Raw genomic sequence first — 57144 nt, forward strand, 5'->3', positions numbered from 1 at the left:
TCACCGGCACTGTGGTTGCCATCACCCATGATCGCTACTTCCTCGACAACGCGGCAGAGTGGATTCTGGAACTCGACCGGGGCCACGGCATTCCGTACAAGGGCAATTATTCCGACTGGCTGATCCAGAAGGGCAATCGCCTTGAGGCCGAGCAAAAGGGCGAGGAGGCCCGCGCCAAGGCCCTGAAGAAGGAACTGGAGTGGGTGCGCCAGAACGCCAAGGGCCGCCAGGCCAAGTCCAAGGCGCGTATTGCCCGCTTCGAGGAACTGAGCGACTACGAATACCAGCAGCGCAACGAAACACAGGAAATCTTCATTCCTGTGGCGGAGCGCCTGGGCGCGCAGGTCATCGAATTCCACAACGTCTCCAAGTCGTTTGGTGACCGCATGCTGATCGATGATCTGTCGATGACGATTCCGGCCGGTGCCATCGTCGGCATCATCGGCCCGAACGGCGCGGGTAAGTCCACGCTGTTCAAGCTGATCGCGGGCAAGGAGCAGCCGGATTCGGGCAAGGTCGTGATCGGCCAGACCGTGAAGATGGCCTTCGTCGACCAGCATCGCGACGCGCTCGCCAATGAAAAGACCGTGTGGGAAGACATCTCGGGCGGCCTTGACATCATCAACGTCGGCAAGTTCCAGATGGCCTCGCGGGCCTACGCGGGCCGCTTCAACTTCAACGGCCAGGACCAGCAGAAGAAGGTCGGCAACCTCTCCGGCGGTGAGCGCGGTCGCCTGCACCTGGCCAAGACGCTGATTCAGGGCGGCAACGTGTTGCTGCTCGACGAACCGTCGAATGACCTCGACGTGGAAACTTTGCGCGCGCTCGAAGATGCGCTGCTCGAATACGCGGGCACCGTGCTGGTGATCTCGCACGATCGCTGGTTCCTCGACCGTATTGCCACGCACATTCTGGCCGCCGAAGGCGATTCGCAATGGGTTTTCTTTGACGGCAACTATCAGGAATATGAAGCCGACAAGAAGAAGCGCCTGGGCGAAGAGGGCGCCAAGCCCAAGCGCATGCGCTACAAGGCACTGAAGTAGTCTTCAGCCTGAGACCGTCGGCACGCAGTGCCGACAAAGCCCGGAAGACTGGTGAAACGGTCTCCCGGGCTTTTTTCATCTCACAACGACTCCAGTACCGGCAGCGAAAGGTGAGCGAATACGGAGTGCCGGGTGCAGCGGCAGGCAACAATCTCAGCGCCGCGCGACGCGGAGATTTATTCCTATCCAATTTATACGCAACTAACGTATACTATGTTTGCACTCTTCGTTGAACTACCGCCCTTCGAGCGTCATCGGGCAGAGTACCTTGATGACGAGGCTTTCCGTGCCTTGCAGGCAATGTTGATGCAGCATCCGGAAGCTGGCGATGTCATTCAAGGCACTGGAGGGCTGCGCAAGGTCCGGTTTGCCTATGAGCTGGTGGCTGGGCGGCGCGCAGTTCTGGCTGTTTACGCTCTATGGCAAGGATGTGCAGGACGACTTGAGCGCTTCGCAGAGGAAGGCGCTTAAACGGTTGCTTGATGCAGAACTGCAAGCGAGGACAAAATCATGACGCGTGATGTATTTGCCGAACTGGTTGAAGGATTCGGTGCCCTGGCTGCCGAACGCCAGGGCAAGGCCACTCTGCGCTCGCACAAGGTGCAATTGGGCGCACTGGCGACCGTCTCCGCCGATGAGCTGGTGGCGCTGCGGGAGCGTTTGAACATGTCGCGGCCAGTGTTCGCGATGTACCTGCGCACCAACGCACGCACCTTGGAGAACTGGGAGCAGGGCCGGGCCAAGCCCAATGCCCAGGCCACGACCTTGATCCGTCTGGTGCAAAAATACCCCGAGACGGTGAAGCACCTGGCTGCGCTGGCGTGATCCGACGCGTCTTGTGGCAAGCGGTCGCACTCGAAGCTCGCGCGGATAAGACCGCGTTTGGAATGGCCCGGGTTGCGTCGATCTTGTTTTCCCAGCGAATCGCCATTGTGGAAACTACTATCAAATTGGTGTGACGAATTCCACAAACTAAGGGGTACAACTGACGTAGAAGTCATCTGTAAGTAGTAGCATTCCAATAGAATTACTTACACAAATTTTCCGATCTTCCCTCCTCCCGAGTCATGACCTCGCCCGCTTCACGCTCCACTGCGGTATTTCGCGCTTGCGTCGTCAATGCCGTCAGGGAGAGCGAGGCGTTGATGGAGCAGTTGGTCCGCATCACGCGCTCCGAGCTTTCCGAGGCCGAGCAAAAGGCCAGTGGCATTCAGGAGCGGCTGCACATCGGTGACGCGCTGCGCGCCATCGATCAGCAGGAGCCGACGCTGCTCAAAAGCTATCCGATGGCGTTGCTGGAAGTGTTTTCCGATGGCGGCGGCGCGGTCGGCAAATCGCGTGCCGCGCTCGATACCGGCATGGACTTCGGCGAACTGACGCTGGTGGACGACTCCGCCGTGATGGCGCAGGTCGAACTGGCACGCGCCCAGCAGATTGCAGGCCATGCCACCGACGCGGCGCTGGCCGAACTCAACACGCTGGTGAGTTCGGCTCAGGGTTTCTCGAACGTGCAGCCCGAACGCAATCCGTTTCGTCCCGAAAACTACATCCGCGCGCTGCAGCGTGCCGTGGACGATTGCCAGGTGTCGAGCGAGACACGTCAGCTCTGGATGGAGCGCATGCGCGTCGTGATGGGGCCGGAACTGACCGCCGCCTACAAGCGCGTGACCGCAAGCCTGCGCGAGCATGGCGTGAAGCCGGTGGGCTACATCGTCGCCTCGGGTCACGGAGCGCCGCGCGGTGCTGGTGGCGCGCACATCGCCGGGGCGTCGCACGGTCATGCACCGGTCCATTCCGCGTCCGGCATGCCCGGTCCGGGCGGCTGGAGCCACACGAACATGGGCTACGCGCCGCCGCAGCAGCAACAACAAGCTGCCGCCTACGCCGATCCACAGGAGGCGGTGCTGGCCGCTGGCATCCTGCGCCAGATGCTGGCCGCTGGCGGCGATCCGTTTGCCTACGACGCCGTGCCGACGGCCGCGCCCGCGCCGCGCATGACGGCGGTCTCGCAGGCAATAATGATGCCGCCCGCGAATCCGGGCACTGGCCTGTCCGGCGCGCAGGCTGCCGATGCGATGGAGGACATCGCCCAACTCGAGCGCCTGGTCGGCAGACTCTCTGGCAGCCTCGGCGCGGCGCAGTCGGGGCTACCGCTCTATGGGGTGATGCAGCCGATGCAGGGCGTGGTCTCCCTGCCCACGCCGCAATGGCAGGATGCCGTGTCGGTGCCGGGCAATCTCTCGGCCTATGGCAGCCTGTCGCCGCGCACCGCCGCCGAAGTGCTCAGCCGCATGATGGACCACATCGCGCAGGACTCACGGCTGCTCGCACCCGTGCAGCGCGCGGTGCAGAATCTCGAGCCCGCGCTCAAGCAACTGGTGCGCCATGACCCGAGCTTTTTCTCCAACGAGCAGCATCCCGCGCGGCGCTTGCTGGACAACCTTACGCAGCGCAGTCTCGACTTCAAGGACCCCGAATCCAAGGGGTTTCGCAAATACATACAGATCGTGAATGCGGCCGTTCAGCATCTCGCCACCGTGCCGGTGCATGACGCGAGCGCGTTCGAGCATGTCTCCGGTGCGCTCGAAAGCGCATGGAATACGCAGACGCAGCAACTGCGCCGTCAGCAGGATGACGAGCAGAAGCAGCTTGCCGCAACGGAGCGGCGCGAGCTGTTGACCGCGCGTCTCGCACAGGATTTCAGGAAGCTGCCCGAGGCGCAGGGCGCATCGCCCGGCATCGTCGAATTCGTGATCGGCGTGTGGGCCGGTGTGGTCGCCCGCGCGCAACTGGAGGAGGCGGCCCGCCATGGAGGCGATCCCGGCGGCGATCCGCAGGGCTTTCTGAGCGTCGTGCCGCAGATCCTCTGGTGCGCCCAGCCCGATCACACGCCCGAGGATGCGCGGCACATGTTGCCGCTTTTGACCGGCATGCAGTTCACCGTTCGCGAGGGCCTGCGCAGCGTGGGGCAGACCGATCAGGAAGTGGCATGGATGATGCAGCGCATCGCGGAATGGCAGGAGCAGGTGGCGAAAAGCGCGGCAGAGCCTGAACCGGTGCTCGGCAATCTGCCGGTGCAGGCCCCATCCACCACGCCAGAGGTGATTCAGGAGGTGCCAGCCGAGCCCGCCATCATCGCTGTTGACGACGTGGCGTCGCCGCGCGATTCAGGCACTGGTTCCGTGCTGCAGATCGGGCAGTGGATCGAGCTGATCAATCCTCAGCGCACGGTCAAGACCCAGCTCACGTGGGTGAGTCCGCACAACACGCTGTTTCTGTTCACGGCGCTCGATGCCAGCACGCAGTCGATGACGCGCCGCATGCTCGACAAGCTCACCGCCGAGGGCATGATCCGCCTGCTCGAGGACCAACGCGTCGTCGCGCGGGCACTGGGCGCGGTGGCTGCCGATGCCAAGGATTCCAAGCTGCGCAACAGCAAGAAAGTCGCGTGATTCTCAGGCGCTGACGGACGGCGCGGGCGCATCGGCCTTGGCATGGGTCTGCGCGCTGCGATGAGTCACCCGCTTGCGCACCAACTGAATGTGGTTGCGCAGCGCATAGAGTTCTTCCGCGTATGACAGTGGCACGCTGATTTTTTCGACCTGCGAATCCAGACGGTCGAGCTGCATCAGCAGCTCCTTGCCATCGAAATCACCGGACTCCATCTCGTCCTCGATCTCGCGCAGCTTGCCGTACCAGCGAAACACGCGCGAGCGCACGCGGAATTGGTAGAGCGGCGGCACGATGCGCGACAGCGGCAGCATTACCGCGATCAACAGGCCCATCACCAGCCACATGCGGTCGATGAGGTTCGCGATCCAGAATGGCAGGTAGCGCTGCATCACGGGCGTGGGTTCGTTGATTGCGCGATCAGCCTCCTTGGCAATCGGCAGCTCCGAATGCAGCGTGCCCGGAAACTCGCGTGCCCGGTTGAACCAGCCGGCCTTGCCGTGGATGGTCTGCGCGTTCTGCGCGAACAGGGTGAGCAGCGCGGGATGCGTGTCCTCGCGCGCCAACAGCGAGGTGGTAGAGGCCACGAGCCGCACGTCGCGCGGCGGAATGTTCTTTGCCAGATCGACCACGCCGCGTGGCAGCGTCACGGGCGTGAGAAACGGAAAACGGCGGCTGTAGGCCTCGTTCTGCGCAAAGCTCATGAGCTGCACGTCGGGTGTCTGCAGCAGCATCTGCACCATCAACGATTCGGGCGCGGAGGCGAACACGATGGCGTCCAGTTCGCCATTCAGAAAGGCCACGGTCGCGGGTGTCTGGCTCAACTCGCTGAACGTGAGTTCCTTGAGCTCGATGTGGTTGGCATCCAGCAGCCGCTCCATGAGCTTGGGCAGACCGCTGCCCGGCGAGCCAACGTTCACGCGCATGCCGCGCAACTGGTGCAGGCCGTCAAGGCGCTCGCTGCGCGTGAGCTTGCGCGCCGCATCGGCGCGGTAGAACAACCAGATGGGTTCCACAAAAAGGCTGCCGAGCGACACCAGGTTTTCGCTGTCATCGGGCTGGAGTTCGCCCGTGCCGCCCTGCACGAAGGCCAGATCAACCTTGCCATCGCGCAGCAGTTGCAGATTGGCCGACGAGCCCTCGCTCTCCACCAGTTTGACCTCGATGTCCTCGGCCTTGAGGGCCTGCTGGTAGCGTTTGCCGAATTCCTCGTAAGCGCTCTGGCTGGGTCCCGTGGCGAGTGTCACCGTCTTGGGTGGCGTGGGCTTGAGCCACCAGTACGCGCCGATCACCAGCGCCACGCCGAGTATCGCCAGCGGCCCGGCGGAGACCAGCAGGTCGCGGATCGACAGCAGCAGATTGCGCAGGTTGCGCGACATTTGCGAGACGGTCATGCGGCCACCTCCGCGCGCCAGTCGGCAAGTCCGGGCAGAACGAGTCCGCCCGGCAAGGTGATCGAGCGCGCCGCAAGCACAGCCTGCATGGTCGCGAGTGCAACGGCTTCGGCCGCCATCGCCGCCAGCACCAGCATGCCGGGGTTCTCGTCGACGCCTGCGGTCCCAAGAGCGAACAGCGTGTCGCCGTCGGTCATGGTGTGGACCGGGTTGATGCTGCGCGCCAGACCATCGTGCCCGACCGTGGCAAGCCGATGCGCCTGCAGCTTGGTGAGGGCCGCATCGGTGGCGATCACGCCGATGGTGGTGTTGGTGCCGGCGAGCAGGGGCGCGGCTCCTCGCCTGCAAGCAAGGCCCGCCGGGTGTCGCGCAGGCGGCGACCATCGTCGGTGCGGGCACCGGCAATCGCTTGCGCGTTGTCAGGCGAGATCACGTCGCCCACCGCGTTACAGGCAATCAGTGCGCCCACGGTGACCTTTCCCACGCGCACCGACGCCGTGCCAATGCCGCCCTTCATCGCATTCGCCAGACCAAACATCTTGCCGACGACAGCGCCCGCGCCCGCACCGACGTTGCCCTGCGCGGGCGTGCTGCGCGAGGCCGCGGCGCACGCCGCATAGCCGGCACTGGCATCGGGACGGATCTTCATGTCGCCGACGGTCAGATCAAACAGCACCGCCGCGGGAACGAGCGGAATGCGGCCCACGCCGACGTCAAGGCCGATGCCTTGTTCCTCCAGCCAGCGCACCGCGCCACTGGCCGCATCGAGCCCGAACGCGCTGCCGCCCGCAAGCATGATGGCGTGTACCTGCTGCACGAGATTCGACGGATCGAGCAGATCCGTCTCACGCGTGCCGGGTGCCGCGCCGCGCACGTCCACCCCGGCGACGGCCCCGTCACGCGCGATGACCACGCTGCAACCGGTTGGACGCCGCTCGTCGGTGAAGTGACCGACCTCGATGCCGGTCACGTCCGTAATGGAGCCTTGGGAAGCGTGGGTGTGCGTTGGCAGAATCATGAATCCGTCGAAAGACTTGTGTCGTATAGGCTGCACATTATGGGTGGGTCCGCTCGCCCCTCGCGTGCCGATGCATTATGTGAAAATACATATAAGTAACGAGATATTTATTCTTTGTGAATTGAAAGACTCGTCCCGATACTTCGATCAGCATTTCCCTCCCATTCAAGGCTGCTTCGCGCAGCAGGACACCTGACAGATGACATCGACCAACCGCCGTTCGCTCCTCGTCGCCGCCGCCACCGTGGCCGCCATTTCCGCCGCATCCTTTGGCCTCGGCTCAACCGCGCTGGCGCAGGACGCTGGCAAGAAGCAACTGGTCATCGGTGGCACGGCGGGCTCGAACATCGACCAGCTTCAGTCGGGCATCGTTCCTCTGCTCCAGAAGAAGGGCTACAAGGTCAAGCTGGTTGAATTCAACGACTACGTGCAGCCGAATCTGGCGTTGGCCGACGGCTCGCTGGATGCGAACTTTTTTCAGCACGAGGTGTATTTCAACCAGTTCAAGGGCGACCGCAAACTTGATCTCGTCGCGTTGACACAGGGCCCGATTGCGCCCATGGGCATTTACTCCAAGACCCGCAAGTCACTCGCCGAAGCCAAGCCCGGTGATCGCATCGCGCTGCCCAACGACGCGAGCAATCTGGCGCGCGCGCTGCTGCTTGTGCAACAGGCCGGTCTCATCAAGGTCAAGGCCGATGTGAATCCGCTGCGCATCTCCGAACTCGACGTTGCCGAAAACCCGCACAAGCTCAAGTTCGTGCCGCTCGACGCGGCGCAGCTCCCGCGCTCGCTCGATGACGTGCAGTTCGCGATCATCAACGGCAACTTTGCGATCTCCTCGGGCCTCAAGCTCACGGACGCCGTGACGCTGGAAAAAACGCCCGATCACTATCTGAACATCGTCGCGGTGAAGACCAAGGACAAGGACACGCAGTGGGCCAAGGATCTGGCAGAGGCGTTTCACTCGGCAGATTTCAAGAAGGTGGTGGACACCAAGTTTGCAGGTTACGCAAAGCCGGCGTTTCTTCAGTGATGGCTCCAGTGTGACGGTGGGTTCCTGGGCCGCCTTGTGCGGCCCTTTTTTATGCTCGCAACGGCGTCTTTGAGTAAATATGACCGGCGTGTGAAAAACAACGATGCCCTTGCTTGTCCAGCGTCATTGCTTCGTCATGGCAACTCCAAAGAATCGCGGGCAGCTTGCTCCACGAGGGGGTGAGACTCCATCTTTATAAGCTGCCCCATGCCCAATCTGTCTGCACCCACTTCGAGTTCCATTTTCCAATCCGTTTCTCGCCCGCACGTCGCACAATTCCGGTGCACGCACTGTGCAGTGGTGTCGTGCTCAGTCTTGTCTCGGCCGGCGTGCTGTCCGCGCCGGTTCCCTTCGGCGGAACCTATTCGCAGGATTTCAACTCGCTCGCCAGTGCGGGAAGCACGTCGGCATGGACCAATGACAGCACGCTACCCGGTTGGTCCCTGTTTGCGCAGAATGGCACCGCCATCGCACAGATCGCCGTCAGCACTGGCAGCAGCACGTCCGGCAGCTTCTACAGTTTTGGAGCAGACGCGAATGATCGCGCGCTCGGCGCGCTCGGATCGGGCGGCGCATACTTCGGCGCTCCGGCTTCTGGCGCAGTTGCAGGCTGGATCGCGCTGGCCCTCGTCAACAGCACCGACGCCACCATCGATGCCCTGCGCGTGCAATTCGCGGGCGAACAGTGGCGCTACGGCGGCAGCACTGCGGGCCAGAGCATGACGCTCGAATGGGGCATTGGCGACAGCTTCGCAGCGGTTCAGTCCTGGATTGCCGCAAGCGACCTGTTTACCTGGACTGCGCCGGTGAGCACCGGCACGGCCCGCGCGGTGGACGGCAATACCTTGCCTGCGAACGGTGGCGGCCGGATGCCGCAGGTCGGTGGCGACCTGAGCAACCTCGGCTGGGAGGCGGGCAAGACGCTGTGGCTGCGGTGGGTGCAAAAGCGCACGGCCACCGGGGCGAGCAATGGGCTCTCCATCGACGATCTCGTCATTGAAAAGGCTGGCACAGATACGACCCGCCCACGCTGCAATCCAGCGTGCCAGCGGCCAATGCAATCGGTGTGGCAATCAATACCAGCACCTACACGCTGAATTTTTCGAAAACCGTTCTGCCTTCTCAGGGAAGTTTCGAACTGCGGCAGGGTTCGACGACGCTGGCGACGATGCCTGCATCGGACACCTCCAGGGTCACCTTCAGCGGCCAGACCGTGACGCTCAAGCCCGGAGTCAGGCTTGCGGCAAATACCGCCTACAGCCTCGTTGCCGTGGATTCGCCTGTCGCGGACAGCGGGGGCCGTCCGTGGAGCCCTGCTGCGCTGAATTTCACGACCGGCGCAGCGCCCGCCATCACGCGCATCCACGATATCCAGGGCAACTCCGAAGTCTCGCCCTTGTTGGGTCGAACCGTCACCGTGAGCGGCGTGGTCACCACCTTCCTGCCTGATCTGAACGGCTTCTACGTGCAGGAAGAAGAAGCGAACTACGACGCGGATCCCGGCACCTCCGAAGGCGTCTTCGTCTACGGGTTGGCAGGCGCGCCCGCAGTGGGAGAAGACACCGTCGGCAAGCGTGTGCAGTTCACCGCTATCGTGGACGAATACAACCGTCTCACGCAGCTCAAGAGCGTCAGCGACCTGGAGATCAAGGAAGCCGTGCCGTTGCCAGCGCCGATTGCCATCACGCTGCCGATCACCGACATGGCGCAGTGGGAGCGCTACGAAGGCATGCTGGTGAAGATCACTTCGGCCACATCGGGCGGAAAGCTCCTGGTCTCGGATAACTACACGCTCGGTCGCTACGGCGATGTCGTGCTGTCGAACGACGAGGTCCTGCCGCAGTTCACCGACAAGAACAAACCGAGCGTGGCGGGCTACGCCGACTACGCGAAGACCATGCAGCGCCGCCAGATCATTCTGGATGACCGCAGCAGCAAGCAGAATCCGGCGAGTGTGCGCGGCCGAAACAATCAACCGCTGTCGGCCGCGAACCCGCTGCGCGCGGGCGATGGCGTCGACGCCGTGGTCGGCGTGCTCGACCAGTTCTACCAGAACGCGACGCCGCCGGAGATCTACCAGACCAGCTACCGCATTCAGCCCACGCAAGCCCTGAATTTCACGGGTGCGGCACGTCCCTCGGCGAGCGATCTGCATACCGCGCTGGGTCAGGCGGGCGTGAAGATCGCATCGGCCAACGTGCTGAATTTCTTCAGCATGGTGGGCGACACTAGCACCAACACCAAGGATGTGTTTCCCACGCCTTTGGGCAACACCATCGGGATTCGCGGTGCCAACACGCTGGTCGAACTCGAGCGCCAGAAAGCCAAGGTGGTTGCCAACCTGATCGGCCTGAAGGCCGATGTCTATGGCCTGATGGAGGTGCAGAACAACGGCTTTGCGGACGACAGTGCGCTCAAGCTGCTGATCGATGGAATGAATGCCAGCGCCGACAAACCCGCAGGCGCGACCTATGCCTACGTGAAGGCGCCGTTCAATCAGGGCGGTGGCTCGACGATTGCGGGCGCGGGAACGGATGCGATTACCGTCGCCATCGTTTACCGCAGCGACCGCGTCACGCCCGTGGGCAGTGCGGCGGTGCCCAACGTGAGCACCTACGATGCGTTCACGCCGAACGTCGGCGGTGCGCGCGTGCCGATTGCGCAGACGTTCTCGGTGCCGACGGCCACCGGCACGGAGCAGATCACCGTCGTCGTGAATCACTTCAAGTCCAAGGGCTCGCTGCTGGCCACGGGCGGCAACGGCGACATTCTGGACGGCCAGGGCAACAACAACCCGGCGCGTGTGAAGACCGCCGAGCAGCTCAAGAATTGGCTTGCGACCAAGCCGACCGGATCGGACTCGGCCAACACGGTTCTGGTGGGCGACTTCAACGCCTATGCGATGGAAGATCCGGTCACCTATCTGGAGTCCAACGGCTACACCAAGGTCTCCACGGGCTACTCGTATTCGTTCGATGGTCTCTGGGGCTCGCTCGACCATATCTTCGTGACGCCGAGCCTCGTCTCCAAGGTTGGCAAGGTCGTCAAGTGGGCGATCAATGCGGAAGAGCCGCCGGTGCTCGACTACAACGTGGAATACAAATCGGAAGCGCAGGTGGCCGACTTCTACGCGCCCACGGCCTATCGTTCGAGCGATCACAACCCGATTGTGATGGGGCTGAATTTTGATGCACTGCCCGTCAACCAGCCGCCCGCCATCAAGGGCGTGCCGACCACTGCAACCCCGGTCGTCGTCGGTCAGAGCATCGCGCTCTCGGGTGTCACGGTGGAAGACCCGGACAGCGAGCAACTGGTGCTCACGCTCACACCCGTCAACGGCAACGTGTCGGGCGCGAACGATGCCGACGCGCAACTGCCTGGCGTTCAGCTCAAGGGCACGACCGCGCAAATCAACAGCGAATTGGGCAAGGCCAGCTTTGTGCCAACCGCGCAGGGCGACGCGAATCTTGGCTTCAGCGTGAGCGATGGCACCAACGGCGCGGTGACCGCAAGCTATGCATTCAAGGTGTCTGCGGTGGTCGATCCGGGCAAGGGCTTTGAACTGGTGCCAAGTGCGGGTGGCAGCGTGAGTGGCCGGATCGAAGGCGCGGGTTGCAGGCTCGCGTCGTCGCCGCAATACGTCACGGTGCAGAGCCTTGGCATCACCACCATGCCGATGGAAGGCGCGACGCTGCCGCACGGGTTGCTGGCATTGACGGCTGCGGGTTGCGATGTCGGTGGCGCGCTGACGGTGACCATGAACTACTCGCAGCCGCTGCCGCAGAACGCGGAACTGTGGAAATGGGGCCGCACCGCCGACAACCTGAACAAGCACTGGTACAGGATTCCGCACAAGATCACCGGACAGACGGTGAGCTTCGAACTGCGCGACGGCGGGCTCGGTGACGATGACCTGAAGGCCGATGGCAACATCACGGACCCGACCGCCATCGTCGCTCCAGGAGCCGTGCCGCCGGTCGCCAACGCCGTATCGGTGCCGGTGATGAATCTCTGGGGACTACTGACCCTGTCGCTGTCGTTCCTGTCCTTCGCGCCGCTAGCACGCCGCTGGTCGCGCAGGCGCTGAGCAGAACAGGCCCCGGTTATTGCGCGGAGACCTCGATCCGCGTGATCACCATCGCGCCGTTTTGTTCGCGCTCCACGTGAAAGCGCACCTTGTCGCCTTCCTTGAGTTGGGTGAGATCGGCCGGATCCCTGAACGAGAACACCATGCTCATCGCCGGCATGTTCAGGTTGGTGATGGCGCCATGGCGAATGCTGGCCTTGCCCGCACTGAGGTTGACGCGCAGGACTTCGCCCTCGGTCATCACCTGCGTTGCCTCGGCACTGGAGGGCGAGGCAGCCGGTGCCGATGCGCTTTCGGCGGCGTGGGTGGCGTGATCCATCTTCGCCGCTTCCTGCGCCTGCGCGCCGAACGCGAGCAATGCGCCGAGCGCCAAGCTGGCAAGTGCAGTGTGATGTCGTGTGTGTTTCATGGTGAGACCTCGTTGTTGGATTGAATGAAAAAAGGATGATCAGCGGTAGCTCGTGAACACGCGGGTGGATACGTCGCTATTCATCAGGTTGCGCGTGACGAGCAGCACGTCATACGGGTCCTTGCGCCCGCCGTAGTCCGGGCCGTCCATGCCGGGGCTGCCCACGGGCATGCCGGGCACGGCAATGCCGAGCGCCTTGGGCCGTTCCTTGAGCAGTTTCTTCACGTCGGCGGCGGGTACATGGCCTTCGATCAGGTAGTTTCCGACCAGCGCCGTATGGCACGAGCCAAGCCGCGCGGGCAGGCCCAGTTTGGCGCGCGCAGCCGTGTTGCCGCTGTCATGCACGGTCACGGCAAAGCCGTTGTCTTCCATGTGCTTGATCCAGTCGCCGCAGCAGCCGCAGCTTGGATCCTTCCAGACTTCGACGGCAATCTTCGCGGGCTTGTTTGCGAGCGCGGGCAGGGCGGGAACGGCCAGCAGCGCTGCGGCTACGCCGCCCAACAGTTGCCGACGGGTGAACGCTGAGGTGGGGTGTTGCATGAGTTTTCTCCGGTGAATTCCAAAATCAGTGATGGGCGTCGTGCGCCGATCCGCCGCCGGGTTTGCGCACGCTCGGAGCTGCCGAAGCCTTGCCCGGCGCCGTCTGGCGCGGTGCGCTGGCGTCATGCGGCATGCCTTGCCATTCGCGTGCCACCGTGCCCTCGGGGTGCTTGAACCAGCCCGGGTCGCGGTAGTCATTGGCGGCCAGTTGCGCGCGCACCTTGAGCGTGGTGAACATGCCGCCCATCTCCAGCGCGCCGAACGGGCCGGTGCCACTCATCATCGGATAGGTGTTGTCGGGCAGCGGCATTTCCATGGCGCCCATGTCGGCCATGCCGCGCTCGCCCATCAGCATGTAGTCGGGCACGATCTTCTGGATTTTGGAGACCAGTCCGCGATGGTCGAGCCCGATCATCGTCGGCACGTCGTGACCCATGGCTCCCATAGTGTGATGGCTCTTGTGGCAGTGCAGTGCCCAGTCGCCCAGCTCATCGGCAATGAATTCCACCTGCCGCATCTGGCCGACCGCCACGTCGGTGGTCACCTCGGGCCAGCGCGCGCTTTTGGGCACCGGGCCGCCATCGGTGCCGGTCACTTCGAATTCGTGGCCATGCACGTGGATCGGGTGATTGGTCATCGTGAGATTGCCCACGCGAATGCGCACGCGATCATTCTGCCTTGCCACCAGCGGCGTGATCGCGGGGAACACGCGGCTGTTGAAGGTCCAGATGTTGAAGTCCGTCATCTCGTTGACGCGCGGGGTCATCGAGCCCGGCTCCACGTCGTAGGCCGACAGCAGAAACGCGTAGTCGCGATCCACGCTGGCGATCAGTGGGTGCGTGCTCCTGGGGTGCGTGATCCACAGACCCATCATGCCCATCGCCATCTGCGCCATCTCGTCCGCATGCGGGTGGTACATAAACGTGCCGGGACGTCGCGCGACGAACTCGTAGACAAAGGTCTTGCCGGGCGCGATATGCGGTTGCGTGAGCCCGCCCACGCCATCCATGCCATTGGGAAGCCGCTGGCCATGCCAATGGATCGTGGTGTGTTCGGGCAGCCGGTTGGTGACGAAAATGCGCACCCGGTCGCCCTCGACCACCTCGATGGTCGGGCCCGGGCTCTGGCCGTTGTAGCCCCACATGTTGACCGAAAAGCCCGGCGCCACTTCGCGGACCACGGGCTCCGCGACCAGGTGAAATTCCTTCACACCATTGTTCATGCGCCACGGCGTGGTCCAGCCGTTGAGCGTGACCACCGGGCGATACGGCCTGCCATTGGGCGGCACGAGCGGCGCAGCAGTCTCGGCGCTGGATTGGCTTGCGGGTTCAGGCAGCGCGGCCATCGCCACGCGGCTGACCGATGCTGCGGCGACGGCTGCTGCGGCGCCCTGGAAAAAATTGCGGCGTTGCATGTCAGTGCCCCTGTGGTTCGTTGTTGTTGTTGCTGATCGCGGTGCTACCGGGCAAGGCGGTATCGCCTGCAGAGGTACCCGTCAGCACCAGTTGCAGATCGGTCTCCGCGAGCCAGAAATCGCGCTGCGCATTGGTCGTGTTCACCACCGCCTGCGTGGTCGCGCGGGCCTGCGCCAGCAGTTGCCAGACGCTGTCGAACATGCCGTTGTAGCGCAGCACGGTTTCGTCCTGCACCTGCTTGGCCAGCGGCAGCACCTCGGCCTGCTGTTGATGCGCCAGATCCCACGCCGTGCGGTAGCGCGACCAGTTCGTGCGTGCCTCGCTGCGCGCGCGCAGGGCCGCAGATTGCAATTGCGCGGCACTGCGTTGCACCTCGGCGCGCGCACGGGCAGACGCCGAGCCGCCCCAGTCGAAGATCGGCAACGGTAGCTCCAGTTCCCAGCCGCGCGTTTTCTCGGTGTGACCGGTTTCACGCTCCGTGCTGCGGTTGTTGGAATAGCTGGCGCCGATGTCGCCGAACACCGCGCCCACACCGGCCCAGCCGCCGCGATCCGCCGTCACATCGAGATCGCGCCGCAGGCCGCGCAGATCGAGACGCTCACGCAGGGCAGTGGCTTCGGCGTCATCGCCCGCACGCAAATCGCTGGCCGAAGTCGGCAGTGCAGGCAACTGCCCGGGCAACTGGAATGCCCCTGCGTGCCCCACAAACCCATCATGCGGGCGAGCTGCTCGCGATCCATCGTGGCGGCGAGCCGGGCGCGCGCGAGTTGCGCGGCAGACTCCTGGGCAATCGAGAGTTCACGCGCCTGCTGCAGCCGGTTGAAGTTGCCGACCTGCGCCATGCGCCGGGCCAGCTCGGCACCGAGTTGCGCGGCATCGTTCATGGTTTCGGCAGCGGCCAGCGACTGCTGCGAAGCCACGGCGCGAATCCATGCGCGACGCGTTTGCGCGGCAATCAGCAGCACGTTCTGCGACGTCTGCAAGGTCGATCGCTCCATCTGCCAACCGAGCCAGCGCGAGCGCCAGGGCAGGGTGATGATGTTGACCAGACTGAAACTCAACTGCCGCTCGATCTCGCGCTCGTGCCCGCTGGTGAAGCGGCCCAGCGTCAGCGTCGGATTGAACAGCGTGAGCGCCTGTGCACGCTCCGCGTCCTGCGCGGCAAGCTCCGCGAGTTGGGCGTGCAGATCAGGATTGTTCAAGAGCGCAATCCGCACCGCGGTGTCGGCGTCCACCGGCTGTTTGAGCCAATCGGAGACGCGTGCCTGCGCGTCCCGCTGGGCCTCTGCGTTGGCCGATGCAAGCTGCGCGTTCGCAGGCAGTCGGCCTTGCGTCTGCGCCTGCACATCTCCGCGCAGGCCATCACCCGCCACGCTGGCACAACCCGCCAGCACGAGCGCCGCGCTCAAGACCGTGAGCATCGTGGAAATACGGCGCGTGTTCATGGCCTGGCTCCGTGTTTGTGGTGTTGGTGAGGCTGCTGCTCGACAGGCGGCTTTTTCTCGCCATCGCCGTGCAAGTATGTGGGGGTCTGAGCCTGGCCCTGGCCCTGGGCTTCCTCCCAGCGAAGCACATCCGCATGCCCGCGGGGAAATTCCGCCACCGCCTTGTTGGCAGCGCGCCAGTCGTCGGGGCGCTTCTTCACGATGTGACCGCTCGGCTTGAGCGCGTCGTGCGTGAGTTCACGCGTGGGCGCATTGGCATCCGTGACGGACGCGGCGCGCGTGGGGGTCTGGGCATTGGCAGTCATGGTGATGCCGACGGCAAGCAGCGTCAGCACCATCGTCGTGGTCCACACCATGGATGGACAGGATCGCGCAGTGCGCATGATGGATATCTCCCGGGAATTCAAAGCAATTCACACAGCGCCGTCATCACTTCGCCGCGACAGACATTCATCTGGCAGCAAATGACGGACGCACCTAGGGCGTGAAAGCTCAGGAGATGGGTGGCTTGACCGCCTGCGCGGCCACGGCGCTGGCAAAGCGCGCGCTGCGCTCCGCTTGCAGGGATTGCGGTGCGGGCGCAGTCGCCAGCACGAACGCTGCGGAAGCGTGGAGAGAGGAATTGCAGATGTCGCAGGCGGAGCAGGATGCGGTGTGGTGCGCAGTGCCGCCTGGGCAGTCCTGTGGCGAGGATGCCAAGGTGCCGGAACAGTGCTTGGAAGGCACTTCTGCGATTACCACCGGCGCGTGATGCGCATGCGACGAACCGGCGTCAGAGACCAAGGCCTGATCGGCGTGCCCTTCATGGTCAGCGTGCTGCGACTGCACCGCCGCATGCGCTGCGGTGTTGGTCAGACCCACCGGCACAACGCCCATCGCCATGGCATCGCCCAGCAGACCGCGAAGGATCAGCATGAAGACGAGGGCGATGGAAAAAATGCGTCGCATCTAAGGAATGATAGCTGTTGAGGGATTTAGTTCCTGGGGGGTAGGGATGTAGCGGGTACCACCATGCACGGTCACAGTAGTGAGTTCCATGCGAGCGATGTGAATGCTTGATTGGGCAAATTCATTCACACGCGGCCTCCCGCGACGTCTATGCTTCCGAAGCCTGCATCGGATAAAGATGCAGGCAATCGCGCCACTCATGCACGGGTTGATCGTCCAGATAAACGGTCGGCTTTGGCAAAAAATTGGAAAAGCATTCCGCGATTCCTAGTTCAAGCGCCGAGGCGCGGCAATATTCGGCACCTCCTGAACTCCATAGAAACAACGTCGCACCTTCGTTGTGAAGTCGTCTGACTTGCTCAACGACCGAGGGTATGACAATTCGTTTGGACCCCACCGACCTTATCAAGGTGTCGTCGACGTCTACGAAAATAATTTTATTCTTCATGGTTGATTACATGGAACGGTAGCGAGTAAGTCGAAGCGCAAATCTGTTGATTCCGTAAGCCGCGCCGTTCTAGCTAACTTTCCAGGGCCAGACTCAAGTAGCGGCGACGCGCTTCAAGCGAGCATACAGTCAGGGAGCACCCCACCCCCTCAACCTCAACCCATTCGCGACTACCAGCAACGACACCCCCATATCCGCCACCACAGCCATCCACATCGTCGCATTGCCGGTCAATGCGAGTGCGAAGAACACCAGCTTGATTCCCAAGGCGAGGGTGATGTTCTGCCAGAGAATGCGGTGCGCCGAGCGTGAGAGGCGGATGGTGTCGGGGATGCGGCGCAAGTCGTCGTTCATGAGGACGACGGCTGCGGTTTCCATGGCCATGCCGGTGGAGTGGGCGCCGCCCATGGCGAAGCCGACGTCGGCCTTGGCGAGGGCGGGGGCGTCGTTGATGCCGTCGCCGGTCATGGCGGTGGGGCCTTTGGTTTTCTGGAATTCTGCGAGCAACTGGAGTTTGTCTTCGGGAAGCAGGTTGCCGCGTGCGTCGTCAATACCTGCTTCGGTGGCCACGGCCTTGACGGTTGCGGTGTTGTCGCCGCTGAGCACGATGGCTTCGACGCCTACGGCCTTGAGTTGTTCGACGGCTTCGCGGGAGGTGGCGCGCAGGGGATCGGCTACGGCGAACAGGGCGCGGACGGTGTGCTCTTCGGCCAGCAGGGTGACGGTGCGGCCCTGGTTTTCGTGTTCGGTGAGCAGGGCTTCGAGTTCGGCGTTGGCGAGTTCCATTTCGCGAATCATGCGCAGGTTGGCGAGCACGTAGCGTGTGCCGTTGACCTTGCCTTCGACGCCTCGGCCGGGCAGGGCCTGGAGGTCCTGCACGGTGTTTTCGAGCTGGGCGGGCAAGGTCTTGGCGAGACCCGCTGCGATGGCGCGGGAGACCGGGTGGTCCGAGCGGCTCGCGAGTTGCCATGCGACGTGCGCGGCGTCTGCGTCATCGCCTGCGGCGAGCGCGCGCCATCGCACGAGCGTGGGGCTGCCGGTGGTCAGCGTGCCGGTTTTGTCGAGCGCGATCACCTTGATGTTGCGGGCCTGTTCAAGCGCGCTTCCACCCTTGATCAAAATGCCGCGCTTGGCGGCGGCGGTAAGCGCGCTTACGACCGTGACGGGTGTCGAGATCACCAGCGCGCAAGGGCAGGCGATCACGAGCAGGGCGAGCGCCTGGTAGATGGACTGATGCCAGGTCCAGCCCGCGACCAGTGGCGCGAGCACGGCCAGCAGGATGGCGAGCACGAAGATGATCGGTGTGTAGACCTGCGCAAAGCGATCGACGAAACGCTGCGTGGGCGCGCGCGATGCCTGTGCCTGCTCGACCGCGTGCACGATGCGCGCGAGCAGCGTGTCGCCGGGCGGCGCGGTGACCTGCATCTGCAGCTCGCCCTGCTGGTTCACGCTGCCAGCGTAGAGTTCATCGCCCACGGTCTTGTCCGCGTGCTGGCTCTCGCCCGTGATGGGTGCCTGATCGACCGCGCTTTCGCCTTGGGTCACGGTGCCGTCAAGCGGCACGCGTGCGCCGGGAGCAATGCGCACGGTGGTGCCGACTCTGACCTGATCGACCGGGGTTTTCTGCACCGAACCGTCGGTGTGCAGCACGTCGGCGGTTTCTGGCGCGAGATGGAGCAGGCTGCGGATCGCGTTGCGCGCCTTGTCCATGGCCTGGTCTTCGATGCGCTCGGCGGCGGCGTACAGCGCCATCACCATCGCGGCCTCGGGCCACTGGCCGATCAGGAAGGCACCGGTGACGGCAACCGCCATGAGCGCGTGAATGCCGAGCTTGAGATTCAGCAGGCTCCGGATGCCCGCCTTGTAGACGCCCAGGCCCGAAAGCAGGATGGCCACGACCGCAAGCGCCATGCCCACGTATTGCAGCTCGTACCAGTGGCAGATTTCCGCGCCCAGCGCAACGGCGAGCGCCGCATAGATGCGCGGCCAGCCGGGCAGCACGCCGTGGTCGTGGCCTGCGTGGGCATCGTCGCCATCGCCGTGCGCGTGTGAGGAAGACGGTGCACTACTGCCGCAGCAGGCACCGCAACCGATGGCAGGCGCGGCGGTTTTCTTGACGGGCTTGGTGGGGACGTGGTCATGGGAATGATCGTGATCGTGATCATGCTCATGTTTCGATGCGCGATGCGTTGATTCAGGGGCGCTGACGAGGGGGTGTTCTGACTCATGTCATGATTGGAAACCTTGAAGTCACTTGAAGGTCAAGCGATGTCCCTGCAAAGTCCCCAATACCGTATCGGAGATGCCGCGCGCCTGTCGGGCATTCCGGCCGCGAGCATTCGTTACTACGAGAAGGAAGGCCTGCTTCCCGAGCAGGCGCGCGCGGGCAATCAGTACCGGCTCTACACCGATGATGAAATCCACCGCCTGCGTTTCGTGCGGCTGTGCCGGGCCATGGACATGTCGCTTGGCGAGGTGCGCACGCTGCTGGCACTCGATCATCGCGCGGCGCAAGGCGATGCGCACGCGGCCTGCGTGACCCTCGATGAGCATCTGGAGCACGTGCGCACGCGGCTTGCCGAACTGCAAACGCTGGAGCAGGAGCTGCTGTCGCTGCGCGGACGCTGCGATGGCACGGGCGGGCATTGTCATGTGATCGAGGCGCTGCACGAGCGCGCGGATGCCGAGCCCGTGCCGCCCCGCAGCCCGCACACAAGCGCCATGTCTGACGTGGAATCGCGCGGATGCCCCGCTATGATCAAAGCATGAGCGCAGCCCAAGGCATCGTCGATCTGCCGGATCGCATCTGGAATACGCTGCGGCGCTGGGCCGTGGCATGGTGGCGCATCCTCTATCTGGGCGCGGTGGTGCTGGTGCTGATGCTTTCGCCTTCGAGCTACAACCGCGCCACGCGCTGGCGGCTCGCGCGGCACATGTATCTGGAAACCGCGCCGATCCTGATCGGCCACACCTTGCTGGCGGCGTTGCTCAGCCTGGTGATCACGCGCATCGTGGTGGTGACGGCGCAGAGCTACGGCCTGTCGCGTTACGCGCTCGAAATGGTGATTCGCGTGCTGGTGCTGGAACTGATTCCGCTCACCGCAGCGCTGTTCGTCGCCATGCGCGCGACGATACCCAACGGCACCCAGCTCGCGCTGATGCAGCAGTCGGGCTATTTCGACAGATTGCGCGCGCACGGTGCCGACCCGATCCGGGTGGAGCTGCTGCCGCGCGTGGTGGCGGGCGTCTATGCAAGTGTCACACTGGCCGCGCTCTCGTGCGTGGTGGCGCTGGTCATGGCCTATGTGGGCGTGTACGGGTTGAGTCTTGCGGGGCTGCCGATCTACACGCGCATGTTCGGCCACGTGTTCACGCCGCAGATCACGCTGATCTTCACCTTCAAGACGGTGTTCTTCAGCCTGGCGATTGCGCTGATTCCAATGGCCGAGGGACTGTATGCCGACGCGAAGACCCAACTGAACGGCGCGCCGCGCCAGCTCGATTCCGAACTCGGCGGGCTGGCGCGCATGTTCGCCGTGCTGCTGCTGATCGAGGCGGCATCGCTCGTCGGCAACTACTACTGAAACACTGGGCACAACAATATGAATGATCCAGACAAGGAACCGACCCCCACGCAACGCAGCCGGCTCGAGAGCGAGGAGTTGCTGCGCCCGGTCGCGCATCTGGAGCGCAAGGCGGTGGCGATGCTGCTGTTCACGGCGGCGCTGATCGTCGGCGCGATCATCTATCTGATGTATGCGCGCGGCGTATTCGAGCCGACGCAGCGGCTGATCCTCACGGCCGATGATTCGCAGGGCGTATCCGTCGGCATGGACATGACGTTCCAGGGCTTTCCGATTGGCCGCGTGCGCCGGATCGAACTTGCGGAAAACGCCGAGGTGCACATCCTCATCGACGTGCCGCGCAAGGACGCGCACTGGCTGCGCACGACCAGCGTGTTCACGCTGGTCAGCGGCATCGTCGGCGGTACGTCGATCAAGGCCTACAGCGGCATCCTGACCGATCCGCAACTGGAGGACGGTGCCAAGCGCCCGGTGCTGCGCGGCGACGCGACGGCCGAAATTCCGCAGCTCATGGCGTCTGCGCGCGAGCTGCTGGAGAATCTGAACAACATGACCAGTCAGGGCTCGGCGCTCGGCGGCGTGGTGGAGAACGTGCGCTCGCTCACCGAAAGCCTCAACGGTCCCGGTGGGGCGCTCAAGGTGCTCACCGGCAACGAGGCCGACTCCAAAAAGATCGCACTCACGCTTGACCGCGTGAACCAGTTGCTGGCGCGCGTCGATGGCGTGGTGGTCAAGGCCGACAAGCAGGTGTTCGGCACGAGCAAGGAGGCCGGTCTGGTGCAGGACGTGCGTGCGGCGGTGTTGCAGCTCAACGGCCTGCTGACCGATACGCGCCAGAGCCTCAAGAAAATCGATGCCGTGCTGGTCGAGGCACAAGGCATTGCGGCCAACGCGAACGAGGCGACTACCGATCTGGGCGCGCTGCGCGGCGAGGTCGAGGCGAATCTGCGCAAGGTGGAGACGCTGCTCAATGACATCAACCGCAAATGGCCGTTTGCGAAAGACTCGGAGTTGAAACTGCCATGAGCACCACCACTGCACGCATTTTGTCGCGATGGACGTTGTGGACCGGCGCGGCCCTGGCGCTCGCCGCATGTGCCGACAAGCCGCCGACGCCCGACTGGAAGGTGAACGCCCACGGCTCGGTGCAGCGCGCGAGCGACGCCTATCTCTCGGGCAAGTCGCGCGTGGCAGATCAGGAGTGGCGCACGGCCCGCAGCGAGGTCTCGCGCACCGGCAGCGTGGAGCAGCTCGCGCTGGTTGAACTCAACCGCTGTGCCGCGCAGGTCGCGAGTGCCCAGTTGCAGGAGTGCAGTGCATTCGAGTCGCTGCGTGCTGATGCCAGCGTGGCCGAGCAGGCGTATGCGGACTATCTCGCGGGCAGACCGCTTGCCGCGGCGCAGATCGCACTGTTGCCCGAAGCGCAGCGCAAGGCCGCGAGCGATGTGGGCGCGATCAAGGCCATTGCCGATCCGCTCTCGCAGTTGGTGGCCGCAGGCGCAGCGTTGAAGGCCGGCCGCGCCACGCCAGAAACACTGGTGACAGCCACCGAAACCGCGTCGGCGCAGGGCTGGAGCCATGCGCTGCTGGGCTGGCTGAGCCTCCGAGCAGAACGTGCCAGAGCGTTGGGCGACGTGGATCTGGCGACGGCTTTGCAGCGCCGCATGGCCCTGATCGAAAGCCAGGGCCAGCCAGCGGCGGCGTCAGCAAACGGCGCGCGAGCGGACGAGAAAAGCGAAAAGGCCTCGGTGAGGAGGCCTTGAACAGGGAAGTTGACAAAACGGAATACGGGCGGCGTGAGATGACGCCCGCTTTCGAGCCTTTGCGAAGCTCTTACGTATTCACTCAGTTGAACAGTTCTGCACTCAGCAGCCTATCCAATTGCGTGTTTGCTGTTGTCAGCGAATCGACGGACTGCACAGCCTCATCGGGAATCAGTGTCATGGCAGTAGCTGCTACCGCCAAAGCTACCGTTACCGTGAAGGCTGCCAGAGCGCGCGATCCTTGGCGGATATTGCGGTTCATGACAGGTCCTCGGGAAAAAAAGTCGTTGGGATTCAATCGATCAACGTTTGACTAAGCCATTACGTTGACCGATGGGCGTATTGGAACACTCGCGTTGGAAAAATTCGTGTCGGACGAGCGCTTATCACGTGGAGTGGCGACGCAATTTACGACTGATTACCAATGTGTTGGATCGAGTCAACAGCCTTCATTGCAACCTCAGCGCCTTGGATGGGGCAGGCCACTAAAAAAGCCCCGCACGATGCGCACATCGCCGGGGACGAGCGCGGCGGCTCAGAATCTGTTGGCGCTGAAGGCTTCTAGTTCCACACTCGGCGAAGACTGGACGATGCGATCCGCCAGCACCCGCGCACTGCCGCAGGCCAGAGCCCAGCCGCAGGCACCGTGTCCGGCATTCAGCCACACCCCGGAAGGCCGCTCGGGCCGAGCACCGGCGCGCCGTCGGGCAGGGTGGGGCGGGCTCCGCGCAGAATCTGCACCTGGTTGGACGAAAGCTGCGCGCCACCCGGAAACCAGCCCGAGAGCGCGAGATAGAGCTTTTGCAGCGTATCGGCGTGGTGTTCGCCACCGCCGTATCCCAGTTCCGCACCACCGGACACGCGCACGCGCAGCCCTTGTCGGGAAATGGTGATGCGGTGCAGCGGATCGATCACCGAACCCTGGGGCGCATGCGTGTCTTCGCGCAGTGGCGCGCTGATGGTGTAGCCATACACGGGAGCCATCGGCAGTTGCAGCCCCTGCTTGCGAAGCAGTGCTGCGCTCGCCAGACCCGCGCACAGCACGACGGCGTCGGCACGGCGCGGCGCGGGCTCACCCGCAATCTGCAGCCCCGTGGGTTGGGTGCTGATCGACTGCACCTGCGCGTTGAAGCGGAACTGCGCGCCGTGTTCCTGCGCGGCATAGCGAAGCACCTGCGCGAACAGTCGGCAGTTCGCGGCCTCACCCTCGCCCGCGTGCAGCGCTCCGGCAAACGGGGCATCGGCGGACAGACCGGGCTCGATCAGTCGCGCGTTGTCGGCGTCGATCTCCCGGAGTGCGCCGCCGGCTTCATGCAGCAGACCGGGAACCGGCTCAAGCCTGCGCATGTCGTTCTTGCCGCGCAGCAGCACCAAGGTGCCGTGGCAGGTTTCCACGTCGATCTGGAACAGCTCGATGAGCCTGCGGGTGCGCTCGACGCTGAAGCGGCCGAGTTGTTCGAGCGCCCGCATCGTGGCCATGGCCGTCGGAGCGCTACCGGCCTTGCGCCAGCGCGCGAGCCAGCGGTATTCGGCGAGACCCGCACCGCGCGCCATGCGGAATGCGGGCTGGCGACCCCAGAGCAGGTTGTTGGTATTTGCGCCCACGCCGGGGCTCGACCACGGGATCAGCAATGCAGGTGCAAGCAGGCCCGAGCTTGCAAAACTGGCTTCTTCCGCGGCGGCGCTGCGTTGTTCGTACACCGTGACCTGGTGCCCGTCGCATGCCAGTTCATAAGCGGTGGCAACTCCCACAATGCCCGCGCCCACAATGGCTATTTCCATGAAATCTCAACTTGTTCGTACTGTGATGCCCGTCGGGCAGGGTAGCGTGCGGTGTCTGTGGTTCCGTGCGTTCCATTTTCACCATCTATTGTGGCAAAGCCCTGCATTGTGCGCTGGCTGAGGACGGTGAGCCGTCAGTCGGGAGCGCAAAATTTCGGGCACCGCTCAGGATCGGGGAACCCTGTGGACCGAGATGCTGGATTGCATGCAAAGGTCGCCGATCTTGATGACAGGTTCGTGGCCGAATTGCAAAACTTCGCGGACTGGTGCGCCGTGGGCGCGAGAATATGCATCGGCGTGTCGCGACGAAAACCCGGTCAGGCGTGCTACAATCCGAGGGTTTTGCCGAATGCTGCCTTTGCCTGATATCCATCAGGTGGAGTGCGCAGCGGGGCGCAGATCAATCGCAAACTGGCCCGTCAAGGTGTTGCCGCGAAGCACGCAAGTCTTCGCGTCGATTAATCGGGGCCGGATTTAAGACCCAACCTTTGGAGAATTCCTATGTCCGTCACTATGCGTGAAATGCTGGAAGCCGGTGTCCACTTTGGCCACCAGACCCGCTTCTGGAACCCCAAGATGGCTCCGTACATCTTCGGTCACCGCAACAAGATTCACATCATCAACCTGGAAAAGTCGCTGCCGATGTTCCAGGAGGCGCAGAAGTACGTCAAGCAACTGTCTGCCAACCGTGGCACCGTGCTGATGGTCGGCACGAAGCGCCAGGCTCGTGAAATCCTCAAGGAAGAAGCACTGCGCGCTGGCGTGCCTTTCGTTGACCAGCGCTGGCTGGGCGGCATGCTGACCAACTTCAAGACCGTGAAGACCTCGATCAAGCGTCTGAAGGACATGAAGGCGCAGCAGGAAACCGGCCTTGAGGCCATGAGCAAGAAGGAGCAACTGATGTTCGCCCGTGAACTCGACAAGCTCGAGAAGGACATCGGCGGCATCCAGGACATGACCGCTCTGCCGGACGCCATTTTCGTGATCGACGTGGGCTTCCACAAGATCGCCATTGCCGAAGCCAAGAAGCTCGGTATTCCGCTGATCGGCGTGGTTGACTCCAACCACTCCCCAGAAGGTATCGACTATGTGATCCCGGTAACGATGACTCGGCCAAGGCCGTGACGCTGTACGCCCGTGGTATCGCTGACGCTATCCTCGAAGGCCGCGCGAATGCGGTCAACGAAGTGGTCAAGGCAGTGTCTGCCGAAGGCTCCGACGAATTCGTGGAAGTGGACGAAGCCGCTGCCTAAATTCAACCGGGCCGCGCGACTCGTCGCGAAGAAAAGCGGGGCCTCCAAAAGAGCCCCCTTTTTTTTAGCCTGCAATCCGTAACGAACTGAACTGATTCTGGAGAAATACGATGGCAATTACCGCAAGCATGGTCGCAGAACTGCGCGCAAAGACCGACGCACCGATGATGGAATGCAAGAAGGCGCTGACCGAAGCCGACGGCGACATGGCCAAGGCCGAGGAGCTGCTGCGCGTGAAGCTCGGCACCAAGGCTGGCAAGGCCGCCTCGCGCATCGCTGCCGAAGGCGTGATCACCGCTTTCGTCAATGGCAACACCGGCGCCATGATCGAAGTGAACAGCGAAACCGACTTCGTGTCCAAGAACGACAGCTTCATCTCGATGTCGAACGCTGCCGCCAAGCTGATCGCTGAAAAGAACCCTGCCGACGTGGCTGCGCTTTCCGCGCTGGCCTACGAGCAGGACGGTTTCGGCCCGACGCTCGAAGACGTGCGCAAGGGCCTGATCGGCAAGATCGGCGAGAACATGTCGTTCCGCCGCTTCAAGCGTTTCGACGGCTCGAACCTGGCGGTGTATCTGCACGGCACGCGCATTGGCGTGGTCGTCGAGTACGAAGGTGATGCGACTGCCGCCAAGGACGTGGCTATGCACATCGCCGCCATGAAGCCCGTGGCGCTGTCTTCGGCCGACGTGCCCGCCGACCTGATCGAAAAGGAGCGCTCGGTCGCTGCTGCCAAGGCCGAAGAGTCCGGCAAGCCTGCCGACATCGCTGCCAAGATGGTTGAAGGCTCGGTGCAGAAGTACCTCAAGGAAGTCTCGCTGTACAACCAGGTCTTCGTGAAGGCAGCCGACTGCAAGCAGACCGTCGAGCAGATGCTCAAGGCTGCCAACACCACGATCAAGGCGTTCACGATGTACGTCGTGGGCGAAGGCATCGAGAAGAAGACCGACGACTTCGCAGCCGAAGTGGCCGCCCAGGTGGCTGCTGCGAAGGCCGGCGCCTGATTCTTTCAGTCGCCTGACCGCTACCACCCATTCCTCTTTCATCCCCAGCCTTACGGAGAACTTCCATGACCATCGCCCAACCAGCCCTCAAGCGCATTTTGCTCAAGTTGTCTGGTGAGGCGCTCATGGGAGATGACCAGTTCGGCATCAACCGTGCGACCATCGTGCGCATGGTGGAAGAGATCGCCGAAGTCACCCGCATGGGCGTACAGGTGGCGGTGGTGATTGGTGGTGGCAACATCTTCCGTGGCGTGGCCGGCGGCTCCGTCGGCATGGACCGCGCCACGGCGGATTACATGGGCATGCTCGCGACCGTGATGAACGCGCTCGCGCTTGCCGACGCCATGGACAAGCAGGGTCTCACCGCACGCGTGATGTCCGCCATCGCGATCGAGCAGGTGGTCGAGCCCTATGTGCGCCCCAAGGCGCTTCAATATCTCGAAGAAGGCAAGGTGGTGGTGTTTGCTGCCGGCACCGGCAATCCCTTCTTCACTACCGACACCGCCGCTGCGCTGCGCGGTGCGGAAATCGGTGCCGAGCTGGTGCTCAAGGCCACGAAGGTCGATGGCGTGTACACCGCCGATCCGCAAAAGGATCCGAGCGCCACGCGCTATGCCAAGCTGACCTTCGACGAGGCCATCACGCGCAACCTCGGCATCATGGATGCCACGGCGTTTGCGCTGTGCCGCGATCAGCGCCTGCCGATTCGCGTGTTTTCGATTGTGAAGTCCGGCGCACTCAAGCGAGTGGTTATGGGCGAAGACGAAGGCACACTGGTGTACGCTTGAGGGTTTTGCAGCATTCGTGATCCGCGCGCGCCATGCGTCGGTGCGCTTTGCACTTGCTGAGGAGAATAATATGACCATCGCCGATATCAAGAAAACCACCCAGACCAAGATGGACCAGTCCATCGAGGCGCTCAAGAGCAATCTGGGCAAGGTCCGCACGGGCCGTGCCAATCCGCAGTTGCTCGACACCATTCACGTCGAGTACTACGGCTCGATGGTGCCGCTGTCGCAGGTTGCCAATGTGACGCTGCTCGATTCGCGCACCATCAGCGTTCAGCCCTGGGAAAAGAACATGGGCGCCAAGATCGAGAAGTCCATCCGCGAAAGCGATCTGGGCCTGAACCCTGCCTCGATGGGCGACCTGATCCGCGTGCCGATGCCGCCGATGAGCGAAGAGCGCCGCAAGGAAATGACCAAGCTCGCGCGCACCGAAGGCGAAAATTCCAAGATTGCGATCCGCAACCTGCGCCGTGACGCCAATGAAGGCGTGAAGAAGCTGGTCAAGGACAAGGAAGCCTCCGAGGACGATCAGAAGCGCTCGGAAGCCGAAGTCCAGAAGCTCACCGACAAGCACATCGCCGACATCGACGCACTGGTCGCCGCCAAGGAACAGGAAATCATGGCCATCTGATTCTTACGGGTCGGATCGTCATCGCGCTTTCGTACATGTCTTCTTCTTCCAGCGTGGTTCCGCACCACATCGCCATCGTCATGGATGGCAATGGCCGGTGGGCCACTCGCCGCCTGCTGCCGCGACTGGCGGGGCACAGGCAGGGCGTCGAGTCGCTGCGGCGCTGCGCCCGCGCCTGCGCCGAACGCGGCGTGGGCGTACTTACGGTATTTGCGTTTTCTTCCGAGAACTGGAATCGTCCGGCCGACGAGGTGTCGGGCCTCATGGATCTGCTGGCCAAGGCGCTCGCGCGCGAGGTGCCGCAGCTTCACAAGGACGGCGTGCAACTGCATTTTGTCGGCGATACCGCCAGTCTTTCCGAGAAAGTGCGCGAGGGCCTGCACCAGGCCGAAGCCGTCACCGCAGGCAACACGCGGCTGATCCTCAATGTTTGCTTCAACTACGGTGGCCGCTGGGACATCGCGCAGGCCGCAGCCCAACTGGCTGCGCGCGGCGAGGCAATCACCGAATTGAGTCTCGACCGGGCGATGGCGCTGTCGTTCGTGGCCGATCCGGATTTGCTGATCCGCACCGGCGGTGAGATGCGCATCAGCAATTTCCTGTTGTGGCAGTGCGCCTATTCCGAACTGTATTTCAGCGACCGACTATGGCCCGAGTTCGACGAAGCGGCGCTGGACGAGGCCATTGCGGCGTATGCTGCCCGGGAACGCCGTTTCGGCAAGACCTCGGCGCAGGTGCAGAAATCTTCAAGGGTCTGAGTGCAGACCGATCTGATAAGGGGCTGACGGATGCTCAAACAACGTGTCATAACTGCCCTGGTGCTGCTGGCCATTCTGCTGCCCGCGCTGTTCGCCTCGAACCCGCTGCCCCTGACCGTCCTGCTGCTGATCTTCATGTCGGCGGGCGCGTGGGAGTGGGGGCGGCTCAATGGCCTCAAGGGCGCTGCGGCGCTTGCGGTCAGCGCGCTCTGCCTGATTCTCTGCGGCCTGAGCTGGCAACTCGGCTGGCTCAGCACACCGCTGCCGTGGCTCTGGACGATTGCGGGCGCCTGCTGGGTGCTCGGCGGTGCCTATCTGCTGCGCGGCGGAGTCGCGGGCTGGCCCAGGATTCCGAGGGCCATCCGGTTGATCGGCGGCGTGCTGGCTCTCTGGACCGCCTGGCTCGCGGTGGTGCAGGCGCGCCATATCGGCATCAATTTTTTGCTGTCGGTGTTGGTGCTGGTCTGGGCGGCCGACATCTTTGCCTACTTTGCAGGACGCACCTTCGGTCTGAAATTCACCAAAAACAAGCTGGCGCCGGCCATCAGTCCCGGCAAGAGCTGGGAGGGTGTCTGGGGCGGCATGATCGGTGTGGTCGTGCTGGCCATCGTCTGGGTGGCGCTCGACGCCTCCAATCAGGCGGCAGTGCCCAGTTTTTATTCGCGTCTGGCGGCCAAGGGCTATTGGCTGTTGCTGCTTGGCGCGGTCTTCATGGCCGCCATGAGCGTGGTGGGTGATCTGGTGGAATCACTGGTCAAGCGCAGCGCCGGAATGAAGGACAGCAGCAACCTGCTGCCCGGTCACGGCGGTGTGCTGGATCGCATCGATGCCATCCTGCCCGCGGTGCCGCTGGCCATGATGCTCACTTACTTTGCAATCGCATGACGACGAAACAACGTCTGACCGTCCTGGGCTCCACGGGCTCGGTGGGAGCCAACACGCTTGACGTGGTGGCTCGCCATCTCGATCAATATGAAGTCTTTGCGCTGAGCGCCTCGACGCAGGTCGAGGTGATGCTCGCCCAGTGCGCGCAGTTCAAGCCGCGTTACGCGGTGATGGTCAGTGCGCCGCATGCGAAGCAACTGGCCGAGCGTCTCAAGGCCCATGGTCTTGCGACCGAGGTGCTGCGGACGCCGAACGCGCTCGAGGTCATCGCCTCGCATGATGAGGTCGATGCGGTGATGGCGGCCATCGTCGGTGCGGCGGGTCTGGCTCCGTGCCTTGCCGCTGCAAACGCGGGCAAGCGCCTGCTGCTCGCCAACAAGGAGGCCATCGTCGTCGGCGGTGCGGTCTTCATGCGGGCGGTGAAGGCGGGTGGCGCGACGCTGCTGCCCATCGACAGCGAGCATTCGGCGATCTTCCAGAGCCTGCCCGAGGATTCGTCAACCTGGGCGCGGCGCATCGACCATATTCTGCTGACCGCCTCGGGTGGGCCGTTTCGTACGCGCGATCCCCTCACGCTCAGGGACGTCACGCCCGATCAGGCCTGCGCGCACCCGAATTTCGCGATGGGCCGCAAGATCTCCATCGACTCGGCGACGATGATGAACAAGGCGCTCGAAGTGATCGAGGCGCGTTGGCTGTTCAACCTGACGCCCGAGCAGATCAAGGTGGTGATCCATCCACAGCAGATCATCCATTCGATGGTGCAGTTCGTCGATGCGTCCATCATTGCCCAACTCGGCACGCCCGACATGCGCGTGCCGATTGCTGTCGGTCTGGCCTGGCCCGAGCGCATCGAAAGCGGCACGCCGACACTCGATTTTTCGAAGCTCGCCGCGCTCACCTTCGAGGAAGCCGACGCCGTGCGTTTCCCCGGACTGCATCTGTCGTGGCAGACGCTGCGCGCACCGCAGGGTACGACGGCGGTGCTGAATGCGGCCAACGAAGTGTCGGTGGCGGCCTTTCTCGGCGGGAAAATCCGCTTCGACCAAATTCATGCCGTCAACCTTGAAACTTTGGAGCGTGTGATACCGTCCAACCCGGATTCGCTCGAGGCGCTGCTGGCGCTCGACGGGCAATCCCGCGCCGCCGCCGAGGATGCGGTGGCCCGAATCGGATCGGTCTGATTCGTTCTTTCTGGAGATTCTTCAAATGCTGCTGACCATTGTTGCGTTCGTCGTGGCGCTCGGCGTGCTGATTGCGGTTCACGAGTATGGCCACTACCGCGTGGCCGTGGCCTGTGGCGTGAAGGTGCTGCGCTTTTCGGTGGGATTCGGCAAGCCGCTGCTGCGCTGGCAGAAGAAGGGCTCACCGACCGAGTTCGTGGTCACGGCGATTCCGCTCGGCGGCTATGTGCGCATGCTCGACGAGCGCGAGGCTCCGGTGGCTCCCGAAGAGCGTCATCTGGCATTCAACACCCAGCCCCTGAAGTCGCGCGCGGCCATCGTCGCGGCCGGGCCGCTGGCCAATCTGCTGCTGGCCGTGGTGCTTTATTCGGTCGTCAACTGGACCGGTGTCGATGAGGCCAAACCGCTGCTCGCCGTTCCGGTCGCGGGCTCGGTGGCCGACAAGGCGGGCTTGCAGGGCGGCGAACTGGTGGTCGGTGCCGCGTTGGCAGGCGATGAGATCGAGCCGGTGCAGTCATATGAAGAGGTGCGCTGGCTGTTGACGCGTGGTGCGCTCGATAGTCAGAATGCCCGGCTGTCGGTGAAGGGCGCGAGCGGCTCGGGCGCACGCGAGATCACGCTCGATCTGGCGTCGCTCAATGCCAAGGATGCCGACCTCGACCTGTTCCGCAAGATCGGCATCGTGAGTCCGTGGACCCGGCCTCTGATAGGTGAGGTGATGGCCGACAGCGCAGCGGCGCGCGCGGGCCTGAAGCAGAACGATCTGGTGCTGCGCGTCGATTCGAGCAACATCGTGGACGGCATGCAGTTGCGCGAGCTGATCCGCAACTCGGTCAAGGATGGCAAGGCGGCAACGCAAAGCTGGCGCATTGAGCGCGAAGGGCGGCAGATCGATGTGTCGGTCACTCCTGAAGTGTTGCAGGATGCAAATGGTTCCTACGGTCGTATCGGCGCATTCGTCGGCGAGCCGCCGGAACTCGTGACGGTTCACTATGGTTTTGCGGAAGGTATCTGGAAGGGCGTGCAGCGCACCTGGGAAGTCTCGGTGCTGACGCTTCGCATGATGGGCCGAATGGTGATTGGCGAGGCATCCCTCAAAAACTTGAGCGGGCCGCTGACGATTGCCGACTACGCGGGCAAGTCGGCGAGCATGGGACTCACGCAGTACCTGATCTTCATGGCCCTGATCAGCGTGAGCCTTGGCGTATTGAACCTGTTGCCTGTGCCCGTTCTGGACGGTGGACTCCTGATGTATTATCTTTGGGAAGGACTGACAGGTCGCGGCGTGTCCGATGCCTGGATGGAACGGCTCCAGCGGGGCGGCGTCGCGGTACTGCTGGTGATGATGTCCATCGCCATGTTCAATGACGTTACCCGGTATGTAACCCGGCTTTTTGGCTAAACATTCGCCACACGGTGCTGCGGTACTGGGTACTGGCTTCAATTCACTCATGAAAAAACAATTCAATCGCTTGGGCGTGCGCACTGCAACAGCAATCGCTGCCATGGTCTTCGCAGCTCAGGCTTGGGCATTGGATCCGTTCCGCGTTCAGGACATCCGTGTCGAGGGGCTCCAGCGTGTCGAGGCCGGCACCGTGTTCGCTTCCCTGCCGCTGCGCGTGGGCGATGAATACACCGATGAAAAGGGCGCAGCCGCGATCCGCGCGCTGTTCGCACTGGGCCTGTTCAAGGACGTGCGCCTGGAGGCCGCAGGCAATGTGCTCGTAGTGGTCGTGGAAGAGCGTCCGACCATCGCCGACGTGGACTTCTCGGGCACCAAGGAATTCGACGCCGAAACGCTCAAGAAGGCCATGCGCGACGTGGGCCTGACCGAAGGCCGTCCGTTCGACAAGGCGCTGGCCGACCGCGCCGAGCAGGAACTCAAGCGCCAGTACATCAACAAGAGCATGTACGGCGTGAACGTCGTGACCACGGTGACGCCGATCGAACGCAATCGCGTGAACCTGACCTTCACCGTCGTCGAGGGCGAGCCCGCGAAGATCAAGGAGATCCACATCGTGGGCGCCAAGGCGTTCAGCGAAGGCACGCTCAAGGACCAGTTCGATCAGGACACGGGCGGCTGGTTGAGCTGGTACACCAAGTCCAACCGCTACTCGCGCGCCAAGCTCAACGCCGATCTGGAAACACTGCGTTCGTACTACCTGTCGCGCGGCTATCTGGAATTCCGCATCGACTCCACGCAGGTGGCGATTTCTCCGGACAAGCAGGACATCACGATCACCGTGAACGTCACCGAAGGCAATCCCTACATCGTCTCCGGCGTGAAGCTCGAGGGCAATTTTCTTGACCGCGAAGACGAGTTCAAGTCGATGGTCACGATCCGTCCCGGCGAGCCCTACAACGGCGACAAGGTGGCCGAAACCACCAAGGCGTTCACCGATCACTTCGGCAATTTCGGCTACGCCTTTGCCAAGGTCGAGGCGGTGCCCGAGATCGACAAGGAAAACGACCGTGTGGCGCTCGTGCTGCGTGCCGAGCCTTCGCGCCGCGCCTATGTGCGCCGCATCAACGTGAGCGGCAACAACCGCACGCGCGACGCCGTGATCCGCCGCGAGTTCCGCCAGTTCGAATCGTCCTGGTATGACGCCGACAAGATCAAGCTCTCGCGTGATCGCGTGGACCGTCTGGGCTTCTTCACCGAAGTGGACGTGGAAACGCAGGAAGTGCCGAATTCGCCCGATCAGGTCGATCTGGTCGTCAACGTCAAGGAAAAGCCGACCGGCTCGCTCACGCTCGGTGCCGGTTTCTCGAGCGCGGAAAAGATTTCGCTCTCGTTCGGCATCAAGCAGGAAAACGTGTTCGGCTCGGGCAACTATCTGGGCGTGGACGTCAACACCAGCAAGTACAACCGCACCGTCGTGTTCAGCACCACGGACCCGTACTTCACCAAGGACGGCATCTCGCGCACGCTCGACGTCTACTACCGCACGGCCAAGCCTTATGCGGACATGGGCGGTGACTACCAGTTGGTCACGGCCGGTGGCAGCATGCGTTTCGGCATTCCGTTCAGCGAGATCGATACCGTGTTTTTCGGCGCAGGCATCGAAAACACGCGCATCAAGGAAGGCACGAACATTCCGGCCGCCTACCTTGCGTACATGCGCGACTACGGCTCCAGCAGCTTCTCGATTCCCCTGACCATCGGTTGGGGTCGCGACAGCCGCGACAGCGCGCTTGCGCCAAATTCGGGTCGCTACCAGCGCCTGAATTCCGAAATGTCCCTGGCCGGTGATGCCCGCTACGTCAAGGCCAACTACCAGTACCAGCAGTACGTGCCGCTGAACAAGAAGTTCACGCTGGCCTTCAACGGCGAACTGGGTCTGGGCAAGGGCCTCAACGGCCAGCCGTTCCCGGTCTTCAAGAACTATTACTCGGGTGGTCTGGGATCGGTGCGCGGCTTCGAGCAGGGCACGCTCGGCCCGCGTGACGTGACCGGCTCCGTGCTCGGCGGCCCAAGAAGGTCACCTTGAATGCTGAATTGATTGCACCATTCCCGGGTGCAGGCAATGACCGTACACTGCGCGTCTTCGCTTTCGTCGATGCCGGTAACGTGTATGGTGAAAAAGAAAATTGGGAGTTCAGTGAAATGCGCGTGTCCACGGGTTTGGGGTTGAGCTGGATTTCCCCACTTGGTCCGTTGCGTATCGCGTTTGCGCAGCCGGTGCGTAAATTTGCCGGCGATAGAATCCAGAAATTGCAATTCCAGATCGGAACATCCTTCTAATGACTTCCCTTTCCCGTCATCTCCCTTGGTCGTTTTGCTGGGCAGCTTTGCCGCAGCGGTGCCTGCACAGGCTCAGGAATTCAAGGCTGGCTTCGTCAACACCGATCGTGTGTTCCGCGAAGCCAACTCCGCCAAGGCCGCTCAGGGCAAGCTTGAGCAAGAATTCGCCAAGCGCGAAAAAGAGCTGGTCGATCAAGGCAACGCGCTCAAGCGCGACACCGAAAAGTTTGAACGCGAAGCGCCTACCTTGTCCGAAGGCCAGCGCGCCACACGTCAGCGTACGCTCGGCGACCAGGAACGCGACTTTCAGCGCAAGCGCCGCGAGTTCCAGGAAGACCTGAGCTCGCGCAAGAGCGAAGAGCTCGCGACCGTGCTTGACCGCGCCAACAAGGTCGTCAAGCAAGTCGCCGAAGCCGAGAAGTACGACGTGATCCTGCAGGAAGCCGTCTACATCAACCCGAAGCTGGACATCACCGACAAGGTGATCAAGGCCATGAACTCCGGCAACGGCAAGTGACGTGAACCGGCTGGCAGTGACGGGCATCGCGTGAGCTTGCGACTAGGACAGATCGTCGATGAACTGGGTGGCAGTCTTGAGGGAGGGGAAGGAGAAACGGAAATTCTCCGTATCGCCCCGCTTGAGACTGCCGGGCCTGGCGACATCGCCTTTCTGAACAACCCGCGCTACCAGAGCCAACTGGCCGCCTCCCGGGCGGCCTGCGTCATTGTGGCGCCCGCGCTGCGGGACGTCGCGCTGACACGCGGCGCGTGCATCGTCACGCCCGACCCCTACGTATATTTCGCACGCCTGACTCAGTTGTGGAAGCGCACGCATGCGACGGGCGCGCAGCACGGCATTCACGCAAGCGCGGTCGTCGATCCCGAGGCATGGGTCGATCCCAGTGCGTTCGTTGGTCCGCTGTGCGTGGTGGAACGCGGCGCGCGCATCGGTGCCCATACCGTGCTCAAGGCCCGCGTGAACGTGGGCGAGCGCTGCGTCATCGGCGAGCGCTGCATCATTCACCCGGGTGTCGTGATCGGTGCCGACGGCTTCGGCTTTGCGCCCGAGCGGGGCGATTGGGTGAAGATCGAGCAACTCGGGGCCGTGCGCATTGGCAATGATGTCGAGATCGGCGCGAACACCTGCATCGATCGCGGTGCGCTCGGGGACACGGTGATCGAGGACAGCGTCAAGCTCGACAATCTCATCCAGATCGCCCACAACGTGCACATCGGCCACCACACGGCGATGGCCGGGTGCACTGCGGTGGCCGGGAGCACGAAAATCGGTGCCCATTGCATGATTGCGGGTGCGGCTTCCATCATTGGACACCTCACAATCGCAGACAATGTGCATATTTCCACAAACACCGTGGTCATGCGCTCGATTCCGCGCGCCGGCCACTACACCGGAGTGTTCCCGTTCGACGACAATGCGAGTTGGGAAAAGAACGCGGCCACACTGAGGCAGCTCTACAAGCTGCGCGAGCGGGTCAAGTCTCTGGAACAAACAATCAAAAACGACGGTTAGACCGCTGAAAACATGATGGACATTCACCAAATCCTCAAGCTGCTTCCACACCGCTACCCGTTCCTGCTGGTAGACCGTGTGGTAGAGCTTGAGCGCGGCAAGCATATTCAGGCGATCAAGAACGTCACCATCAACGAGCCTTTCTTCACGGGCCACTTTCCGGCCCGCCCCGTCATGCCCGGCGTGCTGATGCTCGAAGCGCTTGCCCAGGCCGCCGGACTGCTGTCGTTCGACATGATGGGCGAGGCGCCCGGCGACGACAAGGTGTTCTATTTCGTCGGCATTGACGGTGCGCGTTTCAAGCGCCCCGTGGAGCCCGGCGATCAACTGATTCTCGAAATCGATCTGGACCGCATCAAGGGCGGCATCTACAAGTTCAGGGGCGTGGCGCGCGTGGGTGACAGCATTGCCTGCGAAGCCGAAATCATGTGCACCATGCGTACCGTGGCCTGATTTTTCGGGAGCCGCGGTTCGTGTCCAACATTCATTCCACTGCCATCATTGACCCGGCTGCGCACATCGACAGCACGGCGACGGTGGGACCCTATGCGGTGATCGGGCCGCATGTGCGCATCGGAGCACGCACCAGCGTCGGGCCGCACTGCGTGATCGAGGGCCACACCCGCATTGGCGAAGACAACAAGATATTTCAGTTTGCATCGCTCGGGGCCGTGCCGCAGGACAAGAAATACGCGGGCGAGTCCACGCGGCTCGAGATCGGGCATCGCAACACGATTCGCGAGTTCTGCACCTTCAACCTCGGAACCGTGCAGGATCGCGGAGTCACCAGCATTGGGGACGACAACTGGATCATGGCCTACGTGCACATTGCGCATGACTGCGTGGTGGGCAATCAGACGATTCTCGCCAACAATGCCACGCTTGCCGGTCATGTGCATCTTGGCGACTGGGCAATCATTGGCGGGCTCACTGGCGTGCACCAGTTCTCGCGGATCGGCGCGCATGCCATGGCCGGTTTCGCGAGCCATGTCTCGCAGGATGTGCCGCCATTCATGATGGTCGACGGCAATCCGCTGGCCGTGCGCGGCTTCAACGTCGAGGGTCTGCGCCGCCGTGGCTTCTCTGCCGAACGCATTGCCGCAATCAAGCAGGCTTACCGCGTGCTCTATCGTCAGGGCCTGACGCTGGAGGCGGCGATCAACGCCTTGAATGAACTCTCTCACGAGCATCCACACGGCGCGGCCGACATTGCACAATTGCGCGATTTCGTCGCTGCATCACAGCGCGGCATCGTTCGCTGATCAACTTGCCGAGACACGCTCCCATGCCTGCCACCCGCAGCCCCAGGTCGCCATGGTCGCCGGAGAAACCTCCGGCGATTTGCTTGCTGGGTTGCTGCTCGATGGTCTGCGCGAAAAATGGCCCGAGGTCCAATCCTTCGGCATCGGCGGCCCGCGCATGCAGGAGCGCGGCTTTGACGCGTGGTGGCAGAGCGAACGCCTTGCGGTGCATGGCTACAGCCTCGAGCTGTTGCAGAAGATTCTGGGCCTCTTCAGGTTGCGCAAGGAGTTGCGTGAAAAGCTGATCGCCGAGCCGCCGAGCGTCTTCATCGGCGTCGATGCACCCGATTTCAATCTCGGACTCGAGGGCAAGCTGCGCGAGGCCGGTATCAAGACCGTGCACTTCGTGTGCCCCTCGATCTGGGCGTGGCGTGCCCATCGCGTCGACACGATACGCGCAAGCGCCGACCACGTGCTGTGCATCTTCCCGTTTGAGCCCGAGCTGCTCGCCAGGCATGGCATTGCCGCGACCTACGTCGGCCATCCGCTTGCACGCGTGATTCCCATGCAGCCCGACAAGTGGGCGGCGCGCGCGCAGCTCGGCCTGCGCGCCGAGGATGAGGTTGTGGCGATCTTGCCGGGTAGCCGCTCCGCCGAGGTCAAGTTCATCGCCAGATCGTTTTTCGACGCGGCAGCGCTCTTGCTCAAGTCGCGCCCCGGGCTCCAGTTCGTCGTGCCGGCCGTGCCACGGCAGCGCGAGAGGATCGAGGCCATGGCGCGCGAATGCGGCATTGCCGATCGCGTGCAGATCATCGCCGGCCAGTCGCACACGGCGCTTGCTGCCTGCGATTGCACGCTGATCGCGAGCGGCACCGCCACACTTGAAGCGGCGCTCTACAAGCGCCCGATGGTGATCTCGTACCGCATGCATGCGATCAGCTGGCGGCTCATGAAGCGCAAGCAATTGCAGCCCTGGGTCGGGCTGCCCAACATCCTGTGCGGGGAGTTCGTGGTTCCCGAACTGCTACAGGATGCCGCAACACCCGAGGCTCTCGCGGGCGCGGTCGCACAGTGGCTTGACGCTTACCAGCGGCAACCCCAAATCATTCTCTCGCTCGAAAAGCGCTTCACCGAGCTTCACGAAAGCCTGTTGCGCGATACACCGAAACTGGCCGCCGATGCGATCGAAAAAATCCTTGTTCCCCAAGGCTGAACAGTCCAGTCTCGATTGGTACCCACCGGGACTCGTCGCGGGTGTTGACGAAGCCGGGCGTGGTCCACTGGCCGGGCCCGTGGTGACCGCGGCCGTCATTCTCGACGAGCTGCATCCGATTGCGGGACTCGCGGACTCGAAGGTGCTCACCGCCGCCAGGCGCGAGAAGCTGTTTGACGAAATCCGTGCCAAGGCGCTGTGCTTTTGCATTGCCGAAGCGTCGGTGCAGGAGATCGACGAGATCAACATCCTGCAGGCCACGATGCTGGCGATGCGCCGCGCGGTGTCGGGATTGCGCCTGAGGCCCGTGCGCGTGCTGGTGGATGGCAACCGGCTGCCGCAACTCGACGTGCCCGCCGAAGCCATCGTCAAGGGCGATGCGCTCGTGCAGGCGATTTCCGCCGCGTCGATTCTGGCCAAGGTCACGCGCGACCGCTGGTGCGAGCAGTTGCATCAGCGCCATCCGCAATATGGTTTCGACGCACACAAGGGCTACGGCACGGCCGCGCATCTTCTGGCGCTGCGCGAGCACGGAGCCTGCCCCGAACATCGCCGCAGCTTCGCGCCGGTGGCGCAGGCGTGTCTGGTGCGTCATTGAGCGCGGTGGTCTTTGTTCTCCGGTATAAGCTGACTCTCTTACCGATTTTTTCCCTGATTGAAGCAGTGTCATGGCCGCAGCAACTCCCTTGGTGATCCAATCGCGCGACAACGCGCTGCTCAAGGACCTGCGTCGCCTGTCACAGGACAGCACCGCATACCGCAAGCAGGGCCGGGTCTGGCTTGAGGGCGACCACCTCTGCAGCGCGGCGCTGGTGCGCGGGATCGAGCCGCAGATCGCCGTTTTCGCCGAATCGTTCTGGCCCTTCGCGCCTACGGAACTCAAGCAGGCTGCCGCGAAAAACGTGCTGATCGCCGATGCGCTCTGGCGCGACCTGAGCGGGCTGGAGTCGCCCGCGCAGATGGGTTGCGTGATGGCGCTGCCGGATGTCGCAGCGCTCGATGCCGACGCACCCACGGTCGTGCTCGATCGGCTGCAGGATGCCGGCAATGTCGGCTCGGTTCTGCGCAGCGCGTCGGCCTTCGGTTTCACGCAGATTGCCGCGCTCAAGGGCACCGCCGCGCTCTGGAGCGCCAAGGTGCTGCGTGCGGGCATGGGCGCGCATTTTGCGTTGCGTCTGGTGGAGGGCTTGAGCGAGCAGGACATCGCCGCGCTCCGTGTGCCGCTGCTCGTGACCAGTTCACACCGTGGCGAGTTCCTGCATCGCGCGAAACTCCCGTGGCCTTGCGCGTGGGTGATGGGGCACGAAGGGCAGGGCGTGTCCCAGGCGCTTGAGGAACGCGCCTTCGCACACATCCGCATTGCCCAGCCGGGTGGCGAAGAATCGCTCAACGTGGCGGCGGCGGCGGCGATCTGCCTGCATGCCAGCGGCGCTGGTCACTCAGTGTGATGCGCGGGTGGGCTGGCCTGCACCGTCGACCATGGCGCGGCGGTAGACCAGCACCTTGAGCGAGCGCTCCGGATCGCGGTCCGCGAACACGGGTGGATTGGGCACGCGTTCAATGAACTCCAGTTCCGGTGCCTGCTCGCGCATGTGCTCATGCACGAAGGATGCAGGCAACTCGGGCGCATTCAGGCAGATCAGCGCGTGGCCGCCAGGTGTCAACAGATCGGGCAGGCGGCGCAGCAGCCGCGCATAGTCCTTGGTCGCGACGAAGCTGCCTTTCTGGTAGCTCGGCGGATCGACGATGATCAGCGCGTACGGCCCGCCGCGCGTGATTTTTCCCCAGCTCGTGAAGATGTCGTGCGCGAGAAAGCTCGCGCCCTTGCTCACGTCATTCAGACGATGGTTGTGTTGTCCGATGGACAATGCGCCCCGGCTCATGTCCATGTTGATGACCTGCGTGGCGCCAGCCTGCATTGCTACCACCGAGAACGCGCAGGTATAGGCGAACAGATTGAGCACCCTGAATTCGTCACCGGCGTGCTGCCGCGCGCGTTCCTCCACATGCCTGCGCACCCACGCGCGACCCGCGGCCATGTCGAGAAAAAGACCGTGATTCTGACCGCGCGAGACATGCACTGCGTAGCGCGTTCCTGCCTCGCTCACGACATGTGGATCGGGCACGCTACCGCTCATGACGTGGGTGCTGCCCTGACCGCCGACCAGACGAATCTGTAGTACCCAATTGAGCGGCTCGTTGGCGGCGATCTGCGACCAGCGCTGCCGCAGGGCATTGCCGATGTTGGCGATGCTTGTCTCGTCCAGTTCGGCGAAGCTGGTGAGCAGCAGCACGGGCGGAAATGCATCGAGCGACAGGTGCTCGCATCCCGGATGCAGTCCGCCGCGACCATGGAAGATGCGTGTGGCTTCCTGTGGATGAGGCATGTGGCGGATGGCGTCGAGCAGGGCTTGCATGAATCGAATGGCGTGAGGGAAGAAAACCAAACGCAGTGTAGACAGGATGTGGTGCAGGTGCGCAGGCTCGGCAATCGCCAATGCGACATCGCCAGGCGGCGAGGATCGCCACAATGACAGCCGGATTTCATCACTGCGCGAGGAACCGCTTGATTTCACGCCCCGTGCCAAGCACATCAATCACCGGCCAGTGGCTGGCGGTCGATGGCGGCGTGAGCGCGGTGCTCGGGGCTGACGGAGCGCGCCAGAGGCGCCAGCAAACTCTGGGCCGAGCGGCTATGCTCGCGACTGAACACGCAAATTTCCGGAGACATGCCTTGCTGAATTTTCGCGCCAACATCCCGTTTGTGAACCTGCTCGGCTTCACGCTGCATCGCATGGAGAATGGCGAGTCCGAACTGCATTACACGCCCAAACCCGAGCATCTGAATTCGCATGGTGTCGCCCATGGCGGCGCGGCCATGACGCTGCTTGACGTGGCGCTGTCGGTGGCCGCGCGCAGCGATACGCCGGAGCACGGCATCGTCACCATCGAGATGAAGTCCACATTCATGGTGCCGGCCAAGGGGCCGCTGGTCGCCAAGGCCAGGCGCATCCGCCGCACGCGCAGCATGGCGTTTGTCGAAGGCTGGATCTACGACGCGAGTGGCGAGATGTGCACCATGGCGACCGGCACGTTCCGCTATGTCGAGCGCAAGAAGCTCGATGGCGGGACGCCGCCGATGGCAACGGACTGAACAAACGGGTGGCCGACATGACCCTTGCGATTCAGTGGACCTGCAAACGCTTTGACGACATGACGCCGCACGAGCTGCATGACGCGCTCGCCCTGCGATGCCGGGTCTTCATACTTGAGCAGGGGCCTTATCAGGACCCCGACGACAACGACCGGCACGCGTGGCACCTGCTGGGTCGTGCGCCGGATTCCGCGCATGGCAACGCCCTGCTCGCGTGCCTGCGAATCGTCGATCCGGGATGCAGCTTTCCCGAACCTTCGATTGGTCGCGTGGTCTGCGCTCCCGAGATTCGCGGGCTGGGAATCGGCCGACTGCTGGTAGCCGAGGGCCTTGCTCACGCGGCGCGCGTGCACCCCGGACTGCCGAACCGCATCAGCGCGCAGTCCCACCTCCAACGCATGTATGGCGAGCTGGGATTTCAAACGGTTTCAGAAGAATATCTTGAAGACGGCATTCCGCATCTGGAAATGCTGTACACACCAGAGACGGAATAACGGCACAGGACACCACACCATGAACGAACTGATACTGCACCACTACCCCATGTCCCCGTTCTCGCACAAGATCAGGGCGATCATGGGCTACAAGCAACTGGCGTGGAAGTCCGTGATTGTGCCGGGCTTCATGCCCAAGCCCGACGTGGAGGCGCTGACCGGCGGTTACCGGCGCACACCGTATCTGCAGATCGGAGCCGACATCTATTGCGATACCGCGCTGATCTGTGACGTGCTCGAACACCACGAGCCGACACCCACGCTCTATCCCGAGCATCAAAAAGGCCTTGCGCGCGTCGTGGCTCAGTGGGCCGACGAGCAGATGTTCTGGGCGGCGATGTCATACAACTTTCAACCGCAAGGGTTGCAGGTGCTGTTTGCCAATGCTGATCGCTCGCTCGCCGAGGCCTTTGTCAACGACCGCAAGGCGATGGGGTTTCCGCTCATGGCGGCTGCGGATGCGGCGGTGAATTACCGCTCCGACCTGCGCCGGATCGCAAGCATGCTCGACGAAAACAAATACCTGCTCGGGGATCAGCCCTGCATTGCCGACTTCTCCGTGTTCCACCCGCTGTGGTTCACGCGGATCGGAACACCGAATCTGGCAGCCATCTTCGACGCCACTCCCCAGGTGCTGGGCTGGATGGACCGCATCTCCGCGCTGGGCGTGGGGCGCATGGAAAAGTTGTCGATGCAGGAGGCGATGAGTGTTGCCGCCCAGGCCGAGCCCGCGACGATACCGGAGCATGAGGTGTTTCTTGACGACCACGGCATTGCGCTCGGCACCAAGGTGGCGATCTCCGCGGCCAGTTTTGGCATGGAGCCGACCGTGGGCAAGCTGGTCGCCGCAACGCGCACACGCTACACGCTGGCGCGGGTCGATGCGCGCGCGGGCAATATGCACGTGCACTTTCCGCGCGTCGGCTACGTGATGCGCGCGGTTTGATTTTTCTCGCTGTATGAAGCCAGATCGCATGGGGGGAACACGGAGATGATCGAGGACTATTCGGGCAAGACGGCGGTGCTGACGGGCGCGGCTTCGGGCTTGGGTCTGGAGTGCGCACGCATCGCCGCGCGACTCGGCATGCGGCTGGTGCTCGTGGACGTGCAGGCGGATGCATTGGCGGCGGCCGAAGCCGAAATGAAATCGCTGGCGGCCGATGTGCTCGCGCTGCGCGTCGATGTGTCGAATGCCGAGGAAATGGATGCGCTGGGCGTTGCCGTGCGAGAGCGTTTTGGTGCGCCGCATCTGGTGTTCAACAACGCGGGTGTGATTGCTACCGGCCTTGTCTGGGAAACGTCCGCGCGCGAGTGGGACTGGGTGATGGGTGTGAACCTGCGAGGCGTGGCCCACGGAGTCCGCGTGTTCACGCCCATGATGCTCGAGGCTGCGCGTGCCGACGCCGACTGGCGCGGTCATATCGTCAATACCTCCAGCATGGCGGGGCTGCTCGCCACGCCGAACATGGGCGTCTACAACGTCAGCAAGCACGCCGTGGTCGCGCTTTCGGAGACGCTGTATCAGGACCTGCAACTGGTGACCGGGCAGATCGGCGCAAGCGTGCTATGTCCTTATTTCGTGCCCACCGGCATTGCACGCAGCGAGCGCAATCGGCCTGACGAGTTGAACGTGTCAGGCGCGACTCGCAGTCAGCAATTGGGATCGCAGATGCTCGACAAGGCGGTGACCCATAGCCGCGTCACCGCCGAGGAGGTAGCGCAAAAGGTGTTCGATGCGGTAGCCGCCAACCAGTTCTACATCTACAGCCATCCGCAGGCCGTGGGAGCGGTGCGAACGCGCATGGACGACATTCTGCAGGCGCGCAACCCGAGCGATCCGTTTGCCGCGAGGCCGCAATTGCGGGAGCAACTGCAAGACCAGTTGATGGGTCGATGGCCCGAGCCGCCCGCCAGCCCATCGGAGGCACCGGCGTGAGCGGCAATCCCGCATGGCGCGTGAATCGCCCGGCCGCCATCGGCCTGTGTCACTTCGAGACCGGGATTGGCGACTGTGCGCTCGCATGGTCCGACGCCGGTGTCGTGGCCATCCAGTTGCCCGAGCCTGACGTGGCCAGCACGCTCGAACGCCTGCTGCGCGGATTGCCCATGCAGCAGACGGTGAGCGAGCTGCTGGCAGCGCGGCCTCCGCAGACCGCGCTCGATGCGATGCATGGCACGCAGGCGCTGCTGCGCGGCGAGGCGCTGGGTCTGACGGACATAGAACTCGACATGCGCGGCGTGCCCGAGTTCGCGATTCGCGTCTACGCGCTCACGCGTGCGATTGCTCCGGGCGATACACGCACCTATGGTGAATTGGCGCGCGAGCTGGGGGATGTGAACCTCTCGCGTGCGGTCGGACAGGCGCTCGGTGGAAATCCTTTTGCGCCGGTGATTCCCTGCCATCGCGTGCTCGCCGCCGGAGACCGGAGTGGCGGTTTCTCGTCGCATGGCGGTGCGGAGCAGAAGCTGCGCATGCTGGCCATCGAGGGCGCGTGTCCGGGCGGCACCTTGCCCTTGTTCTGACGCCTGTCCATGGCTGCCACCGCGTCCATCTCTCCGTTGCTCAGAGGCGCGATCCTGCCGACACTGCTTCGGCTGGCCGTGCCTAACGTGCTCGCGCTGGTGTCGTCGGTGCTGGTCGGCATCGCCGAAACCTACTATGTCGGGCGGCTGGGCACGATTCCCTTGGCGGCCATGGCGATTGTCTTTCCGTTTGCCATGCTCACGCAGATGATGAGCAACGGCGCCATGGGCGGCGGCGTTTCGTCCGCGATCAGCCGTGCGCTGGGTGCCGGCGACCGGTCGCGCGCGGGCACGCTGGCGCTGCATGCATTGGCGATTGGTGCGGGCGTGGGGGTTCTGTATTCGCTGCTTTTCGTGCTGTGCGGGCCGCTCTTTTTCAGGCTGCTGGGTGGCAAGGGCGAGGTGCTTGGCGAAGCCGTGCGCTACGGTCAGGTGCTCTTCAGCGGTGCGATGCTGGTGTGGCTGTGCAATACGCTTGCCTCGGTCGTGCGAGGTACGGGCAACATGCGCGTGCCGTCGTCGGTGGTGCTGCTGGTGGCGGTGCTGCAGATCGTCATCGGCGGATCGCTCGGGCTGGGCATTGCGGGCATGCCGCGCTGGGGCATGACGGGGATTGCGCTCGGCAACATCATTGCGATGGCGTTCGGCTCGCTGCTGCTGCTGGTCTATCTGCAATGGGGGCAAACGGTGCTCGATCTGCCCTGGCAGAACATGCGGTTTTCCTGGCCAATGTTTCGCGACATCCTGCGTGTCGGGGCGCTGGCCTGCCTCTCGCCGGTGCAGTCGGTGCTCACGGCGGTGATCATGACCGCGCTGGTCGCGCGCTTCGGGCCGCAGGCGCTCGCGGGCTACGGCATCGGGCAGCGGCTTGAGTTTCTGCTGATCCCATTGCCTTCGGCATCGGCGTGGCATCGGTGCCGATGGTGGGCATGGCGATTGGAGCGGGGCAGGTGGCACGCGCGCGCCGTGTGGCGTGGACCGCAGGTTGCGTGTCGGCTCTGGCGCTCGCCGTGCTCGGGCTCACGGTGATGTGGCTGCCGAGGATCTGGTCGGGCATGTTCACCAACGATGCCGCCGTGCTGGCCAACGCCGATCTGTATCTGCGCACCACCGGGCCGGGTTTTGCCTTCTTTGGATTCGGCCTGACGCTGTATTTCGCATCACTCGGCTCGGGTCGAGTCCTCGGGCCGATTCTCGCGGGCTCGGCGCGCTTGGCGCTCGTTGCCATTGGAGGCGCGTGGCTTGCCCAGCGCGGCGGCGGATCGCCTTCTTCACTGTTCTGGCTGGCGCTGGCCGCCATGGTGGTGTATGGCGTGGCGACGGGCTGGGCCGTGCGGCGCACACGTTGGGGCTGATGGCGCGCCCGGGATGCTTGGGGTTGAACACGTTGGCGATCAGGTTATTTTTTAAAATCGTCAACCAGATTGTTTGATACTGCGACTATTCCAATGCCTGCCTTGCTCCAAGAATAATGAGTTCTGAGACGACCGACGCCGATTCCCCGCGCACGCCCCAACCCGAGGTCCATCGCCGACCCCGGCGGATGGCCTGCCCATGCCGCAGCGACGCCATTCGATGCTGGTCATCCTTCTGGGCATTGCCTTGTCGGTGCTCGATTCGAGCATCATGAATCTGGCGCTGCCCGACATTGGCCGTCAGCTCAACGTGAGCGCGGCGCATGCCGTCTGGGTGGTCAATGCCTACCAGCTTGCCACGCTGGTATTGCTGCTGCCGCTTGCGGCGCTCGGTGACCGGCTGGGGTATCGGCGCGTCTATCTCGTGGGCATGATGCTGTTTGCGGTGGCTTCCGTCGGGGCGATGTTCGCGCGCAGCCTGGAGACGCTGATTCTCGCGCGCCTGTTGCAGGGGCTGGGCGCTGCGGGTGTCATGAGCGTGAATGCCGCGCTGGTGCGGCTGACGTTCCCGCGTGCAGAACTCGGCAAGGGCATGTCGTACAACTCGCTGGTGGTGGCCGCATCGTCGATGGCCGGGCCGACCGTGGCGGCAGCGATTCTCTCGGTTGCCTCCTGGCCGTGGTTGTTCGCGATGAATCTGCCGCTTGGCATCTTCGTCGTGTGGCTGGGGCTGCGTTCCCTGCCATCGAATCCGCCGCGTAGCAGCGGCAGCGGCCCGAAATTCTCGCTGCTCGACGTGGTGCTCAACGTCTTGATGTTCAGCCTGATTTTTCTGGGCGGCGAGCAACTGGGCGTGCGCACCGGGACGGGCAATAGCTCGCTTGGGTCGGGATTGCTGTGTCTGCTGCTGGGGGCGCTCGTTGGCGTGTACTACGTGCGCCGCCAGTGGTATCTGGCAGCACCGATGTTTCCGGTCGATCTGCTGCGCATACCGGTTTTTCGCCTCTCGATGGGGGCATCGGTGGGTGCGTTCTGCGCGCAGATGCTTGGCTTTCTCGCGATGCCCTATCTATTGCTCGAAGTGCTGGGCTACAGCCACTTGAAGGCAGGCATGCTGATCACCGCGTGGCCGCTTGCAACGGTGGTGGCCGCGCCGATTGCCGGGCGCTTGATCGGACGTTTTCAGGACGGAGTGCTGGGCGGCATAGGCATGGCGCTGTTCGCGCTGGGCTTGCTGTCGCTTGCGCTGATGCCAGCCCATCCCGCCGACTGGAACGTGGTGTGGCGCATGGCGTTGTGCGGCGCCGGGTTCGGGTTGTTCCAGTCACCGAACAATCACACGATCGTCACCTCGGCGCCCTTGCACCGAAGCGGCGCGGCCAGCGGCATGCTGGGCTCCGCACGTCTCACGGGCCAGACGCTCGGGGCCCTGATGCTTGGCGCGATCTTCGCGCTGTGGCCCGTGCATGACGGCTTTGCCGAATCACTGGCGCTGTGCATCGCGGCGGCAAGTGCGGTGCTCTCGGGGATTTTCAGTGCGCTGCGCATCACGCGCGGCGCAGCCGCACACTGACGGTGTCCGGGCGAGTCGCGCTGCGCACCAGCGCAAACAAATCCTTGGGGTCGAACAGATCGGGGATCAGTTCGATGGCGTCGAGCAGCCCGGCCTCGCGTGCCAGCCCGTGCATGGTGCGCAGGGCCGAATAGTCCTCCAGCGCAAAGCCGACACTGTCGAACAAGGTGATTTGCTGCGCAGAAGTACGCCCGGCGGCTTCGCCCCGAAGCACGCGCCAGAACTCGGTGACGGCGAAGTCGGCGGGCATCTGCTGGAGTTCACCTTCGATGCGTGTCTGCAGCTCGTATTCGACGAATACGTCTGAGCGCATCAGCACTGCGGACGCGATCTCGGTCTTGCCGGGGCAGTCACCGCCCACCGCGTTGATATGCATGCCGGGCTCGAGCATCCCGGCGCTGAACACCGTCGCACGGGCCTTGTCGGCCGTGACCGTGGTGACGATGTCGGCACCGCGTACCGCTTCGCCCGCCGTGGCGCAGATGCGGGCGCTGGCGTCCAGTTCCCGCAGCCACGGCGCAATATTGCCAAGCAGCTTGGCCGAAGCTGCGGCATCGACGTCGAACAGCCGCAGCTCACGCACGCCGAGCAGTCCCGCGAAAGCGAGTGCCTGAAATTCGCTTTGCGAACCATTGCCGATCAACGCCATGCTGCGGCTTTCACCGCGTGCCAGCCGCCGCGCCGCCATCAACGAGGTGGCTGCGGTGCGCAGCGCCGTGGTCAGCGTGAGTTCGCTCAGAAAGCGCGGCGCGCCCGTCGCCACGTCGGCGAGCGCACCAAAGGCCATCACGGTAGGCAGGCCGTGCTGCGTGTTGATCGGGTGGCCGTTCACGTATTTGAACGCGTAGTCCCGCGTGTCGGCCACGGGCATCAGTTCGATCACGCCGTTGGTCGAATACGCGGCGGTGCGTGCGGATTTGTCGAAGTCCTGCCAACGCAGGAAGTCGGCCTCGATTGCATCGGCCATCAGGCGCATGCATTCGATCACGCCGACCTGCGCGACGACTCGCGCGGCGTTGCTGGCGCTGAGAAAGTCGGTACGTACCGACCTGATTTTCGGTGTGTGAGCGGAAGTCATGACAGGCTCCGGTCTGCTGTACGCGCAGAGCTTCGCCCGAATGCGGTCAAGCGTCAATATCTCGCAAAGACGGCAAGGCTTCTTCCCTCAGCGAGGCCCTATTTCCCCACGATTTGCGTGGCAAGCGTCTGCACGGAAAGCGGCGCACAACCCTCTGCATGGTTGCTGACGGCGATGTGCACGCGCTGTCCATGGGATGCGAAGGTACGAACCAGTTGCGCCAGTTCGGCATGCAATTCGGGCTCGGGATCGTGAATGCGGTCGTAGGGCGCGTAGCGCTTTTCCGCGTCGGCATAGCCATAGGGACCGTGGAGCGGATGGAGATTCCAGCGACAGACCAGCGGTCCGGGCCAGAGCATGCGCAGCAGCGTCAGTTGCTCGGCAAGCGGCGGCATCTTGGCGTGCAGGCCAAGGCAGTAGGTCGCATTGGCATCACGCAGCACCTTGGCGAAATGCGGCAGGATGTCCGGCGCGAGCCATTGCGGATCACGTACCTCCACGGCGATCACGGCGTCGGGCGCATGCGGCGTCACAGCGGGCAAGGCGCTCAGCATGTCGCCGAGCCGCGCAATGGTCTGGGGCAGTTGGTCGAGCAGGTGCCAGGGCAGCGGCGAGAGCTGAAACACCAGCGCGCCGAGCCTGGCTCCAAGCCCTTCGAGTGCCGGCGCGACGAACTCCTGCACCGCGAGTTCGGGGTTCAGGAACGCGGGGTTCGCTTGCTTGCCGCGCCCGTCCTCGCTGCGCACCAGCGCGTCGGTAATCAGGCTGGGGGCTTTCACCATGAAGCGGAAATCGGGCGGCACCTGCGCGGCGTAGCGCGCGTAGTCGCTGGCGCTCAGTGGGCGGTAAAAACTGCGGTCGATGCTGACGGTGCGAAACAGCGGATGCTGCGAATAGATGGGCAGTCCCTTTTTGGACAGTGTCTGCTCCGATGCCTCGTCCTGCCACACCAGGCCGCTCCATCCGGGATAGCTCCATGAAGACGTGCCGAGACGCACGTTCGCCGGAAGTGCCGCGCCCAGCGCCAGCAACTCGGGCTCCATGCGGCGGCCTGCAGGCTGGTGGTGCGCGCAGGCCTTTCGCGCTTGACGGGCGCGGGCTCGGTTTCCAGTGTCCGGGGTGCAGGCTTGGGGACGTCAACGGGCGCGCCGAAAAGATCAACCTGCAAAGGTGCACCGTTTTCTGCGTCGTTCACGTCGCTCATGCAAAAAGCCCGTCTTCATCGAGCAGATTGAAGGCAATTTCGGGATGCTGCTCCATGCTTTTCTTGATGGCGGCCGGAATGTTCTGGCGCGTCTTTTTGCACAGTCCGGCAAATCATTCACGAGGATCGCGATGCCGCGCAGACTGCGAACTTCGTGGGGACTCCGGCTGATCGTCAGGGTCACGCCCAGTTGGCTCCGCAACAGGTGTTGCAGATGCCGAAGATCCGAAAGCGATTGAAGATTTTCCAACCGGTGCAGCAAACGCTTTTCCTCGTCGCGCGTGAGCCACAGGATGCGCATGTCGCTGCCGGGAGTTTGCAACAGTGCCTCGCGGCCGCAATTGCACGCGCCGGGCGGGCATTCGGTGCGGATGGGCGGAAGGGGCTGCGGCATCGTTCAGGAATTGTTCAGCTTTGGCGGGGAAAAATGGCCTATTGTCGAACGACATTCGTTTACGGCAAATATTGCCAAGTTAATAACAATAGCTTGCATCTTTGCCGACGTTTCGTGAAACTGAAAACAAATACAAATCCATGATGATTTCCGCCGTATTGCGACCGGTTCTGCTCTCCGCCACGCTGCTTTTGAGTTCCGCCAGCATTTTCGCCGCAAGCGCGGATTCGGCCGTCGATGCGCCGCCTTCGGCGCTTGCGGGATGGATGATCGGCTATGCGCCCTATACCCATCACTTTTCCGACGCGAAGAAGGAACACGACTTCGAGCCCGACGAGGAAAAGCACAAGTATGTGTGGCTGCTCACGGCGGAAAAGGAACTTGGTGAGCGCGAACTGGCGGGTTTTGCGGTCTTCAACAACTCGTTCGGGCAGTTCAGTCAATACGGGTACTACGGCTGGAAGTTTCGTCCGCTCGACAGTCATCAGGCGTTTTTCTTCAAGCTCACGGGCGGGGTGATTCACGGCTACAAGTATCCGTATAACAAGAAGATTCCACTCAACAACAAGAATGGCTGGGGCGTGACCGTGATTCCCGCGATTGGATGGGATTTCGGCCACAACTGGGGCGCTCAGGTGAACCTGCTCGGAAAATCGGCCCTGATGTTCCAGGCGAGCTACACGTTTCGGTAACGTATTGCAAAACCATTGATGACAGTCGCGTGCATCCGGTCGTCCGGGTGAGCATCTGCGTGTGGCAAACTCTATCGTTTCGCCTCCATCGCATCGCTCCCAGCGAGCCAGACTTAGTTCATGCAGCAGATCACCCGGCAGTTGGCCGCAGAAATCAAAATCTCCGAATCCCAGGTACGCGCAGCCGTCGAGCTGCTGGATGGCGGGGCCACGGTCCCGTTCATCGCGCGATACCGCAAGGAAGTGACAGGCGGTCTTGACGACATCCAGTTGCGCGAACTCGAAGCGCGCCTTTCCTACCTGCGCGAGCTTGAGGATCGCCGCGTGGCGGTGCTCAAGGCCATCGACGAGCAGGGCAAGCTGACCGATGCACTGCGTGCCGCGATTGCCGCCGCGCCGACCAAGCAGGAACTCGAGGACATCTATCTGCCGTTCAAGCAGAAGCGCCGCACCAAGGGCCAGATCGCCAGGGAATTCGGCATCGAGCCGCTTGCGGACATGCTGTTCGCCCATCCCGATCTCGATCCGCAGGAAGAAGCCAGGGCCTTTCTGAAAGAGCCCGAAGTGCTGCCCGACGGCAAGCCCGGGGCGGATTTTTCTACCGTGCCCGCCGTGCTCGACGGTGTGCGCGACATTCTCTCCGAGCGCTGGGCCGAAGACGCGGCGCTGGTGCAGGCCATGCGCGAATGGCTGTGGAGCGAGGGGCTGCTGCGCAGCAGGAAGGTCGACGCGAAGAACGAGGCCGATCCCGAAGTCGCCAAGTTCCGCGACTATTTTGAATACGACGAACCCATTGGTCGCGTGCCCTCGCATCGCGCGCTCGCGGTGTTTCGTGGGCGGGCGCTTGAGATTCTCGAGGCCAAGCTGGTGCTTCCGGTCGAGCCCGAGCCGGGCAAGCCGAGCATCGCCGAAGGGCGGATTGCCAATCACCTGCAATGGAGCCATGCCTCGCGCAAGGCCGACGATCTGATCCGCAAGTGCGTAGCCTGGACCTGGCGCGTCAAGCTCAGCCTGTCCACCGAGCGCGACCTGTTTTCGCGCCTGCGCGAAGACGCCGAGAAAGTGGCGATCAAGGTGTTTGCCGACAACCTGCGCGACCTGTTGCTGGCCGCGCCCGCCGGTCCGCGCAACGTGATGGGCCTCGATCCGGGAATCCGCACCGGCGTGAAGGTGGCCGTGGTCGATTCGACCGGCAAGCTGGTCGAGACCGCCACCGTCTTTCCGCACGAGCCGCGCAAGGATTGGGAGGGTTCGCTGCACACCCTCGGCAAGCTGGTGGAAAAGCATGGTGTGAACCTGATCGCCATCGGCAATGGCACGGCGAGCCGCGAGACCGACAAGCTGGCCGCCGATCTGATCAAGATGGCCGCCAAGGTGGACAAGCACATCGAGAAGGTGGTGGTCAGCGAGGCGGGCGCTTCGGTCTATTCCGCAAGCGAATATGCATCGCAGGAAATGCCCGACGTGGACGTGAGCCTGCGCGGCGCTGCGTCGATTGCGCGCCGGCTCCAGGATCCGCTGGCCGAGCTGGTGAAGATCGAGCCCAAGAGCATCGGCGTGGGCCAGTATCAGCACGACGTGAACCAGAGTGAACTCGCGCGCACGCTGGAAGCCGTGGTCGAGGACTGCGTGAACTCGGTGGGCGTGGATCTGAACACGGCCAGCGTGCCGCTGCTCTCGCGCGTGTCGGGCCTGTCGTCTAGCGTGGCCAAGTCCGTCGTGCGCTGGCGCGAGGCCAATGGCGCGTTTAGGAGCCGCAAGCAGTTGATGGACGTGAGCGGACTCGGCTCCAAGACCTTTGAGCAATCCGCCGGATTTTTGCGTATTCGCGATGGCGAGAACCCGCTCGACATGACGGGCGTGCACCCCGAGACCTATGCCGTGGTCGAGCAGATCATCGCCAGGACCGGCAAGCCGGTGAACGAGATCATGGGCCGCGCCGAGATGCTCAAGACGCTCAAGCCGGAACTGTTCGCCAACGAGCAATTCGGTGTGATCACCGTGAAGGACATCCTGGGCGAGCTGGAGAAGCCGGGGCGCGATCCGCGTCCGGACTTCAAGGTGGCGCGCTTCAACGAGGGTGTCGAGGACATCAAGGACCTCAAGGAAGGCATGATTCTCGAGGGCACGGTGAGCAACGTGGCGCAGTTCGGCGCGTTCGTCGATCTGGGCGTGCACCAGGACGGCCTGGTTCACGTGAGCCAACTCAGCCACAAGTTCGTGAACGATGCGCGCGAGGTGGTGAAGACCGGCGACATCGTCAAGGTCAAGGTGCTCGAGGTCGATGTGGCGCGCAAGCGCATCAGCATCACCATGAAGCTCGATGCGGCGCCCGCGCGCCGCGACGGCCCGCGCGACAACCGCTTCGAGGGCGCAGGGCGCGGCTATGCCCAGCCGCAGCGACGCGGCAACGAACCCGCGCCGCAACAGTCGGCGATGGCGTCGGCGTTTGCGAAGCTGCAACAACTCAAGCGCTGAGTTCCCACGATTCGGGTCTCACCAAGGCTCGCCGGGCCGGTGAGATTGTCATTGCTGCAACAGTTTGACGCTTGAACGGGTCAAGAAAGTCAACTTGAATGGGCAATTGACATGTGAGGGTGGATAATCGTAGGCAATTTGTTACATAACGATTTTCCGGTGATTGCGACTGTTTCCGAGACGCTGGACCACGCTCTGGTGGTGTCCAGCAGGCCACGTATCCTCGCGCTTTTGATGACCGAGTTGATCGCGCCGGAACCGCAACTGGCGCGACTCAACCAATTGTTTGCCAGCGACCCGGGGTTGACGGCAGCGCTGCTGCGCGCCGCCAACGAAGAGCGCTTCGGAGCGCACCGGCAGGTGATCGGCATACCCCAGGCGCTGGCGCTGATGCCCAACGCCGCGCTGCGCGCGCTGACGGCGGCAGCGCCGGTCGGCACGGCGGCGCGCAATGTTCCGGGCATGAGCCTGCAGCAGTTCTGGCGCTACAGCCTCGAGACCGCTCGCATGGCCCGATCGCTTGCGGGGATTCTGCGCCTCAACCCCGTGGCGGCTTTCGCGGCGGGCATGCTGCACGCCGTGGGAGAGCTGGTCATTCATCGTGCCGAATGCGCACGCATCAACAGCATCAATGCGCTGGCGGGTCCCTTCGATCTGGGTCGCGTCGAGCTTGAAATGCGGCTGTTCGGTTTCAGCTATGCGCAGGTGAGCGGTGGGCTTGCCAGGCGCTGGCAATTGCCGCAGGTGCTGGTCGAGGCGCTCAGCTACCAGACCAATCCGCTGGACAACGACTCCTACGAACCCCTTGCGGCGGTGCTCAATCTGGCGGTCTGGCGCGCGCGTGCCGGAGAGGCGCGACTCAACGACCGGGAACTGGCCGTGACCTTTCCCGGGGAGATCGGCACGACGCTCGGTCTCGACATCGACACCGTGCTCCAGCAGGATCCGATCAACTGGAAACCCGGAGATCGGGACGATTGAACGAGCCGGCCCTGATGCCGTTCGACGAGCAGCGCTCAGACCTCGGCGGGCGGCAGATGCGCGGCCAGCCCATCGCGCGATGCACGCAGCCGCGCTACGGTCTCTCCGGGTTCCTCGGCTTCGATCTCGTCAGCGATCTGCGTGTGCAGGGCCAGCGCCGTGGCCTGCCAGTCTTCACGCGGCAGAACGCGCATCGCCGCCTCGGGCAGCGAGCAGGCAAACACGTGCAGCAGCGAAAGCTTGCGCACCACGTTGAGCGCAAACGGCGGGCACAGCAGAACCTGCAGGGACAGTGAACGGGCCTGCGCGCGCAGCTCGTCGTGTCTTGAGCCGTACCGCCACGTCATCACGCTCAGGCAGGCCGTGAACAGATAGACCAGCAGCACGGCGCATAGGCGCGCGACATCACCCATATGGCCGAGCAGCGTCACCGGCAGAATCACCAGAAGCGCCAGCGCCAGCAGATAAATCGGCACGCGAAATGCGCGATAGGTCGTGGCATCGGCCTGCATGGCCTCGACGGCTTTTGGATGCCGGTTCATCGCGAGATCGGTGTTCTGCCAATTCAGCCGATAGACCGGCAGGTGAGGGCGCATGAGCGCGGGCCAGAGCAGGAATTTCCGACGTGCCTCTAGGCCCTGAACGCCCAGACGGCAACGCCAGCCGCGCCAGCCGCGCAGCAACAATCCCTCGTTGACGCGCGCCGTGATGCAGGCGTCATAAAGATAAAAGGCGCAAATCGCGACAACGATCTGCGCCTCTGGAGTGAATGCGCTGTACACGCGGCGAGTGTAGCGTCTTACTGCGACGACTTGTCTCGCTTGAACAGCTTGCCGATGCCCGCGCCCAGTGCGACGACTGCGGCCACGATGAACTTCCAGCCGGCGGCAAAGAAGCCACCAAGCACCGCCCAGAAGCCCTTCTTGGTCGCCACCGCCGCCGCGCCGCCGAGCACCAGTGCAGCGAGGCCAAAAGCCGCTACCTTGTCGCCCTTCTTGAACTCGGAATACTTGTGTCCGCCGTTGTATTCAAAACCCGTGAGCACCTTTTGGAACTGCGCGACGTCCGTGGTCATCGTCTCGGGATCGGTCACGAGCGTGGCCTCCATCACACCGCTTCGCCCGAGAAGGCGCGAGGTGTAGTTGACCACCGGACGTCCGCTTTCATCACGCAGGCGCAGGCCCCATTCGAGGCGTTTGGTGGCGTTGTCGTAGTGCGGCTCGACGGCCCAGCCGTCGGTGTAGATGGCTGGCAGACCCAGGCGCTTGCGCTCCTTGTTTCCGGCGGCGTCAGACGACTTGATCGACTTGAGCAGATCGGCAGAGTCGATCTTCTCGTCATCCTTGACATAGCCAGAATCGTCAAAGTTGAAAATCGCAAACCACCCCAGGTTGGCTGGCGCGATCAGGTAGTGATCGGAGCGCGGCGGATTACCCGCGATCTGGAGAAATTTGGAAGTATCCCGGTCACCGAGGAAACCGTAGTCTGCGGGCACCTTGATGTTGGCCATCGAGGCAATCTGCCCCGTTCCTCCCTTTTGCCATTGAAGAGACTGAATCTCCTTCATGGCCTTGCTGTCCTCTCCGTCCTGCGCTGCGGCACCGAATGCCAGAGCGAGACCCACCATCAAGCCCGCAATTTTCTTGATCACTTTGATTTCCCTGCTGTTGTAGTAAAGATTTTGGTTGCAATTATTCTAAGGGGACGGTTTGTCTATTTCGCGTCGTTTTTTACCGCCTCGCGAAAACAGCGCGCAGAAGGGACGTTCACGCACCGCATCCGCTTCTGCTCGAGAATCCGGACATGAACGACATGACCACCCGTCTCGAGGCCTTGCTCGCATCCGGCAAGGAAACCGCCCTATTGCGCTATACGCTAGGCAAGAGTCACCTGGATGCCGAGCGCTATTTGGCTGCCCGCGAACATCTGCAACGCGCCGTCGAGCTGGATCCGCAGTATTCGGTCGCGTGGAAGTTTCTCGGCAAGGCCGCGCTGGCATTGGGTGACACGGCAGCGGCGCGAGACGCCTGGACCAAGGGATTCGCCTGTGCCGAGGCGCGCGGTGATGCGCAGGTCGTCAAGGAATTGGGCGTGTTTCTGCGGCGGCTGGACAAGAGCGAGGCGTGATGGACCGACGCGTCGGAAAACAGACGCTTTTCCATCCACCCCGGCTCTGCCATGCCGACTCCGTCAGTGCGCTCCCGCTGCTTCCGAGCCGCCACCGGCATGCGGGCGGGGCGCTTGGTCAGCCAGATCAGCACGATCAGCGAGAGAAACAGGAACGAGGATGCGAGAAAGATGTCGTCCGCCGCACGCGTGTAAGCCTGCTGGTCGATGAGGCGATTGATCTGCGCGAGCGCCTGTTCCTGCGACAGTCCGGCCGCCTTCAGGCCCTGTAGCGTGAGGCCGAATACGCCCTGACCCTGGATCAGTCCTTCGGTCAGGTGGGCGTGGTGCAAGGCGGCGCGGTTGTCCCACAGCGTGGTGGCGATGGACGTGCCCATGGCTCCTGCGGTGATCCGCACGAAGTTGCTCAGGCCCGCTGCGGCCGGAATGCGATCCGGGCCCAGGCCCGCGAGCGTGATCGTGGTGAGCGGAATGAAGAACAAGGCCATGGCGCCGC

Annotated in this window: 50 protein-coding genes and 9 pseudogenes (2 of these 59 cut by a window edge); 39 read left to right on the forward strand and 20 right to left on the reverse strand. The window is 63.3% G+C overall.

The annotated features are described in order from the left end of the window. The 4 genes and pseudogenes from ettA to H9K75_RS21410 form a co-directional block, all read left to right on the forward strand. Nucleotides 1–1043, forward strand: a pseudogene (gene ettA / locus H9K75_RS21395) (energy-dependent translational throttle protein EttA); it begins 618 nt to the left of the window's first position. Nucleotides 1044–1416: 373 nt separating this feature from the next. Continuing rightward, nucleotides 1417–1557: a hypothetical protein gene (locus tag H9K75_RS24320; RefSeq protein ID WP_226858354.1), complete on the forward strand. Its 141-nt coding sequence runs from the start codon at nucleotides 1417–1419 to the stop codon at nucleotides 1555–1557. After that, complete coding sequence (locus H9K75_RS21405; protein WP_187724054.1) at nucleotides 1554–1868, forward strand: helix-turn-helix domain-containing protein; 315 nt, start codon at nucleotides 1554–1556, stop codon at nucleotides 1866–1868. Before H9K75_RS24320 ends, H9K75_RS21405 begins: the two co-directional genes overlap by 4 nt. 242 nt (nucleotides 1869–2110) lie before the next feature. Then, on the forward strand, nucleotides 2111–4495 hold the full coding sequence (locus H9K75_RS21410) for a DUF1631 family protein (RefSeq protein WP_187724055.1): 2385 nt from the start codon (nucleotides 2111–2113) through the stop codon (nucleotides 4493–4495). 3 nt (nucleotides 4496–4498) lie between these two features. Here H9K75_RS21410 and H9K75_RS21415 read toward each other — a convergent pair whose 3' ends face one another. Both H9K75_RS21415 and H9K75_RS21420 read right to left on the reverse strand, forming a co-directional pair. Further along, entirely contained in the window at nucleotides 4499–5872 is a 1374-nt protein-coding gene (locus H9K75_RS21415) for a TAXI family TRAP transporter solute-binding subunit (protein ID WP_187726138.1), read from the reverse strand. An 11-nt stretch (nucleotides 5873–5883) separates the two neighbouring features. Beyond that, nucleotides 5884–6905, reverse strand: a pseudogene (locus tag H9K75_RS21420) (P1 family peptidase). A gap of 199 nt (nucleotides 6906–7104) precedes the next feature. Between H9K75_RS21420 and H9K75_RS21425 the strand changes: the two are divergent. The 3 genes from H9K75_RS21425 (at nucleotide 7105) to H9K75_RS21435 (ending at nucleotide 12028) form a co-directional block, all read left to right on the forward strand. Further along, nucleotides 7105–7941 (forward strand): MetQ/NlpA family ABC transporter substrate-binding protein, encoded by an 837-nt coding sequence (locus H9K75_RS21425; protein WP_187724056.1) that lies wholly within the window; start codon nucleotides 7105–7107, stop codon nucleotides 7939–7941. 305 nt (nucleotides 7942–8246) lie between these two features. After that, a complete protein-coding gene (locus tag H9K75_RS21430) occupies nucleotides 8247–9038 on the forward strand; it encodes a PEP-CTERM sorting domain-containing protein (protein ID WP_187724057.1) in 792 nt (263 codons plus the stop codon). Continuing rightward, nucleotides 9008–12028, forward strand: a complete 3021-nt coding sequence (locus tag H9K75_RS21435) for an ExeM/NucH family extracellular endonuclease (protein ID WP_264293886.1) — start codon at nucleotides 9008–9010, stop codon at nucleotides 12026–12028. The genes H9K75_RS21430 and H9K75_RS21435 overlap by 31 nt, the downstream gene beginning before the upstream one ends. Before the next feature lie 16 nt (nucleotides 12029–12044). Here the strand turns inward: H9K75_RS21435 and H9K75_RS21440 are convergent, their stop codons facing one another. The 8 genes and pseudogenes from H9K75_RS21440 to H9K75_RS21475 form a co-directional block, all read right to left on the reverse strand. Next, nucleotides 12045–12437 carry a copper-binding protein gene (locus H9K75_RS21440; RefSeq protein ID WP_187724059.1) on the reverse strand — a complete coding sequence of 131 codons (393 nt, stop codon included), beginning with the start codon at nucleotides 12435–12437 and terminating at the stop codon, nucleotides 12045–12047. A gap of 39 nt (nucleotides 12438–12476) precedes the next feature. Further along, complete coding sequence (locus H9K75_RS21445; protein ID WP_187724060.1) at nucleotides 12477–12977, reverse strand: DUF411 domain-containing protein; 501 nt, start codon at nucleotides 12975–12977, stop codon at nucleotides 12477–12479. 25 nt (nucleotides 12978–13002) lie between these two features. Beyond that, nucleotides 13003–14391 carry a multicopper oxidase family protein gene (locus H9K75_RS21450; protein WP_187724061.1) on the reverse strand — a complete coding sequence of 463 codons (1389 nt, stop codon included), beginning with the start codon at nucleotides 14389–14391 and terminating at the stop codon, nucleotides 13003–13005. Nucleotide 14392: 1 nt separating this feature from the next. After that, nucleotides 14393–15837: pseudogene (locus tag H9K75_RS21455) on the reverse strand (TolC family protein). Then, nucleotides 15834–16220: a hypothetical protein gene (locus tag H9K75_RS21460; protein WP_187724062.1), complete on the reverse strand. Its 387-nt coding sequence runs from the start codon at nucleotides 16218–16220 to the stop codon at nucleotides 15834–15836. The pseudogene H9K75_RS21455 and the gene H9K75_RS21460 overlap by 4 nt, the downstream one beginning before the upstream one ends. Before the next feature lie 109 nt (nucleotides 16221–16329). Beyond that, nucleotides 16330–16752, reverse strand: a complete 423-nt coding sequence (locus H9K75_RS21465; protein ID WP_187724063.1) for a hypothetical protein — start codon at nucleotides 16750–16752, stop codon at nucleotides 16330–16332. 181 nt (nucleotides 16753–16933) lie between these two features. Then, on the reverse strand, nucleotides 16934–17233 hold the full coding sequence (locus tag H9K75_RS21470) for a DUF705 domain-containing protein (protein ID WP_187724064.1): 300 nt from the start codon (nucleotides 17231–17233) through the stop codon (nucleotides 16934–16936). A gap of 129 nt (nucleotides 17234–17362) precedes the next feature. Next, complete coding sequence (locus H9K75_RS21475; protein WP_404826373.1) at nucleotides 17363–19234, reverse strand: heavy metal translocating P-type ATPase; 1872 nt, start codon at nucleotides 19232–19234, stop codon at nucleotides 17363–17365. Nucleotides 19235–19501: 267 nt separating this feature from the next. On the opposite strand from H9K75_RS21475, the gene H9K75_RS21480 reads away from it, so the two are divergent. From H9K75_RS21480 to H9K75_RS21495, 4 genes are read left to right on the forward strand one after another with little or no spacing between them, the layout of a single operon-like run. Beyond that, complete coding sequence (locus tag H9K75_RS21480) at nucleotides 19502–20002, forward strand: MerR family transcriptional regulator (protein ID WP_187724065.1); 501 nt, start codon at nucleotides 19502–19504, stop codon at nucleotides 20000–20002. Continuing rightward, nucleotides 19999–20817 carry an MlaE family ABC transporter permease gene (locus tag H9K75_RS21485; protein WP_187724066.1) on the forward strand — a complete coding sequence of 273 codons (819 nt, stop codon included), beginning with the start codon at nucleotides 19999–20001 and terminating at the stop codon, nucleotides 20815–20817. Before H9K75_RS21480 ends, H9K75_RS21485 begins: the two co-directional genes overlap by 4 nt. Nucleotides 20818–20835: 18 nt before the next feature. After that, complete coding sequence (locus tag H9K75_RS21490; RefSeq protein WP_187724067.1) at nucleotides 20836–21843, forward strand: MlaD family protein; 1008 nt, start codon at nucleotides 20836–20838, stop codon at nucleotides 21841–21843. Next, on the forward strand, nucleotides 21840–22580 hold the full coding sequence (locus H9K75_RS21495) for a hypothetical protein (RefSeq protein WP_187724068.1): 741 nt from the start codon (nucleotides 21840–21842) through the stop codon (nucleotides 22578–22580). Before H9K75_RS21490 ends, H9K75_RS21495 begins: the two co-directional genes overlap by 4 nt. A gap of 82 nt (nucleotides 22581–22662) precedes the next feature. Here the strand turns inward: H9K75_RS21495 and H9K75_RS21500 are convergent, their stop codons facing one another. Both H9K75_RS21500 and H9K75_RS21505 read right to left on the reverse strand, forming a co-directional pair. Further along, nucleotides 22663–22842: a hypothetical protein gene (locus tag H9K75_RS21500; RefSeq protein ID WP_187724069.1), complete on the reverse strand. Its 180-nt coding sequence runs from the start codon at nucleotides 22840–22842 to the stop codon at nucleotides 22663–22665. Between the two features lie 395 nt (nucleotides 22843–23237). Then, nucleotides 23238–24362 (reverse strand): FAD-dependent oxidoreductase, encoded by a 1125-nt coding sequence (locus H9K75_RS21505; protein WP_226858355.1) that lies wholly within the window; start codon nucleotides 24360–24362, stop codon nucleotides 23238–23240. A 501-nt stretch (nucleotides 24363–24863) separates the two neighbouring features. On the opposite strand from H9K75_RS21505, the pseudogene rpsB reads away from it, so the two are divergent. The 16 genes and pseudogenes from rpsB (at nucleotide 24864) to H9K75_RS21585 (ending at nucleotide 40043) form a co-directional block, all read left to right on the forward strand. Then, nucleotides 24864–25615: pseudogene (rpsB, locus tag H9K75_RS21510) on the forward strand (30S ribosomal protein S2). A gap of 110 nt (nucleotides 25616–25725) precedes the next feature. Then, nucleotides 25726–26619 (forward strand): translation elongation factor Ts, encoded by an 894-nt coding sequence (tsf, locus tag H9K75_RS21515; RefSeq protein ID WP_187724070.1) that lies wholly within the window; start codon nucleotides 25726–25728, stop codon nucleotides 26617–26619. A gap of 65 nt (nucleotides 26620–26684) precedes the next feature. Continuing rightward, entirely contained in the window at nucleotides 26685–27407 is a 723-nt protein-coding gene (gene pyrH / locus H9K75_RS21520; RefSeq protein ID WP_187724071.1) for a UMP kinase, read from the forward strand. 70 nt (nucleotides 27408–27477) lie between these two features. Then, entirely contained in the window at nucleotides 27478–28038 is a 561-nt protein-coding gene (frr, locus tag H9K75_RS21525; protein ID WP_187724072.1) for a ribosome recycling factor, read from the forward strand. Nucleotides 28039–28073: 35 nt separating this feature from the next. Continuing rightward, the gene (uppS, locus tag H9K75_RS21530; RefSeq protein WP_187724073.1) at nucleotides 28074–28796 is read left to right on the forward strand and encodes a polyprenyl diphosphate synthase; all 723 of its coding nucleotides are present in this window, start codon (nucleotides 28074–28076) and stop codon (nucleotides 28794–28796) included. Between the two features lie 30 nt (nucleotides 28797–28826). Next, complete coding sequence (locus tag H9K75_RS21535; protein WP_187724074.1) at nucleotides 28827–29681, forward strand: phosphatidate cytidylyltransferase; 855 nt, start codon at nucleotides 28827–28829, stop codon at nucleotides 29679–29681. Further along, nucleotides 29678–30865, forward strand: coding sequence for a 1-deoxy-D-xylulose-5-phosphate reductoisomerase (gene ispC, locus H9K75_RS21540; RefSeq protein ID WP_187724075.1), 1188 nt, complete (start codon nucleotides 29678–29680; stop codon nucleotides 30863–30865). The genes H9K75_RS21535 and ispC overlap by 4 nt, the downstream gene beginning before the upstream one ends. A gap of 25 nt (nucleotides 30866–30890) precedes the next feature. Next, the gene (rseP, locus tag H9K75_RS21545; RefSeq protein ID WP_187724076.1) at nucleotides 30891–32267 is read left to right on the forward strand and encodes an RIP metalloprotease RseP; all 1377 of its coding nucleotides are present in this window, start codon (nucleotides 30891–30893) and stop codon (nucleotides 32265–32267) included. Nucleotides 32268–32316: 49 nt separating this feature from the next. Further along, a pseudogene (gene bamA, locus H9K75_RS21550) lies at nucleotides 32317–34610 on the forward strand (outer membrane protein assembly factor BamA). Then, nucleotides 34610–35127, forward strand: a pseudogene (locus H9K75_RS21555) (OmpH family outer membrane protein). Before bamA ends, H9K75_RS21555 begins: the two co-directional pseudogenes overlap by 1 nt. Nucleotides 35128–35157: 30 nt before the next feature. Then, complete coding sequence (gene lpxD, locus H9K75_RS21560) at nucleotides 35158–36141, forward strand: UDP-3-O-(3-hydroxymyristoyl)glucosamine N-acyltransferase (RefSeq protein ID WP_187724078.1); 984 nt, start codon at nucleotides 35158–35160, stop codon at nucleotides 36139–36141. A gap of 12 nt (nucleotides 36142–36153) precedes the next feature. Next, a complete protein-coding gene (fabZ, locus tag H9K75_RS21565; RefSeq protein ID WP_187724079.1) occupies nucleotides 36154–36594 on the forward strand; it encodes a 3-hydroxyacyl-ACP dehydratase FabZ in 441 nt (146 codons plus the stop codon). Between the two features lie 20 nt (nucleotides 36595–36614). Beyond that, the gene (gene lpxA, locus H9K75_RS21570; RefSeq protein WP_187724080.1) at nucleotides 36615–37403 is read left to right on the forward strand and encodes an acyl-ACP--UDP-N-acetylglucosamine O-acyltransferase; all 789 of its coding nucleotides are present in this window, start codon (nucleotides 36615–36617) and stop codon (nucleotides 37401–37403) included. A gap of 52 nt (nucleotides 37404–37455) precedes the next feature. Then, nucleotides 37456–38595: a lipid-A-disaccharide synthase gene (lpxB, locus tag H9K75_RS21575; RefSeq protein WP_187726140.1), complete on the forward strand. Its 1140-nt coding sequence runs from the start codon at nucleotides 37456–37458 to the stop codon at nucleotides 38593–38595. Next, nucleotides 38561–39193: a ribonuclease HII gene (gene rnhB / locus H9K75_RS21580; protein ID WP_187724081.1), complete on the forward strand. Its 633-nt coding sequence runs from the start codon at nucleotides 38561–38563 to the stop codon at nucleotides 39191–39193. The genes lpxB and rnhB overlap by 35 nt, the downstream gene beginning before the upstream one ends. 70 nt (nucleotides 39194–39263) lie before the next feature. Beyond that, entirely contained in the window at nucleotides 39264–40043 is a 780-nt protein-coding gene (locus H9K75_RS21585) for a TrmH family RNA methyltransferase (RefSeq protein ID WP_187724082.1), read from the forward strand. Here the strand turns inward: H9K75_RS21585 and H9K75_RS21590 are convergent. Both H9K75_RS21590 and H9K75_RS21595 read right to left on the reverse strand, forming a co-directional pair. Further along, nucleotides 40035–41012, reverse strand: a complete 978-nt coding sequence (locus tag H9K75_RS21590; protein ID WP_187724083.1) for a class I SAM-dependent methyltransferase — start codon at nucleotides 41010–41012, stop codon at nucleotides 40035–40037. The genes H9K75_RS21585 and H9K75_RS21590 overlap by 9 nt on opposite strands. A gap of 176 nt (nucleotides 41013–41188) precedes the next feature. Further along, a complete protein-coding gene (locus tag H9K75_RS21595; RefSeq protein ID WP_187726182.1) occupies nucleotides 41189–41326 on the reverse strand; it encodes a hypothetical protein in 138 nt (45 codons plus the stop codon). A 3-nt stretch (nucleotides 41327–41329) separates the two neighbouring features. On the opposite strand from H9K75_RS21595, the gene H9K75_RS21600 reads away from it, so the two are divergent. The 8 genes from H9K75_RS21600 (at nucleotide 41330) to H9K75_RS21630 (ending at nucleotide 47694) form a co-directional block, all read left to right on the forward strand. After that, the gene (locus H9K75_RS21600) at nucleotides 41330–41749 is read left to right on the forward strand and encodes a PaaI family thioesterase (RefSeq protein ID WP_226858356.1); all 420 of its coding nucleotides are present in this window, start codon (nucleotides 41330–41332) and stop codon (nucleotides 41747–41749) included. A 17-nt stretch (nucleotides 41750–41766) separates the two neighbouring features. Next, a complete protein-coding gene (locus tag H9K75_RS21605; RefSeq protein ID WP_187724084.1) occupies nucleotides 41767–42243 on the forward strand; it encodes a GNAT family N-acetyltransferase in 477 nt (158 codons plus the stop codon). 19 nt (nucleotides 42244–42262) lie between these two features. After that, nucleotides 42263–43189 (forward strand): glutathione S-transferase family protein, encoded by a 927-nt coding sequence (locus H9K75_RS21610; RefSeq protein WP_187724085.1) that lies wholly within the window; start codon nucleotides 42263–42265, stop codon nucleotides 43187–43189. Nucleotides 43190–43234: 45 nt separating this feature from the next. Next, entirely contained in the window at nucleotides 43235–44179 is a 945-nt protein-coding gene (locus H9K75_RS21615; protein WP_187724086.1) for an SDR family oxidoreductase, read from the forward strand. Further along, nucleotides 44176–44766, forward strand: coding sequence for a methylated-DNA--[protein]-cysteine S-methyltransferase (locus tag H9K75_RS21620; RefSeq protein WP_226858357.1), 591 nt, complete (start codon nucleotides 44176–44178; stop codon nucleotides 44764–44766). Before H9K75_RS21615 ends, H9K75_RS21620 begins: the two co-directional genes overlap by 4 nt. Nucleotides 44767–44775: 9 nt before the next feature. Beyond that, a complete protein-coding gene (locus H9K75_RS21625) occupies nucleotides 44776–45795 on the forward strand; it encodes an MATE family efflux transporter (RefSeq protein ID WP_226858358.1) in 1020 nt (339 codons plus the stop codon). Beyond that, a complete protein-coding gene (locus H9K75_RS24325) occupies nucleotides 45696–46121 on the forward strand; it encodes an MATE family efflux transporter (RefSeq protein ID WP_264293888.1) in 426 nt (141 codons plus the stop codon). Before H9K75_RS21625 ends, H9K75_RS24325 begins: the two co-directional genes overlap by 100 nt. Before the next feature lie 199 nt (nucleotides 46122–46320). After that, a complete protein-coding gene (locus H9K75_RS21630; protein WP_226858360.1) occupies nucleotides 46321–47694 on the forward strand; it encodes an MFS transporter in 1374 nt (457 codons plus the stop codon). Here H9K75_RS21630 and H9K75_RS21635 read toward each other — a convergent pair. The 3 genes and pseudogenes from H9K75_RS21635 to H9K75_RS21645 form a co-directional block, all read right to left on the reverse strand. Beyond that, nucleotides 47669–48772, reverse strand: coding sequence for an ornithine cyclodeaminase (locus tag H9K75_RS21635; protein ID WP_187724088.1), 1104 nt, complete (start codon nucleotides 48770–48772; stop codon nucleotides 47669–47671). The two genes, H9K75_RS21630 and H9K75_RS21635, sit on opposite strands and share 26 nt — an antisense overlap. A 98-nt stretch (nucleotides 48773–48870) precedes the next feature. After that, nucleotides 48871–49940, reverse strand: a pseudogene (locus tag H9K75_RS21640) (DUF72 domain-containing protein). A 32-nt stretch (nucleotides 49941–49972) separates the two neighbouring features. Then, nucleotides 49973–50370: pseudogene (locus tag H9K75_RS21645) on the reverse strand (hypothetical protein). 140 nt (nucleotides 50371–50510) lie between these two features. Here H9K75_RS21645 and H9K75_RS21650 point away from each other — a divergent pair. The 3 genes from H9K75_RS21650 to H9K75_RS21660 all read left to right on the forward strand — a co-directional run bounded on the left by H9K75_RS21650 (nucleotide 50511) and on the right by H9K75_RS21660 (nucleotide 54521). Beyond that, complete coding sequence (locus tag H9K75_RS21650; RefSeq protein ID WP_187724090.1) at nucleotides 50511–51062, forward strand: hypothetical protein; 552 nt, start codon at nucleotides 50511–50513, stop codon at nucleotides 51060–51062. A 120-nt stretch (nucleotides 51063–51182) separates the two neighbouring features. Beyond that, entirely contained in the window at nucleotides 51183–53540 is a 2358-nt protein-coding gene (locus H9K75_RS21655; protein WP_187724091.1) for a Tex family protein, read from the forward strand. 234 nt (nucleotides 53541–53774) lie between these two features. After that, entirely contained in the window at nucleotides 53775–54521 is a 747-nt protein-coding gene (locus tag H9K75_RS21660; RefSeq protein ID WP_187726143.1) for an HDOD domain-containing protein, read from the forward strand. A 35-nt stretch (nucleotides 54522–54556) separates the two neighbouring features. Here H9K75_RS21660 and H9K75_RS21665 read toward each other — a convergent pair whose 3' ends face one another. After that, on the reverse strand, nucleotides 54557–55303 hold the full coding sequence (locus H9K75_RS21665) for a hypothetical protein (protein WP_187724092.1): 747 nt from the start codon (nucleotides 55301–55303) through the stop codon (nucleotides 54557–54559). 17 nt (nucleotides 55304–55320) lie between these two features. Continuing rightward, complete coding sequence (locus tag H9K75_RS21670) at nucleotides 55321–56172, reverse strand: DUF2167 domain-containing protein (protein WP_187724093.1); 852 nt, start codon at nucleotides 56170–56172, stop codon at nucleotides 55321–55323. A 161-nt stretch (nucleotides 56173–56333) separates the two neighbouring features. On the opposite strand from H9K75_RS21670, the gene H9K75_RS21675 reads away from it, so the two are divergent. Next, a complete protein-coding gene (locus tag H9K75_RS21675; protein WP_319016928.1) occupies nucleotides 56334–56648 on the forward strand; it encodes a tetratricopeptide repeat protein in 315 nt (104 codons plus the stop codon). A gap of 63 nt (nucleotides 56649–56711) precedes the next feature. On the opposite strand, the pseudogene H9K75_RS21680 reads toward H9K75_RS21675, so the two are convergent. Beyond that, nucleotides 56712–57144: pseudogene (locus H9K75_RS21680) on the reverse strand (DHA2 family efflux MFS transporter permease subunit); it runs 1197 nt beyond the window's last position.

This window comes from Diaphorobacter aerolatus, assembly GCF_014489535.1.
Lineage (GTDB): Bacteria > Pseudomonadota > Gammaproteobacteria > Burkholderiales > Burkholderiaceae_C > Diaphorobacter_A > Diaphorobacter_A aerolatus.

Coding starts and splice junctions, on each gene's coding strand:
- H9K75_RS21450 (WP_187724061.1), bottom strand. CDS start 14,391: ATGCAACGCCGCAATTTTTTCCAGGGCGCCGCAGCAGCCGTCGCCGCA.
- H9K75_RS21605 (WP_187724084.1), top strand. CDS start 41,767: ATGACCCTTGCGATTCAGTGGACCTGCAAACGCTTTGACGACATGACG.
- frr (WP_187724072.1), top strand. CDS start 27,478: ATGACCATCGCCGATATCAAGAAAACCACCCAGACCAAGATGGACCAG.
- H9K75_RS24320 (WP_226858354.1), top strand. CDS start 1,417: ATGAGCTGGTGGCTGGGCGGCGCGCAGTTCTGGCTGTTTACGCTCTAT.
- H9K75_RS21655 (WP_187724091.1), top strand. CDS start 51,183: ATGCAGCAGATCACCCGGCAGTTGGCCGCAGAAATCAAAATCTCCGAA.
- H9K75_RS21660 (WP_187726143.1), top strand. CDS start 53,775: ATGACCGAGTTGATCGCGCCGGAACCGCAACTGGCGCGACTCAACCAA.
- H9K75_RS21485 (WP_187724066.1), top strand. CDS start 19,999: ATGAGCGCAGCCCAAGGCATCGTCGATCTGCCGGATCGCATCTGGAAT.
- H9K75_RS21490 (WP_187724067.1), top strand. CDS start 20,836: ATGAATGATCCAGACAAGGAACCGACCCCCACGCAACGCAGCCGGCTC.
- H9K75_RS21440 (WP_187724059.1), bottom strand. CDS start 12,437: ATGAAACACACACGACATCACACTGCACTTGCCAGCTTGGCGCTCGGC.
- H9K75_RS21675 (WP_319016928.1), top strand. CDS start 56,334: ATGACCACCCGTCTCGAGGCCTTGCTCGCATCCGGCAAGGAAACCGCC.
- H9K75_RS21615 (WP_187724086.1), top strand. CDS start 43,235: ATGATCGAGGACTATTCGGGCAAGACGGCGGTGCTGACGGGCGCGGCT.
- H9K75_RS21630 (WP_226858360.1), top strand. CDS start 46,321: ATGCCGCAGCGACGCCATTCGATGCTGGTCATCCTTCTGGGCATTGCC.
- tsf (WP_187724070.1), top strand. CDS start 25,726: ATGGCAATTACCGCAAGCATGGTCGCAGAACTGCGCGCAAAGACCGAC.
- H9K75_RS21480 (WP_187724065.1), top strand. CDS start 19,502: ATGTCCCTGCAAAGTCCCCAATACCGTATCGGAGATGCCGCGCGCCTG.
- uppS (WP_187724073.1), top strand. CDS start 28,074: ATGTCTTCTTCTTCCAGCGTGGTTCCGCACCACATCGCCATCGTCATG.
- pyrH (WP_187724071.1), top strand. CDS start 26,685: ATGACCATCGCCCAACCAGCCCTCAAGCGCATTTTGCTCAAGTTGTCT.
- ispC (WP_187724075.1), top strand. CDS start 29,678: ATGACGACGAAACAACGTCTGACCGTCCTGGGCTCCACGGGCTCGGTG.
- H9K75_RS21500 (WP_187724069.1), bottom strand. CDS start 22,842: ATGAACCGCAATATCCGCCAAGGATCGCGCGCTCTGGCAGCCTTCACG.
- H9K75_RS21465 (WP_187724063.1), bottom strand. CDS start 16,752: ATGCTGATCCTTCGCGGTCTGCTGGGCGATGCCATGGCGATGGGCGTT.
- H9K75_RS24325 (WP_264293888.1), top strand. CDS start 45,696: ATGGCGATTGGAGCGGGGCAGGTGGCACGCGCGCGCCGTGTGGCGTGG.
- H9K75_RS21625 (WP_226858358.1), top strand. CDS start 44,776: ATGGCTGCCACCGCGTCCATCTCTCCGTTGCTCAGAGGCGCGATCCTG.
- H9K75_RS21415 (WP_187726138.1), bottom strand. CDS start 5,872: ATGTCGCGCAACCTGCGCAATCTGCTGCTGTCGATCCGCGACCTGCTG.
- H9K75_RS21470 (WP_187724064.1), bottom strand. CDS start 17,233: ATGAAGAATAAAATTATTTTCGTAGACGTCGACGACACCTTGATAAGG.
- lpxB (WP_187726140.1), top strand. CDS start 37,456: ATGGTCGCCGGAGAAACCTCCGGCGATTTGCTTGCTGGGTTGCTGCTC.
- H9K75_RS21505 (WP_226858355.1), bottom strand. CDS start 24,362: ATGGAAATAGCCATTGTGGGCGCGGGCATTGTGGGAGTTGCCACCGCT.
- H9K75_RS21425 (WP_187724056.1), top strand. CDS start 7,105: ATGACATCGACCAACCGCCGTTCGCTCCTCGTCGCCGCCGCCACCGTG.
- H9K75_RS21495 (WP_187724068.1), top strand. CDS start 21,840: ATGAGCACCACCACTGCACGCATTTTGTCGCGATGGACGTTGTGGACC.
- H9K75_RS21405 (WP_187724054.1), top strand. CDS start 1,554: ATGACGCGTGATGTATTTGCCGAACTGGTTGAAGGATTCGGTGCCCTG.
- H9K75_RS21610 (WP_187724085.1), top strand. CDS start 42,263: ATGAACGAACTGATACTGCACCACTACCCCATGTCCCCGTTCTCGCAC.
- rseP (WP_187724076.1), top strand. CDS start 30,891: ATGCTGCTGACCATTGTTGCGTTCGTCGTGGCGCTCGGCGTGCTGATT.
- H9K75_RS21595 (WP_187726182.1), bottom strand. CDS start 41,326: ATGTCTCCGGAAATTTGCGTGTTCAGTCGCGAGCATAGCCGCTCGGCC.
- H9K75_RS21410 (WP_187724055.1), top strand. CDS start 2,111: ATGACCTCGCCCGCTTCACGCTCCACTGCGGTATTTCGCGCTTGCGTC.
- fabZ (WP_187724079.1), top strand. CDS start 36,154: ATGATGGACATTCACCAAATCCTCAAGCTGCTTCCACACCGCTACCCG.
- H9K75_RS21590 (WP_187724083.1), bottom strand. CDS start 41,012: ATGCAAGCCCTGCTCGACGCCATCCGCCACATGCCTCATCCACAGGAA.
- H9K75_RS21535 (WP_187724074.1), top strand. CDS start 28,827: ATGCTCAAACAACGTGTCATAACTGCCCTGGTGCTGCTGGCCATTCTG.
- H9K75_RS21650 (WP_187724090.1), top strand. CDS start 50,511: ATGATGATTTCCGCCGTATTGCGACCGGTTCTGCTCTCCGCCACGCTG.
- H9K75_RS21635 (WP_187724088.1), bottom strand. CDS start 48,772: ATGACTTCCGCTCACACACCGAAAATCAGGTCGGTACGTACCGACTTT.
- H9K75_RS21460 (WP_187724062.1), bottom strand. CDS start 16,220: ATGCGCACTGCGCGATCCTGTCCATCCATGGTGTGGACCACGACGATG.
- rnhB (WP_187724081.1), top strand. CDS start 38,561: ATGCGATCGAAAAAATCCTTGTTCCCCAAGGCTGAACAGTCCAGTCTC.
- H9K75_RS21585 (WP_187724082.1), top strand. CDS start 39,264: ATGGCCGCAGCAACTCCCTTGGTGATCCAATCGCGCGACAACGCGCTG.
- H9K75_RS21445 (WP_187724060.1), bottom strand. CDS start 12,977: ATGCAACACCCCACCTCAGCGTTCACCCGTCGGCAACTGTTGGGCGGC.